Below are 57,671 nucleotides of genomic sequence, written 5' to 3' on the forward strand. Positions count from 1 at the left end.
CCCATCTCTTTGCGAACCGCCGTATACGAGACCCGTACGTACGGTGGTGTGAGAGGCGCACTCCGTCAGTTACTGGCGGAGCCGTCTACTCGATTAGCACCAGTATTTCTTCTGTCACTTAGCATCCCATTGGTGTTTCAATAACTATCAATTTCGTAACGGTTTGTCCGTTGTCTTTACGTTTTCCAGTTACTCTTAAATGATAACGGCTAATTCCTACACCACTTGGATATTCAGTTGGTGTTTTTACTTTTTCTACCAGTTTAAGCCACTCGTCTCCACATTGTTCTTTTACTTTTTGCTTTAAATCGTCAATTGATATTTTTGGAAATTTTTCATTTTCCTTTTCAGAGTATTTGTCGCAAGTAAATTGTCCTGTGTTGTTTACTTGTAACTGTTTCCAGTCCGAGTAAAAATGTTTCCAGTCTGTCAAGTCGCAATGTGGACCTTCATTCATAATTGTTACACTCGTTTCGTAGCGTTGTTCAATTACCAAGTTAGTAAGTTGGTCACTTGAAATAGAAATAAGTTGACCTTCTATAGTTTCTCCAAGTTCAGCATAGATTTCAACTGTATCTTTTTGAATTTGGTCAATTTTTCTCTCTTCGTCATAAATTATTAAGCGATTTATGGAAATAGAAAGTTCATTAAATTTTATGGTTGTAATTGTGTCAGCTTCCTCATCGTCTTTTGCAATTATCGTTGAGTTATTTGGTTGATTAGAAATATTAGTTGTGTCGTTTACAATACTACCATTTTGGTTCGTCTCCGTTTTATTTGTCGATGAGTTGTTACACGAACAAAGTGTCGTAATTGTCAAGATGATGATTATGTTTTGTAGTGTGGTCATAATATTGGTGCTAACTTGTATATAGGCGAAACAAACCTTCGTATATACACCCAAATCTGGGTGGATTGGCGAAGGTTTGTTTCGCTTTATTTTTATTCAAATATATAATAATAATCTTATAAACTATTAATCAAGCATTTATTTTCGGAATGCTTTTTGAATTTACATCGGGACTATTTTAGTTGTCATTACCACTTTCTTGCGTGAGGGATAGCAGTGAAAATCCTCTCTCGTCTCGTTCTTAAAACGAGACGAGAGAGATTGTAACGGATAGCCCGACCTTGTTGCTATAAAAAACAGCGTTTTGAAATCCTATTTTCTGCAACGAGGTCACGCCCAAATTATAAATGGTAGCAGGTGGATTAATGTAGGAGTTACAAATAATTATAAACTAAAAAATATAGCGCACTTTGCGAAAAACTTTGCGAACTTTGCGGTAAAATAAAAGAATATGAAAATAAACCTAAAAAACGGAATCGATAAGCTCCTTTTCGGGATGAAACAGAATGATGTTACCGCTATTTACGGTAAGCCGGACAGGAATTATAAAGACGAAGACAACAATGTAATTTTCGCTTATAATGTGCTGAAAATACGTATTACGTTCTATGTTGAAGAAGATTTGAGATTAGGTTATATCGTGGCTTCTAGTCCAGATTTAGAATTATTCGGTAATAAAATTATCAATAGAAAAATCAGTGATGTCAAGAAAGACTTGGCTCCAAAAGGACTTATTAAATTCACACAAGAAGAATTTGATACTTTTGAGAACTATTTCAACGAAGAAAATTGGATTATCTTTCAAACAGAATTTGATGAAGTGGTGAAATTTGAAATTGGTGCTATCATCAATGAAAAAGATGAATTTGATTGGAAATTTGGAAAGAAATAAGGGAATTTTTGACCACAAATTCGCTAATTTTTGGTTTTAAATAGGTCTAAGGATTAACCCAATTTTAAATTTGCGAATTCGCAGTAGTTTTAAATTTAGCTCTTAAACACAAAACCCGATACATTTCAAAAATGTATCGGGTTTTTTTATAAAAATAGTTTAATAAAGACTGTTTTATTTTGTTGTTACAGGTTGCTTTTCAAACATTTCCAATTCAAAAACAAGATTAGCATTTGGTGGAATTACTCCGCCAGCACCTCTTTCTCCATACGCTAATTTTGATGGGATAAACACCACCGCTTTGTCTCCGTAAGTCATTAAACTCAATGCTTCCATAAATCCTGGAATCATTCCGTCTTTTTTACCTGGTTCAAAAGGAAAAGCTTGGTAACCGTTTTGAGCGCCTCTGTTAGCATCGTATTTTCCGTATGCTTTCGAAACGTCTTCATAACTGCTGTCAAATAAAGTTCCGTCTTCAAAATAACCAGCGTAATGAAAATAAAATGTCGAACCGTTAACAGGTTTTACACCATTTCCTTTTTGGACTATTTTATACGCTAAACCAGAAGGAGTAGCAATGGCAGTAGCTTTTGTTTTTGCTAGATATGCCACTTTTGCTGCAATAACAGGACTGTATTTTTCCATGTACACTCTTTTGCTTTCTGCTTGAATTGCCATTTGCTTTTTTTGGTTTTCAGCATCAATCAAAGTTTGTTTTTTAGCATCTTCGGCTTTATTACCATAATAATCTGAGAATACTTTTGGTGCATCAAATTGTTTTGCTAAAGTACCTTTTCTGGTAATCGTAATTTTTTTCATGACATCATCTTGAGCAATCAAGTTTACAATGTTCATTCCTTGCGTAACATGACCAAAAATGGTGTGTTTCCCGTTTAACCAAGGAGTGTCTTTATGGGTGATGAAAAACTGACTTGAATTTGTAGCAGGACCAGAATTGGCCATAGCCAAAATTCCGCCTTTGTCAAATTTCAAATCGGTGAATTCATCTTTATATGCATATCCTGCGCCACCAGACCCATTCCCAGAAGGATCTCCACCTTGAATCATAAAATCTTTAATGACTCTGTGAAATTTTAAACCATCAAAAAATGGTTTTCCTTTTAGTTTTTCATCTGTTACAAAAGTGTTTTTTCCTTCCGCAAGCGCAATAAAACTGGCGACAGTAACGGGTGTTTTTTGATATTCCAATTGAACTACAATATCTCCTTTGGTAGTTGAAATCGTTGCAAAAATACCGTCTGTTGCTACAGGAACTTTTGGAGTTACCTTAACTGTAGTAGCAGGTTTTTTACCTGAAGTTGGTTTCTTTTTAACTTGGGCTTGTACATTCAGTACTCCCAAAAACAATAAAAATAGAATTTTAAATTTCATTTTCTAATAATTTAAGTCGGACAAATTTTTGAATTATAATTTTTGTGAAATAACTTTTTGGATGTAATTTTAAAATAGTTCTCGATACCGTCACTTCGAGTGGCGTAGCGTATCGAGAAGTTTGTTCCATTACATTACACAAAAACCACTCGAACCGACGTTTCTCTAGATTACATCCTTACTGAAAAATATTATTTTGGCATTGCATCCAATAATTCGATTTCAAAAATAATATTGGCATTTGGGGGAATAACTCCGCCAGCGCCTGCTGCTCCATAGCCTAATCGTGATGGGATAAAAATTACTGCTTTATCTCCCAAAGATAATTGTTCTATTCCCTCAATGAAACCAGGAATCATGCCATCTTTTTTCCCAGCTTGAAAAGGGATAGGTTGGTATCCGTTTTGAGCTGCTCTGTTTGGATCGTATTTCCCAAAAGTTTTAGCAACTCCTTCGATACTGGAATCAAACAATTCTCCGTCTTCAAGAAAACCGGCATAATGAATAAAAACACTAGCGCCATTTACTGGTTTTTTACCACTTCCTTTTTTAGTGATAACATATTTTAATCCAGAAGGAGTAGTAGTTGCTTTGGCTTTTTGATCTGCGAAATAAGCTATTTTTTGATCGCGAACTGCTTTGTATTTTGTATTGTACAGTCTTTTGTTTTCGGTATCAATAGCCAATTGTTTCTTTTGGTTTTCCGATTCTACTGCAAAATAATCATGAAATGTTTTTATTGCATCAAACTTTTTTGCTGCTTCACCATTTCTGATAATAGTCACTTTATTCATGAAATCATTTTCTTCAATTTTGTTGACTACTTCCATCCCTTTTCCTACGACATGCCCAAAAATGGTGTGTTTGCCATCTAACCAAGGCGTTGCAACATGAGTGATAAAAAACTGACTGCTGTTAGTCATTGGACCATTATTGGCCATGGCCAAAATACCACCGTTGTCAAATTTCAAATCAGAAAACTCATCTTTAAATTTATATCCTGTATCGCCAGATCCAGTTCCTAGCGGATCTCCGCCTTGAATCATGAAATCTTTGAGTACTCTGTGAAATTTTAGTCCATCATAAAACGGTCTTTTTTTAAGATTTTCATTGGTCACGAATTCATTTTTTCCTTCTGCCAAAGTAACAAAGTTAGCCACTGTAATAGGTGCTTTTTGAAAGTCTAATTGTACGGTTATATCTCCTTTATTAGTTTCAATTTTGGCATACAAGCCATCAGGAAGATCGTTGTGTTCTTCTTTACATGAATAAAATGTGGCAATTACAAGGAATACGAATAGGATGCTTTTTTTCATTTCTAAATTTATAATTTATTGGGTTAGTGTATCTTTTACCGGAGCTTCAGCAGCGACTTCCGGTTTAACTGCGGGAGCAAGTGGTTTTACTTCATTTTGCTTCTTATAGACTTTTTCGGGCATGAAATCGCGTAAAGTCACAATAACGAGTAAGGGTTGATTGGTTCCAATTTTCTTGTTGTCTCCATGATAACCATAGCCCATGTGAGAGTTGAAAAGAAAATTTACTTTCTCTTTTTTATGCATTAATTTTATTCCGTCTCTCAAGCCCATCATGATATTTTGCTTGTCAACATAATACGTTTGAGGTCTCAATTCCAATTCAGAATAAATGATATTTCCTTTCAAATCTTTTATTTCATAGTCAAAGAAAGCGATATCTCCTTTTTTTGGAGTAAGAGTATCTAATTCGTTTTTTGTCGTATAAGAATACCAATATCCTTTTGTAGAAGCGATGAATTTCACTTTAGGATTTCTTTTGATTACGGCATTAATTTGTGCTTCTTCAACAGAAATTAATTTTTTATTGCGTTCTATCGATTTCTTCATGAAACTTCCTGAGGCTTGGGAAAGCGGTCTTCTGGCTTCCTGATGTTGTTTACAGCTGGAAACTAACAGCAATAAAAATAATACAATTGCGATGGCATGGCTATTTTTCATGATGTATTATAGAGTTAGTTTTTGTACTAGATCTTCAAATTTATTTATTGTTTCTTGCATCGAAAGTTCTGATTTTCCACCTGCAGCATTGCGATGTCCGCCACCATGGAAATAATCTCTTGCAAATTGATTGACATCAAAATCACCTTGTGAGCGGAACGAAATTTTAATAATTTTTTCTTCTTTATTTTCGATGAAAATAGCTGTAAAGTTAATTCCTTTTATGCTCAATCCATAATTTACAATTCCTTCGGTATCGCCTTTTACATAATCAAAAGAGTTCAACTCGTCCTGAGTCAACGTAGTGTAAGCCGTTTTATGTTCCGTAATCACTTTCATGTTTTGAAGCGCTCTTCCCAATAATTGTAAACGTCCGTAAGAACTGTTGTCAAAAAGTAAGGTTGGAATCTCCGTATTTTCGACACCTAAATCAATTAATTCGGCAACGATTCTGTGCGTGTTTCCAGTTGTTTTTGGAAATCTAAAAGAACCTGAATCGGTAAGAATTCCAGTATAAATGCAGGTACCTATTGTTTTATCAATATCTGATTTTTTTCCAAGAAGAGAAATGAAGTTGTAAAGCATTTCACAAGTCGAGCCAAAAGAAGTATCTGAATAGGTGAACGCAGCATAATCATCCGGTTTTTGATGATGGTCAATCATTACGAACGGCGCTTTTAACTTGTTCAAAACGTTTTCCATTTCACCTACGCGGTGCAAAGCATTGAAATCTAATGTAAAAATGAGTTCTGCTTCTTCAAGGATTTTGGTGCAGTTTTCTTTATCTTTTTCGTAAATTTTTACCGTTTCTGATCCCGGCATCCAAGCCAAGAAATCAGGAAATTCATTTGGCGAAACCACAACAGGTTGATGGTGATTTTTTAATAAAAAATGATACAACCCTAAAGTAGAACCCATAGCATCTCCGTCAGGACCTCGGTGTGGGATTATGGCAATTTTTTTTGGCGTTGATAATAACAACTGTATCGCTTGAATGTCTTGTATTTTCATAGATTGCGAAATTACATTTTTTTAATCTAATGTTGAAATCATTAACACGAATTTCACCTATTATAAAAGGTTGGTTTCTTTTCTTTTAAAATTTTGATAGAAACGGTATTTGGGTCCTTTTACAATCTGTGAGTGATAAATCCCAACAGACCCTGAAGAAAAATAAGCGATTAAACAGGCGATGCCAACAAAAAAGCCGCTTTCTACTCCAAAAAGTTCCATTCCCATTACCGTGCAGGCAATCGGAGTATGGGTAGCTCCGGAGAAAACAGCGACGAATCCCATTCCTGCCAAAATAGCTGTAGGCAAAGGGACAATTAGTGATAAAGCGCTTCCAAGAGTGGCCCCAATAAAGAATAATGGTGTTACTTCTCCGCCTTTGAAACCTGCCCCAAGTGTAAAACCAGTAAACAGTATTTTGAAAAGGAAATCGAAAGGAGCATTAGGGATTGAAAATGCATCCACAATTACAGGAATTCCTAAACCTGTGTATTTTGTCGTTCCAATGAAATAAAATGCTATTGCTAGTATGATTCCTCCTATAAAAGGGCGAAGCGGAGGAAATGATATAGTTTTCGAAAATAAAGTTCCCCAGAAGTGGGTGCTTCGGGAAAATAACATGGCAGCTAAGCCAAATAACAGACTTGCAAAAATCATCCAAAGTAGCGTGATGAAAGTGAGTTCAGGGATGATAGGAATGCTGTACTGCGTGTGTTTTACTTGCCAAAGTTCGACGGTGAAATAGGCGATGTAGGCAGTCAAAAAAGATAATGGAATGCTTCTAAAACTAATTTTGCTGAAATATAAAACTTCCAAAGCAAATAAGGCTCCGGCCACTGGTGTTCCAAAAATGGATGCAAAACCCGCGCTGATTCCTAAAATTACAATCGTTTTTCTTTCAGAATTATCAAGGTTAAAAACGCTTGTAAATTGATCGGCAATAGCTCCTCCCATTTGTACAGCTGTTCCTTCACGACCAGCGGAGCCTCCAAAAAGATGAGTAATTAAGGTACCTATCAATACTAAAGGTGCCATCTTTAGCGGAATGGTTTTTTGCGGATTCTCGTATTCTTCCAGCAATAAATTATTGCCTTTTACAACTTCTTGTCCAAAATAGTAATATCCCAATCCTATCATAAGACCGCCAATTGGCAAAAGCCAAATGATCCAATTGTTGTGTTCTCTAATTTGTGTAACCCATTCTAAAGCGACTAAAAAAAACGCGGAAGCCGAGCCCGAAAAAAGTCCTATTGTTGTGCAAATGGCAATCCATTTGACGGTGAGAAATATGATTTTTTTTATTTTTTCTAAATTCATTAGATTCAATAGTAGAAGTAACTTGGCGTTTTTTTTTGGCTAAAGTATTACAATCCTTCTTGAATTAATGGTTTTTCAGCAGCAATAGCTGTAAATTCTATTTCGACTAAATACTCTGGCGCAACCAATTTGCTGATTTCATAAAAACCAGTTGTTGGTTTTACGTCTTTAAAAAATTTGGCGTGAGCGGTGGCAACGGCATCAAAAGTATTAATGTCAGTGGTGAATATTCGAGTACGAATGACATCTTTCATGCTGGCATCTAGATCCTCAAGAACTTTTTCTACCCTTTCAAGAATGTTTAATGTTTGAGCATGTGCATCATCAGCTCTTACTTTTTTACCGTCTACTATAGCGACAGTTCCTGATATTTCAATGATATTTCCAATGCGGACTGCTCTGCAATAGCCCATTTTGTCTTCCCAAGGAGAACCTGTCAAAATGTTTTCTCTTTTCATTTTTACTTATTTTTGGTTGTTTATAGCACTTACTTTCCAAATTTTAAAAGACAATTTAGAATTTGGTATATTTTTTGCAATTTATAAAAAATAACGAAATGAAAATCAGCAATTTTTTAATTGTAAACTTCTTTTTTAAGCAAGAATAATTTATAAATATTTTTGCTAAAGTGTAATAAAAACGATAATTCGGAGTTATAAATGCATGTTAAATTACGCGCTATTTATAGTTTCCTACTATTGGTTTTTTTACTTTTAAAAAAATTATAATCACTAATGAATTAATATCAAAACGATGAAAAAAATTCTATTTTTAATTATTATTGTCGGTTTATCCTTAAATGGATATTCCCAGAATGAAATTAGTACCAAATTTAAAGCGGTTCCGCCTAAAAAGAAGGAAGCAATTCCGCCAAAAGTGAATTTGCCTAAAGTTAAACCTTATGTGGCAGATGAGATACCAAAAAATGATTTTATTGTGCCGAAAAATGATGTCATTAATCCGGATGAGGTTTATAAAAAAAATCAGGATTTAGGGAGTTTCAATACTAGTTCAGTTACAGCAAAGTTTCGATATCGTGACGCAGCTTATGTGGATGGCGATAAGATTAGAGTGTACTTAAACGATAAGATGATTCAGCCAGAGGTTCTCTTAAATGGTGAATTTCAAGGCTTTGAGATTACTTTGGAAAAAGGAGTAAATAAGATAGATTTTGAGGCATTAAACGAAGGTTTTGCTCCACCTAATACAGCGGAATTTCAAGTTTATGATGATAAAGGTACTGTTGTTGCGTCGAACCAATGGAATATTGGGCTTGGTTTTAAGGCAACCATTATCTTAATGAAAGAATAATTTAGAGGTTTTGAATTGATTTGCAACTACTTTAAATGTCCTATTGGATTTACAGTGTGGAAGTAATTTTAGACTAAAAAGAAATGATTAAATAACTTTTGATAGCATATGAAACAGGTTTTATTGCTTATTATGATTTGTATTACACTGAATGGCTATGCTCAAAGTGAGTTTAGCTCTAACAAGTTTAAGGCGATAGCCCCGCTTAATAGAACTCCAAAAGTAAAAAAAGTAATTCCACCGGAATCAGTTTTGCCTCCTATTACAACTCCAAATGTTTTTAAAAGTAATCTTTTAAATCCAAAGCCTAGCTCTGTGCTGACGCAACCCAGCAATTTTTCAATGATAGTTAAAAATGAGTTTATTAATCCTGGAGACGTTTACCGAGATAAACTCAATAAAAAATTTGCTAATGAAGAACAGACGGTTTATAGAAGAAATCAAAATTTAGGCGATTTTAAAACTACTTCGGTTACCGCAAAGGTGCTTTATCGAGATGCTGCTGATGTTGATGGCGACCAGATACGAGTATATTTGAATGATAGAATAGTCCAGTATCAAGTAAATTTAGAAAGTGAATATAAAGGTTTCGAAATTGTATTGGAAAAAGGATTCAATAAAATAGATTTTGAAGCGTTGAATCAAGGAATGTCTGGACCCAATACCGCCCAATTTCAGGTCTTTGATGATAAAGGGGCTCTGATTTCTTCGAGCCAATGGAATCTTGGAACTGGTTTTAAAGCAACTATTATACTTGTAAAAGAATAAAAAAACCGTCGGAGTAATTTTAAAATTACATCCGACGGTTTTTTATTTTAAATACGATTTCTTTCTAAAACGGGTCAGCCGTAACTTTGAATTTCATATCCGCTTTTACAGTTATGTCTTTCGTTAGGGTTTCTTTAATCACTGCTTTAGTTCTTATTTTGTAGCTAGGTGCCTTAATGTATTTATCTAATTTTTCAGCTGTAACAATTAAATCTAGAACGTTAGTAGTAGAGTTAATGTTGTCTAAATACGCTAGTTCTATTTCGTCATTTGCATCAGTAGAGATATATAAATGAACTGATTTTAAAAAACTGAATGTTTTATCAGCAGGGTTAGTTATAGCTAATTTTAATTCTCTTAATCTTACATCTTTTACTAAATCGGCTTTAGTATTATTGTTTTGAAATTCAGCACTTGAATTTGTAGTAACATCTGGTGTAAGTACTTCAGAAGCAACATTAAGCGGGAATCCGCTGGAGATGGTAAAAGAAGTTTGATTAGAAATGGTAAAGGTTAAAAGTTGATCTACCACATTGCAAGAAAATAAAAATAGTGATAGAAAGGTAATTAGGGCGAAAGTTTTTGTCTTCATTTAAATACGTTTTTTTATTAATTATAAGATTTAGTTTTTACGACTGCTTTTTTGCAAAAGTATTACTATTTACGATAGTATAACTCTTTTGGTTTTTAAATATTGTGGTAGCAGTTGTTAAAAACAGTAGCATAAACTTCAACTAAATAAAATAAATTGAATATTTTCAAAATTCAATTTTTCAATTCAAAATATAAAAAGTATTTTTGCGCATGCAACACAACGTACTTATTTTAGATTTCGGATCGCAATATACACAGCTTATTGCGCGTAGAGTTCGCGAATTAAATATATTCTGCGAAATTTTCCCATACAATCATTTTCCGAGTGATTTATCCAGTTATAAAGCAGTAATTCTTGGTGGTAGTCCATTTTCTGTTCGTGCAGAAGACGCTCCACATCCTGATTTATCTCAAATCAGAGGTAAATTACCTTTGCTGGCTGTTTGTTACGGAGCGCAATATTTAGCCCATTTTAGTGGTGGTGAAGTAGCCGCTTCAAATACCAGAGAATATGGGAGAGCTAATTTGTCCTTTATTAAAGAAAACGAAACTTTTTTTGACAACGTTTCTGAAAACAGTCAAGTTTGGATGAGTCATAGTGATAGTGTGAAGGCTTTGCCAACTAATGGTGTAAAACTAGCAAGTACGAATGATGTAGAATTTGCTGCCTATAAAATTAAAGGTGAAACTACTTACGCCATTCAATACCACCCAGAAGTTTTTCATTCAACAGATGGTAAGCAAATGCTAGAAAATTTCTTGGTAAAAATTGCTGAAGTTCCTCAAAATTTTACTCCAAATGCTTTCGTTGAAGAAATGGTAGCAGAATTAAAGGAGAAATTACAAGATGACAAAGTGGTTCTTGGACTTTCAGGTGGAGTAGATTCAACCGTAGCAGCAGTTTTATTGCATCAAGCTATTGGGAAAAATTTATACTGCATTTTTGTAAATAATGGATTACTTCGTAAAAACGAATTCCAAAATGTATTGGATCAGTACAAAGGAATGGGTTTAAACGTAAAAGGAGTAGATTCAGGAGATCGTTTTTTATCTGAATTAGCAGGGGTAAGCGATCCAGAAACAAAACGTAAAATTATTGGTCGTGTTTTCATCGAAGTTTTTGATGATGAATCACACCTTATAGAAGATGTAAAATGGTTGGCACAAGGAACAATTTATCCTGATGTTATTGAGTCAGTTTCTGTAAAAGGGCCCTCTGCAACAATAAAATCACATCATAATGTAGGTGGATTGCCTGATTATATGAAGTTGAAAATTGTTGAACCACTTCGTATGCTCTTCAAAGATGAAGTTCGAAGAGTAGGAGCATCATTAGGAATTGATCCAGAATTGTTAGGAAGACACCCTTTTCCTGGTCCTGGATTGTCTATTCGAATTTTAGGGGATATTACTCCTGAAAAAGTTAGAATTCTGCAAGAAGTAGATGCCGTTTTTATTGACGGATTGAAATCTTGGGGCTTGTATGATAAAGTATGGCAGGCTGGAGCAATTTTGCTTCCGGTAAATAGTGTAGGTGTTATGGGTGATGAACGTACTTATGAAAAAGTAATTGCGCTTCGTGCCGTTGAATCTACTGACGGTATGACTGCTGACTGGGTTCATTTACCTTATGATTTCTTGATGAAAGTGTCGAATGACATTATCAATAAAGTGAAAGGAGTTAATAGAGTAGTGTACGATATTAGTTCAAAACCGCCTGCAACAATTGAATGGGAATAAACGTTTAAATATAATTCCTTTTCCTTTTAGAGTTATTATTTTTTAATGTACTTTACATAAACGGTATCAGATTTTGGAATAAAATTTGATACCGTTCTGTTATTAATGATTAAATAATTTTTTTATAAATAAAAATGATGAAGTATTTTATTACAGTTTGTTTAGCTTGTTTAGTTTTTACATTTAGTGTTTCCTCACAAGAAAAAAATAATACGCATAAAGTAGCGAAGGGTGAAACAATCAATCAGATTGCCCAAAAATATAATGTTACTCCTTTAGAGATCTATCAATTAAACCCAGATGCGCAAAGTGGTTTAAAACCAAATAGTGTTTTGTTGATTCCTAAAAGTTCATCAAAGAAAACTTCAGCTGTGCAGGTTAAAACTAATTCGCAAGCCCAAAACCATTTGGTCATAGCGAAAGAAACGCTTTACGGAATTGAAAAAAAATACGGTGTTTCGGATGAGGCGTTAAAAAAAGCAAATCCGTTTCTTGAAAAAGAAGGATTGCAAATAGGTCAAATGTTGATTATTCCTTCAAATGCTGTAAAAAAATCTTCAGTAGCAACAGCAAAACCTTTAAATACAATTGTAAAACCGACAATTGCGAAACAAGAAGCAGTTGTTTATCATGAAGTTTTAGCTAAGGAAACAAAGTATTCTATTGCCAAAAAATATGGAATAACCATTGCGGAACTAGAGAAAAAAAATCCAGAAGTTGTCTCGAATTTGCCAATTGGATTTAAATTAGTAATTAAAGGAAATGCCCCAAAAGCAGATAAGATTGTCGCAATAATTGAATCTAAAAAAGAGATAGTAGAATCTAAAACGGAAACTGCAAAGCCTAATTCGGTAAAAATTCCTTCGCCAATTATAATGCCCAAGGAAAGTAAAAAAGAATACACTAGTTTATCTGAAAAAATAGATAATAACGGTCGAAAAAAATTAGTGTTACTAATGCCTTTTAATATGAATAATGTTCAAGGAGATACTATCAATTCGACGGCTATGCGTTTGAAAAAAGATAAATTTCTGAATATGACTTTAGATTTTTATGCTGGAGCGTTGATGGCGATAGATTCGGCTAAACAAATAGGGCTTTTAATTGATGTAAGTATTTTTGATTCACAAGAAACAAAGAATTCATCAAGCGTACCAGCCATTATAAAAGCAAATAATCTGGAAAATGCGGATGCGATAATTGGACCTTTTTATCAAAGTAATGTGGAGAAAGCCGCTGAATTAGTAAACACAAATCAAGTTCCTGTGATCTCACCTTTATCGAAAGATATTGGAAATTCATTCAGTAATTTATACCAAACAATTCCAACAGCAACTGCCATTAAAAATGAAATGTTTGATTACATGAGATCAAAGGGTGGGAATGTTATAGCTGTAATTGATAAGAAAAAGGAAACTATTAGACAATATCTTAAAGAAAATCAAAAAGACGTTCGACTCTCAACTCTAAATGATAACGGTAGCTTATCTGCTCAAAATTTGAAGAGTTTGTTCGTAAAAGATAAAATAAATTACGTGGTAATGGAAACTGGAAATACCAGTATGATAAAATCAATTATAATGACCATGCTGAGTTCCATGGCAACTTATCAAGTACAGTTGGTTATTTTGGAGCCAAATGAAACATTGGATACGGATGAAATTAATTTTGTGAATTTGACGAAATTAAAGCTTATGTATCCTTCAATGTCTCGAGATAACGATTCATCCGAGGCTTTTAAATTTGAAAACAACTTCAAAAAAGTAAATAAAATAGTGCCAAGTGCCTTCGCAACTCGTGGTTTTGACATTACTTTTGATACCATGATGCGATTGTCGCTAGGTAAAACATATCAAGAAACTGTTGATACAATGGCAACGCAACAAGTAGATAATAAATTTGAATATTATAAAAAAACAGATGGAGGATACACCAATAAAGGAATTTACATCTTGTATTACGACACTGATTTAACCATAAAAGAGGCGAAATAATGACATCAAAAGTGACCTATTTAGGAAATTTAAGAACTTCATCAATACATTTACAGTCTGGCACTGAAATTATTTCGGATGCTCCGGTAGATAATAAAGGAAAAGGAGAGGCTTTCTCTCCAACAGATACTGTTGCTAATGCCTTGGCAAGTTGCATGATGACCGTAATGGGAATCAAAGCCAATGAAATGGATTTGGATTTAAGAAATTCTTCGGCATCAGTTACCAAAATCATGAATGCCGAACCAAGAAGAATTGGAGCGATAGAAATTGTGTTTGAAATGGTTGGAACTTCAGATCAAAAAAGCAAAACTATTCTTGAAAGAACGGCTATGACTTGTCCTGTTTTCTTAAGTTTGAATACTGAAATTGAGAAACGAATTACTTTCAACTGGAAATAATATTTATACATAAAAAAAAGAAGCAATAGAATAGAAAAAATCATTCTTCTTGCTTCTTTTTTCTTTTTTTTAAAATGGACCAAAACCAAATAAAACTCATTAAGCTCGCTCATACCAAAATGCCTTTTGGCAAATACGAAGGTAAGTTTCTTATTGATTTACCGGAGTATTATGTGGTTTGGTATAGCAATAAAGGTTTCCCAAAAGGAGAGTTAGGCGAACAATTACAGTTGATTTACGAATTAAAACTCAATGGACTTGAAGAGTTAATTCGAAATATAAAAAAACGGTATCCAAAACCGATTTAATTTTCAAATTGACAATTTATAATTGTACTTTTGCCAAGTTTTTTTACATAACTACAATACAAACAACAACAATAACAACAGAATGAATCAAACGAAATATATTTTTGTTACCGGTGGTGTGACTTCTTCTTTAGGAAAAGGGATTATTGCGGCATCTTTGGCAAAATTGTTACAAGCTAGAGGATACCGTACAACTATCCAAAAGTTTGACCCGTACTTAAATGTTGACCCTGGAACACTTAATCCATATGAACATGGAGAATGTTATGTAACTGATGATGGTGCAGAAACAGATTTGGATTTGGGACATTATGAGCGTTTCTTGAATGTTCCTACTTCACAAGCGAATAATGTGACTACTGGTAGAATTTATCTTTCGGTTATTGAAAAAGAAAGAAGAGGAGAATTCTTGGGGAAAACGGTTCAAGTAGTTCCTCATATTACCAATGAAATTAAAGAAAGAATGCAGTTGCTTGGTCAATCAGGTGATTTTGATATTGTAATTACTGAAATTGGAGGAACTGTTGGGGATATTGAATCATTGCCATACATTGAATCCGTTCGTCAATTAGTGTGGTCGTTAGGCGAAAAGAATGCGATTGTAATTCATTTAACTTTAGTGCCTTATTTGGCTGCTGCAGGTGAATTGAAAACAAAACCAACCCAGCACTCGGTAAAAACTTTGATGGAAAGCGGTATAAAAGCGGACATTTTAGTTTGTAGAACAGAACGTGAAATTTCAGATGAAATACGTAATAAATTAGCCTTGTTTTGTAATGTAAAAAGAGAAGCTGTTATTCAATCAATAGATGCTGCAACGATTTATGAAGTGCCAAATTTAATGCTTGAAGAAGGACTAGATATAGTTGCCTTGAAGAAATTAGATTTACCTAAAAAGGCAGCTCCAGATTTAAAAATATGGAATACTTTTTTACGCAGAGTAAAGCATCCTAAACATGTTGTAAATATTGGATTGATAGGGAAATATGTAGAAATGCAAGATTGTTATAAATCTATTTTGGAGGCATTTATTCATGCTGGTGCTGCGAATGAAACCAAAGTGAATGTGATTTCGATTCATTCCGAGCATATTGATGCATCAAATATAAACGAGAAATTAGCAGGATTGGACGGGATTCTTGTAGCTCCAGGTTTTGGAGAAAGAGGAATTGAAGGAAAAATTGAAGCGGTTCGTTATGCACGTGAAAATAAAGTTCCTTTTTTCGGAATTTGTTTGGGTATGCAAATGGCAATTATCGAATATTCAAGAAATGTGCTGGGTTTTGCTGATGCCAATTCAACTGAAATGAATGATAAAACCTCTCATCCAGTTGTTAATTTAATGGAAGAGCAAAAAACCATTACTGATAAAGGTGGAACAATGCGTCTTGGAGCTTGGAAATGTGATTTAAAACAAGATTCATTAGCATATAGAATCTACGGAAAAGAAACAATTTCGGAGCGTCACCGTCACCGTTATGAGTACAACAGTAATTACGTTGCACAATTGCAAAATGCAGGAATGATAGCTTCTGGTGTAAATCCGGATACAGGTTTGGTTGAGATTATAGAAATCGAAGATCATCCATTTTTTATCGGAGTTCAATACCATCCGGAATATAAAAGTACGGTTGAAAATCCACATCCAATATTTGTGAATTTTGTGGCAGCAACAGTTCAAACAAAGAAAAAATAGTTCTTGTTTTTTGAAACAATTCATCAAACTATAGACTAATAGATTAAACTTTTTTAAATATAATAATGAAAGAAAAAAAATTAGACCTCAATTCGATTATTGGTTTTGTATTGATTTTTGGAATTTTGCTTTGGATAATGTACCAAAACAAACCAGATGAAAAAGCTATTGCAGCTGAAAAAGCGCAAAAAGAATTAGTAATCAAGGAGGCTAAAGCCAAAGAATTATCTGATAAAACTTTAGCAACGGCTACTGTTGCAGTTGCTGCGACAGGAGATTCTACGCAACTGGCGCAAATACAAAAAACACTGGGGAATTTTGCTTATTCAGCTACACTGCCTTCCGCTAAAGCGACTTACACTACTATTGAAAATGAATTTGTAAAATTAAAAATCGCGAATAAAGGAGGATATATTGTTAGCGCCACTTTGAAAAATTTTGAAAAATTTAAAAAAGGTTCAGGTCAATTAGTGGAGTTAATTAAAGATAATAATTCTGATTTAAATATTCAATTGTTGACAAGTGACAGCCGCACTTTAAATACCAAAGATTTGTATTTTGAACCAACACTGACAAAAGTGGGTGCGGATCAAATCCTTTCTATGAAATTGAAAGCGGGTGCTAATGAATTTCTGGAATACAAATACATTTTAAAACCGAAGGAATATATGGTTGGTTTTGACCTGCGTTCGCAAGGTTTGAACAAAGTTTTGAATACTGCTAAACCTTTGGATTTAGAATGGAATTTAAAAACATATAGAACTGAAAAAAGCATTGCCTATGAAGATCGTTATACATTATTGAATTACGAGTATGGTGATGAGAAATTTAATTACGTAGGTGACGGAAAAGATAAAGAAGAAACTCCAGAAAACGTGAAGTTTATTGCTTTTAAGCAACATTTCTTTAGCACGATTTTGTTGACAGACACTCCTTTTGCAAAATCGACATTGAAATCTCATAAATTAGTTGTTGACGAAAAAGTAGATACTACTTTTATTAAACAATTTAATGCAAAAGTACCTTTGGCTTTCACCAATGGGGAGTTAGATTACAAAATGAACTGGTATTTTGGACCATCAGATTATAAGACTTTAAATGATTACAATAAAAACTTAGAGAAAATTATTCCTTTAGGTTGGGGGATTTTTGGATGGATTAACAAATTCGTATTTATTCCATTGTTTGGTTTTTTAAGTTCTTACATTGCTTATGGTATTGCGATAATTGTTTTTACAATTATCATAAAAATCGCCATGTCACCTATTACTTATAAATCATTTTTGTCTCAGGCAAAAATGAAAGTATTGAAACCTGAAATTGCTGAATTAGGGGAGAAGTTCAATAAAGATCCAATGAAGAAGCAACAGGAAACCATGAAATTATACAATAAAGCAGGTGTGAATCCTATGGCAGGATGTATTCCAGCCTTGATTCAGCTTCCTTTTATGTATGCTTCGTTTCAGTTTTTCCCATCCGCTTTCGAATTAAGACAAAAAAGCTTCCTTTGGGCAGATGATTTATCTTCTTTTGACCAAGTGGTAAAATTGCCTTTCCATGTACCGCTTTACGGAGATCATATTAGTTTGTTTCCAATACTGGCTGCAATAGCGATTTTCTTTTACATGAAAATGACGTCTGGAGATCAACAAATGGCTGCTCCACAACAAGAGGGAATGCCGGATATGGCCAAAATGATGAAATACATGATTTATATTTCGCCATTAATGATGTTGATTTTCTTCAATAGCTACGGTGCCGGATTGAGTTTATATAACTTTATTTCTAACTTGATTACAATAGGAATCATGTTTGTGATTAAAAATTATATTGTTGATAGCGATAGAATACATGCACAAATTCAACAGAACAAATTGAAAGAGCCAAAAAAACAAGGTAAGTTCCAGCAAAAACTTCAAGAAGTTATGGAACAAGCTGAAGCTCAAAAAGCAAAAGATAAAAAGAAGTAATTCTTTGTGAATTATTAAATAAAAAAGCTCCCTGAAATAGGGAGCTTTTTTTATGGTATAAGATTTTTAAAAAATAGGTAATAGTACTTTGTTAAGAACATGAATTACGCCATTAGAACATTGTACATCAGTTGCAATTATGGTAGATGTTCTATTATTTGCATCTTTGATTTTAGCTCCACCAGTCAATTGAATAGTAAAAGTTTGAGGTGTTTGAAGCGTTGCAACTACTTGACCTTCGGTTAAACTGGCGGCCAATATATTTCCACTAACTACATGATATTGTAAAACTTTTGTCAAATTTGCAGTAGAAACACTTGCAATTCCTCCTGGAGCTAATTCTGTATTTAGCAAAATGAAAGCGTCGTTAGTAGGTGCAAATACCGTAAAAGGCCCAGTGCCGGACAGAATTGAAACAAAATTAGGTTGGCCTGCTCCAGTTAAGGCGCCAACTAAAGAAGTAAAATTTGCATTTGCAGTTGCATGAGTCACAATAGTAGGTAAGCCAATTACTTTGTCTACGATATGTATGACACCGTTGGAAGCCATGATGTCAGCAGTGGTAACCATTGCAACACCATTAAGCATGACCATGCTTGATCCTGTATTTACATACATACTCAATGTGTTGGTTGCAGAGGCGGAACCTTTTGCTAATGTTTTTATATATCCAGTAGTCAAATCGCCGGATTTGACAGTACCTGTAATAACATGGTTTAATAAAATTTGGGTTAAGACTTCTTTTGGCACATCATTTATGGTAGCATAAGTAGTTGTGGCAAGAAATGCTGTAAAGGCATCGTTAGTAGGTGCAAAAACGGTATACGGACCAGCACCTTGCAAGGTTGTGGCTAAATCTGCTTTGACAAGTGCCTGAACTAAGATGCTTAAATTCGTAGTGGCAATTGCTTTTCCTGTAATTGTATTGTCTACTGGCGCAGGGTTGTTGTCATCATTATTGTCGCATGATGTGGCTGCGAATGCAAAAAAGGTTAACAATACTAAACATTTAATTTTTAATGAAGTTTTCATAGGGTTGATTTTTAATTGTTTACGCTAAATTAAAAATTTATTTATATTAAATGTTTAATATTTTGGTTTAAAAGTAAAACAAAGTTAAAATTTATGATATCCTTTTTATTTGTTTAATGTTTGTAAATCAGTTAGTTATGCGTTTTTATTTGTTAATGCTAGTTTTTTGTATTTTTTATTTTGTTCCAATTAAAAATATATGGTTAAACATTATTTAATATTTATTCACCTGCTGTCTTGCGTCTGCTATATTGGAAATTATTTTTTTTATAGATTTTATAATTATCTGAAAAACGGGATGATATTTTTTTATTAGAAATGTACGTGGTATCCGCTTTTTTTAAATGGTATATAATAAAAAGGACTTAAATTTGTTTTTAAATGTGAATATTAGAACACTAAAAATGAAAAATAAAAAAGGCTACGTTTTATATCTGTTTATAACTATGATGTTATCAAGTTATATTGGTAACGCTCAAACAGATTTCAATAAATTGGATGAAAAAGGGAAAAAGCACGGGGTATGGAAAGGGTTTTATGAGGAATCAAAGCGACCAAGATATGAAGGAAGCTTTATTCATGGAAAAGAATCCGGTGTGTTTAATTTTTATGATGACACTAAAGCAAAATCCATAATTGCCACTCGAGAATTCAACGCAAAGGATAATTCTGCGTACACAATTTTTTATGACCAAAATAAAAATAAAGTGAGCGAAGGAAAGGTGGTGAATAAATTATTTGAAGGTCCTTGGAAATATTATCATCTAGCTTCAAAAAACATCATGTCAACAGAAAATTATAAACTAGGAAAACTTGAAGGTTTGAGAAGTGTTTATTACCCGAGCGGAAAAATAGCGGAACAAATTAATTATAAAAACAACTTGAAAGAAGGCGTTTATAAAAAATTTACCGAAAACGGAATTGTACTTGAAGAATCTATTTTTAAAAATAACGAGTATAATGGGATTGCTGTTTTTAAAGATGTGGATGGTAATACGGTTTCCAAAGGATTGTTCTCAAACGGTAAGAAATCAGGTATTTGGCAGTTTTTTGAAAAAGGGAAGCCAGTTAAAAATGTGAACATGAGTGTTCCTGAAAATGCTACAAAATCCAAAAACAATTAACGAGAGACTTAACAAATACTGTTGTAAATCTTTTGTAACTTTGCACCCGTATAAAATTATAATTTTTTGAAGATGAAGCGTGTTGTTGTAGGACTTTCTGGAGGTGTAGATTCAAGTGTTGCTGCCTATTTATTGCAACAACAGGGATATGAGGTTATAGGCCTTTTTATGAAAAATTGGCATGATGATTCTGTTACTATTTCCAATGAATGCCCATGGCTGGAAGATAGTAATGACGCACTTTTGGTAGCCGAAAAATTGGGGATTCCTTTTCAAACGGTTGATTTAAGCGAAGAATACAAAGAGAAAATCGTTGATTACATGTTCAACGAATATGAAAAAGGACGCACTCCAAACCCAGATGTTCTTTGTAACCGAGAAATAAAATTTGACGTTTTTATGAAAATTGCAATGAGTCTTGGCGCTGATTATGTAGCAACAGGTCATTATTGCAGGAAAGGTGAAATTGATGTCAATGGAGAACCTGTTTATCAATTATTAGCCGGTGCGGATAATAACAAAGATCAATCTTATTTTCTTTGTCAATTATCACAAGAACAATTGGCAAAATCTTTGTTTCCAATTGGTGAATTAACAAAGCCGGAAGTTCGCGAAATTGCGGCTCAAATGGATTTGGTTACAGCCGAAAAGAAAGATTCGCAAGGATTGTGTTTCATAGGAAAAGTTCGTTTACCCGAATTTTTGCAACAAAAATTGCAACCTAAAGACGGGTTGATTATTCAAATCGATAAAAACAACCCAGTTTACACTTTAGATGAAGTAGAAGGTTTGTCTCTTGAAGATGGATTAGTGTTGGAAGCAAAAAAAATAGATTACACTCCAGAAATGGGAAAAGTAGTTGGGAAACATCAAGGGGCTCATTATTTTACAACGGGTCAGCGAAAAGGATTGAATGTAGGAGGGACAACGGATCCTTTATTTATAATTTCAACAAATGTCTTAACCAATACTATTTATACGGGATTAAGCAGTCAGCATCCTGGATTGTTTAAAAAAGCATTGTTTGTCGAAAAATCTGAAGTACACTGGATTCGTACTGATTTGGCATTAGCCAATGGAGAAACTATGGATGTGATGGCAAGAATCCGTTATAGACAACCTTTACAAAAAGCCACCTTACATCAGTTTGAAAATGGAATGTATGTTGCTTTTGAGGAACCACAATCCGCTATAACTGAAGGGCAATTTGTTGCTTGGTATTTAGCTGATGAATTAGTTGGTTCGGGAGTTATTTCTTAGTTTAGTATTTTATTTGTAACAAGCATACAAATAGTGTCGTTATCTTAAATGAAATAAAATCACAAATTCGATTATTCACTGTTTTTTTTATGAAGCCATAACAGATTAACTATGAAAAAACTCTATATATTTCTTTTGATATTTACCACAGCGACTGTTTTTTCTCAAGAACAAGATGCTTGGGTTTACTTTAATTCAAAACCGAATTCTCAAATTTATTTTGACTCGCCTTTGCAAATGCTTTCACAGCGAGCTTTGGATAGAAGGACCAATCAAAATATTGCTTTAGATTCTAAAGATATTCCTGTTGAGAAATCTTATATTAACCAAGTAAAATCCGTTGTGGGAGTTTCTGTTTTAGCCAAATCAAAATGGCTGAACGCGATTCATGTTCGAGGCACACAAGCATTGATAAATTCGCTAAAAACATTTTCCTTCGTCAATAAAATAGATTTTGCTGATAAATCGCTGAATGTTGCTGGTAAAATTGCAAAGGCGGTAAGAATTAGAAAGACAAGCAAGAGTACAAAAACTAAAATTGATTATGCTTATGGAACCTCGGCAAATCAAATTCAGATGCTCAACGGACAAAAATTGCACCAACAGAATTACACGGGTTCAGGTAAAATAATAGCAGTTTTAGATGCCGGTTTTCCAGGAGTAAATACAGCTCAGCCTTTTCAAAGATTAAGAGATAACAACCAAATTTTGGGAGGTTATAATTTTGTGTTGAGAAATCCTGATTTTTATGGAGGCGATTCCCATGGAACATCAGTGCTTTCCACTATGGGCGGTTATAAAGATAATTCATTAGTTGGCACGGCGCCTGATGCTTCCTACTATTTATTTATCACCGAAGATGATACTTCTGAAAATCCAATTGAGGAATCGCTTTGGGTTGAAGCTGCAGAGAAATCAGATAGTTTAGGAGTGGATATCATAAATACTTCGTTGGGCTATTTTGATTACGATAACAAAGCGTACAGTCATACTTATAGTGAAATGAATGGTACAACAACTTTCATGTCTCGTGGGGCCGAAATTGCGTTTAGTCGGGGGATGATTATAGTGACGGCAGCTGGTAACTCAGGAAACTCATTAGATCCACATATTGCAGTGCCGGCCGATGCGGTTTCCGTAATTGCGGTTGGAGCAGTAAATTCAGCAAAATCAGTAGCGTCATTTAGCTCAATTGGTCCTTCATTTGATAATAGAATAAAACCGGATGTTATGGCACAAGGACAATCTGATATTGTGTCTGATCAATTTGGAAATATAGTGACCGCAAACGGGACTTCATTTTCTAGTCCAATTATGTCAGGAATGGTTGCTTGTTTATGGCAGGCATTTCCACTCAAAACAAATAAAGAAATCAGAGAATTAATAATTAAATCAGCAGATAGATTCGCAACGCCAAACAATCAATATGGTTTTGGTATTCCGGATTTTAGTTTGGCTTTGACCAATGCACTGTCCTTAAATACTTTTTCAAAAAATGATTTTATAGTGTATCCAAATCCAGTAAATGATTCGATATCTGTTTTTTTGCCAGAAGGCTATGACAAAGGATCAATTTTTATTTACACTATTTTAGGTCAAAAAATATTAGAAAACAATATTACAAGTCAAACATCGAATATTTCGTTGAAATTTCTTGACAACGGAATATACGTTTACAAATTAGAATCGGGTATTTTTTCTAAAACCGGAAAAATCATAAAGCAATAATCTACAATAAAGCAGATGAATAGAATTACAGAGCTCTTCAATATTCAATATCCTATTATTCAAGCTGGAATGATTTGGAATAGTGGTTATAAATTAGCGAGTGCAGTAAGTAATGCGGGTGGTTTAGGAATAATAGGTGCGGGTTCTATGTATCCCGAAGTTTTACGAGAACATATTCAAAAATGCAAAAAAGCAACGCAAAAACCTTTTGGTGTTAATGTTCCAATGTTATATCCAAATGTTGAAGAAATAATGAAAATTATAGTCGATGAAGGAGTGAAAATAGTTTTTACATCGGCTGGAAATCCAAAAACTTGGACTTCCTATTTAAAAGAAAATGGTATAATAGTTGTTCATGTGGTCAGTAGTTCGGTATTTGCTTTAAAAGCAGAAGCAGCTGGAGTTGATGCTATTGTTGCCGAAGGATTTGAAGCGGGAGGACACAACGGAAGGGACGAAACTACTACTTTTACCTTGATTCCCATGGTAAAAGAACATATCAAAATTCCGCTGATTGCTGCCGGAGGTATTGCTACTGGTCGCGGAATGCTTGCGGCAATGGTTTTAGGTGCCGACGGCGTTCAGGTAGGGAGTAGATTTGCAGCTTCGCTGGAATCGTCAGCACACGAAAATTTCAAGAAGACTATCATCGATGTCAAAGAAGGGGATACGCAGTTGACCTTGAAAGAATTGGCTCCTGTCCGATTGATAAAAAATAAGTTTTACCAGGACCTTGAAGATTTGTATGAGACATGTCCAACAAAAGAAGAGTTAACGGAATTATTAGGCAGAGCAAGAGCTAAACGTGGGATGTTTGAAGGCGATTTAATCGAAGGGGAGTTGGAGATTGGTCAAGTTGCGGGATTAATTCACGAAATTAAGCCTGCGGCAGAAATCCTTTTAGAAATGATAACTGACTTTCAAAACGCCAGAAAAGAGGTTACTAAATTTGATTTTAATTTTTTACACAATGACTAAAACAAAAATATATATTATTTTGCTTTTTTTAGGTTTAGGCTTGCAGCAGTCGTATGGTCAAAATTATAAATTTAAAACATCAGGTTTTAGTGTTTTGCAAAAAAACGAAAAAGGCAAGTGGGGAAAATGGTCTGATTTAGATTTGGTCAATATTTTGGTATCATTGGACACTAATAAAAACAGAATTGTAATCTATTCTCAAATCATTCAATTGTTTGAAATTATAGATTATCAACCAACAGAAGAAAATGATACAGATATAGTTTATTCGTTTACTTGCAAAGATAATAATGGAGAGGACTGCACGCTGTCTATTATCACGAGAAAGAAGCAAGATAATAGAAAGCAGCTATATGTGAATTATGATAATAGAATTATAGTTTATAATATTTTCAATATGTAATTATGTGAAAAAAGTCACTAAGAATGACTTTTTTTAATGACAATTCGAAAGAAAATAATTAGTTTTTAAGTTGTGACTGCTAATCAATATCCTTAATAAATTCATCATATTCTAAATAGAATAACTCTAAAGCATTCATTTTCTCGTTGTAAAAATCAAAGATTTCATCCCAGTATTTTCGATTGCTAACACCTACTCCTAATTTTTCAACCCAAATTCGGCTAATAGTTTTGCCGTTTTCAAGAGTATATTCTTTTTCAAATACTAAATCTTTGACAAATTCTTCTTCAAGGATGTTTTTCAGTGCTGTTATTTTATCAAAATAAGCAATACGTTTTTCATCATTGCGATGCTCAATATCAATTAATACTTGTGCTTTTTTATTGTCCACATAAAATTTAAAGGAGAAATCTTTGATTTTTGTATCATAAAGCACCCATTTTCTAGGATATTTATCGGCGAATGTGACCCAGAATTCTCGCTTTAATTTTTGAGTTTCTTCTTTACTATACATTTTATTGGCTTTTAATTTAGAAAATTTGCATTGCGTTAATTTCTAAACTATATTTATATATGTTTTAAAGTGCAAAAATAGACTTTGATTATGGATTTTCAAGAGTTTTTAGAATATGTTCCTAAATTAATGACAGCAGAACTTCCTGCTCAGGTTTCGCATATCAAAATGGCACCGTTAGAAAGAATCGAAAGTTTGAAAAATTTTGATATTGAAAGCAAAAAACCAAAAATTGCTGCCGTTATGATGCTGCTTTATCCCAAAAACGGAAAAACGCATTTGGTCCTTATTGTCCGAAATTCCTATAAAGGTGTACATTCTGCCCAGATTGCATTTCCCGGAGGTAAATATGAGTCTAAAGATGAAATTTTTGAGAATACAGCTTTGAGGGAAACGCATGAGGAAGTGGGAGTTCATCCAGATAATATGGAAATTATTAAGACATTTACACCCATGTATATCCCACCAAGTGATTTTATGGTCCATCCTTTTTTAGGGATTTGCAAACAAGAAATTATTTTTGTACCAGATCCTACTGAAGTCGCAAATATAATTGAACTTCCTTTGATGGTTTTTTTGAGTGACGCAATTCTCACTGATGCGAAAATGACTACTTCGTATGCTAACGAAATTAGTGTTCCTGCTTTTAAAATTGAAGAACACATTGTTTGGGGAGCTACAGCAATGATGTTAAGTGAGTTGAAAGATGTTGTGAAAGGTGTTTTAGAAAGCTGAAAATGATCTTATTTTACGAATGAAATTGATAATGAACTACAAATATAAATTTCGTAGATTCGCCAAATAAATATAAAAAATACATATTTTTATGGGATTATTTAAGAGAAATCCTTTTGGTCACATACTATTTATTAAGAAATGGTTAATCCGAATTTTTGGAGTAATTACGCATAGACGTTATAGAGGTTTCAATGAATTACAAATTGAAGGTTCTGAAATAATTAGAAATTTACCAGATACGAATGTTCTTTTTGTATCCAATCACCAAACCTATTTTGCCGATGTTGTGGCAATGTTTCACGTTTTCAATGCCAGTTTGAATGGGCGCGATGATACTATCAAAAATGTGTGCTATATGTGGCAACCAAAATTGAATATCTATTATGTTGCTGCCAAAGAGACTATGCAAGCAGGTTTATTGCCCCGAATCATGGCTTATGCAGGAGCAATTTCTGTGGAGAGAACTTGGCGAGCGAAAGGCGAGGACGTAACAGAAAAGAAGAATATCAACCCAGATGATACTCAAAAAATTGGAATAGCGTTAAAGGACGGATGGGTCATCACTTTTCCGCAAGGAACCACTAAGTCATTCAAGCCTGTTCGTAAAGGAACAGCTCACATCATTATGCAACAAAGACCTATAGTTGTCCCCATCGTTATTGACGGCTTTCGTCGTTCTTTCGACAAAAAAGGATTACGCATGAAAAAGAAAGGAATTCTTCAGTCCTTTATTATCAAGGAACCATTGGATATTGATTATGATAATGATACCATTGATGAAATTGTCGAAAAAGTAGAATATGCCATCGAGCAACATCCATCATTTCTAAAAGTAATTCCTGCAGAAATAATAAAAGAAGCGGAAGAACTAAATAAAACCCGTCGTTGGGAATATTAATTTAGAGAAAAGTCATAAGAGGAAAAATCAACAATAGTTCAATTAATTACTTTCCACTTAAAGATCTATCTTCTTTAATTCTTTATAATTTGCATACAATCTTCTAAGTAGAATGCCATACAGCAATCTGTAAAAAAGCCAAAATATACCAAAAAACACAGCAATAGTGAATAATAAAACTCCCGCTGTAATGAGCATTATTTGCCCGTCATTTGCTATTTTGTCTCTCAGAACACTCATTTCAGGATTAAAAACAAAAGCAATTGTAAATGCGATAATACAATATACTATAATCATCCCCAGATTGTACCACACATAATATTGAACAGTTTTCCTAGTTTTTAGGATGTCCTGCATTAATTGTTTTGTAGAAACAGTAGTACTAATATTGATATAGTTTTTATAAAATACACGAATAAAAACCAGTACAACTCCATAATTAAAATAGTTCAAGACATCAATAAATGTTATTATTTCAGGCTGTTTAATTTGCTTTAAATATCCGTCGGAGTCAAAACAAAAATTCAAACACGTCCACAATAAAACCTCCAAAACACTAATAATTAAGATCCACTTCACTATCGAAGACGATTTTTTATGGATCATTTTGTAAATCTCAATTTCCGAGACTTGTTCAAAAGAATCCGTGTTCTTTTGCCAGTCTTTTTTCAATAAATCCAGCTCTTTCATATTCCTAATGGATTTAATATTTTTTTTAATTTCCCTTTAATTCTATTCATCTTCACCCTCGCATTCACTTCACTAATCCCTAATGTTTCGGCTATTTCCTGATAATCTTTATCCTCAAGATACATAAAAACCAGTGCTTTTTCAATATCATTCAGCTGATAAACAGCTTTGTACATCAGCTTTATTTGTTCCTCTTCTTCATAATTATACTCGACATCATTCAAGAAATGCTGCCGTCCTTCGAACTCAATAGTGGCTACTGAGCGCTTACTTTTTCTATATAATGTGATTGCCGTGTTCAACGCCACACGATAGGCCCAAGTAGAAAATTTGCTGTCTCCTCTAAATTTCGGAAAAGCTTTCCACAATTGAATCGTGATTTCCTGAAACAAATCCTTATGTGCATCATCGCCATTAGTATACAACCTACAAATCTTGTGGATTATATTCTGATTTTCCTGCAACTGCTTAACAAAAGACTGTTCTAGATTGTCACTCATATATACGTTAGTAATCCAAAAGCGGATTTTGTTACAAATTAAACAATAAAATAGCAATTTTCAAATTTGTCATTGCGAGGTACAAATCAATCAGGAGCAGAAACCCATCAATCCATAATTAATACTCGTCCCGCTGTACATTACAATCTTTATTTTTTGAAAAAATCAGAAAAATAAAGGATTTCCATTTCCATCGGGGCTAATTTACATGTTTAGTTTTCTTAAAACCTTTTCCAAAAAAACAAAAATTTCGATACTATTTGATGAAATGCAACATTAAAAAACATTGTATCTTTGAGAATCAACAAATCAGAACTTTTTTAAACATGAACGTTCCACAATCGAAAAAACCCAGAATAGTTATTATAGGTGGAGGTTTTGCAGGCATTGCTTTGGCCAAACAATTAAAAAATAAAAATGTACAAGTTGTACTTTTAGATAAACACAACTACCATACATTTCAACCTTTATTATATCAAGTTGCCACCGGAGGACTCGAAGCAGGTTCAATAGCATACCCAATCCGCAAAGTCATTCAGGAATACGACGATTTCTATTTCCGACTCACTTCCGTAGAAGAAATAGACACTAAAAACCAAAAAGTCATTGCCGAAATAGGCGAATTAAGTTATGATTATCTGATCATTGCCACAGGATCCAAGACCAATTATTTTGGTAACAAAGAAATAGAACGCAACAGTATGGGAATGAAAACCATACCGCAATCGCTTAATATAAGAAGTTTAATTCTCGAAAATTTTGAACAAGCCGTTCTTACCACTGATTTGGCCGAACGTAACAGTCTTATTAATTTTGTGCTTGTAGGTGGTGGGCCAACAGGAGTAGAGCTTGCCGGTGCTTTGGCCGAAATGAAAAAAGCCATCCTTCAAAAAGATTACCCCGATTTGGATATTGATAAAATGGAAATCAATCTTATTCAAAGCGGGGATAGAATCCTAAACACAATGAGTGAAAAATCCTCACTAGCTGCAGAAAAATTTCTAGATAGCTTGGGAGTGAAAATCTGGAAAAATGTTCGGGTAACTAATTATGATGGGCGAACAATCATCACCAATTCTGATTTGACATTTGAAACCGCAACCGTGATTTGGACTGCAGGTGTACAAGGAGCAATAGTTGCCGGACTAGATGCTAAATCTTTGGTGCAAAGAGTAGAACGCATTCGAGTAAATGAATACAGCCAAGTGATAGGATACGACAACATTTTTGCCGTAGGCGACATCGCTTCCATGGAAACCGAAAACTATCCTGAAGGACATCCCATGATGGCTCAGCCCGCCATGCAGCAAGGGAAATTACTGGGCGAAAACATCATAAAATTAATTAGAAAACAACCAATGGAAGCCTTTGAATACAATGACAAAGGTTCAATGGCCACAATAGGAAGAAACAAAGCTGTAGTCGATTTGCCAAAATACCATTTCAGCGGCGTTTTTGCGTGGTTCGTATGGATGTTTGTTCATTTATTCTCTTTAATCGGTTTTAAAAATAAAATGGTAGTTTTCTTGAACTGGGTATACAATTACATTCGTTTTGACCGTGAAGGACGTTTAATCATCCGACCTTTCAAAAAGAAAAGTTTTACTACGTTTACGAGTGATGAAGTATAGAAAATTGGCTTTATTAGTGATGTAATTACATTCTTACATAGCTGATAATCAGCTTCTAAACGAGTGTGATACCATTCTTACAATATGCTGATTTACAATATTTTAACAAAACTATAAGTTTTTTAAATACTTGATAATAAGGTAGTTGTGTTTTTTATGATTTTTATTTTTATTTGGCTTGTTTTTTTAAATCGTGTTATGCCTTAAGTTTGTGGAATTCACACAAAGTTTCAAAATTAATGAAAAGCATTATTATTTCTAATTTCAAGCCTATTTTGGTAGGGAAATTAATCGATCAACAAAAACTTAACCAATATACAAAGTTTTTATACCATCATTTTCAAACTAAACCAAGTTTAGTTGCTTCAGGAGAAAATGAAATTTTTGAAGAATCAAATAGTTTTGAGGTTATCTCAGACCAGGTTGATAAATATTCGGTACCTTCTGAAAATATTAATAATAGACAAATTTTAATTTTTGAAGAGGTAGAACATTTTATTGAAAATGAAATGGATGAAACTTTACCTTCTGAATATCAATTTCCGGCTAGTTTAGTATCTGGGAGAGGCGATTTGTTTGGACCTAAAATTGGAATCCGCATGCAATGGTTTAAAGAAAAAATGGGATATGTTTTTGATGAATTTTATTCAACAACAAACTCTGCTCCTGAAAACCTGGTTCATGTTACATGCTCCGGTTATTCTTCTCCAAGTGTTGCACAAGAAGCCGTAATCAATAGAAGTTGGGAAACAACTCAGGTTACTCATTCCTACCAAATGGGATGTTACGGGGCGTTTCCTGCTATACGTACTGCCAGTCACTTGATAAGCGGAAGTAGAAATCATGGAAGAGTAGATGTAGTTCATACAGAGTTATTATCGGCACATTTAAATTTAACCGAATTTTCTGTGGCAAACACGATGATCTGCTCTCTTTTTGCAGATGGTTTTATTGGATATTCTTTGTATGAAGAAGATACTTTCATGAATGATGATTCAATTGAAGATAAAAAAGGGCTTAGAATTTTAGCTTCACATGAGGTTATTATTCCGGATTCATTAGATGATATGTCTTGGGAAATAGGAGAATACAATTTTTTAATGACGCTTTCTAAAAGGGTTCCCGTTTTTATTCGTAAAAACATCAAATCCTTTTTGACAACACTTTGCAGTAAAGTGGATTTAGATCTTGAAGAGGAGAAATCCAAAATGCATTTTGCAATCCATCCCGGAGGGCCAAAAATTATTGATTATGTAGTGGATGCAGTTGGAATTTCAAAAGATCAGGCACGTTGGTCGTATGAAATATTGCGCCAACAGGGAAACATGTCTTCTGCTACTGTTCCACATATCTTTAATGAAATTGTTAATGATTCAAGCATCGCGTCAGGAACTAAAATTGTAGCGATGGCTTTTGGGCCAGGTCTTACGGCCACCGGATTATTGCTTGAAAAAATATAATTTTTCTAAATAACACTTTGAAATAGTAAATTAATCTTCTCAGATAGCCGAGCAGTTTAAAAAGTATTAATGAGTTATGAGTTTTGAAAATGGAAACATTTGAAACTCATAACTCATTTTTTTTGTAATAATTCACCATCAAATTCACATATTTGTTATAACTCTCCAATCCATCTTTTTGTTGATTCATTTTCAGGAAATTATCATAAAAAACATGAAAACCAGTTTCGATTGGCGTTTGGTATTCTTTCCAAAAATCCTCGCTTTCCTTGTAGTTTTTTAAAATTCCCGGATGAATAGTTGTTAATAGTTGCTTTTGAATTTTTTTATTGCGAGCCTGCCAATTCCCTAAACAATAGCGTAAAGCCAAACTATAACCAGAATATTGAACGTATAAATTATCATTTTTTACCGAAGCCAGAAACCCAATAAAGTTGCATTCACTTTCACTTGCATATCCCATTTGGTGCGCCATTTCATGATTGGCGGTCATTGGGAAAGTGTACATTGGACCCAAATAATTTACCTGTGCTTCATTGGTAAACGGATTCAAATAACCGCTAAAACCCATATACGTTAAAGGCAGACTAAACAATGATTTTTTAGTGCTCAAATGGGAATAATTAAAATAATCATATAAGACTGCCAGATTTTTATAACCATTCAAATTCATTTCGAATACCTGATCTTGAGAATAGGGGAAGACAACTTTCAAACTGTCATTTTTAGTAAGCTGACTTTGAATCGTATTGGTTTTTATGATTAATTTTTTGGTAAAATTCAATAAATCAGCATCCGAATACTCTTTTTTGATTTCCATTTTTTCAAAAAGCGGTTCTCTATAATAATTAAAAGCCCAAAGCAAATGAAAGAAAAAATAAAATACCGATACAAAACTTAATAAGCTTAGGGTGTTATTTTTCCATTCTGACTTCCAGTTTTTTCTTTTGTTCCAAAACCAGAGCAACATAGATGAAATCAAAATGAAATAGATAAAATCACCCAGAGAAAAGGGGATGTTTCCAAAAGCAATTCGTGAAGATTTACTAATTATTGGATACAATCCATTGCTGTAAAATTGTTCCACATTTTCAGGATAATAGGGAATAATTTGAAGAACAATTATTTGTATCAAAAGAAAGATTGGAAGAATGTATTTGCGTTTCACGGTATGTATTTTCGAATTGTAAAGATAATTACAATATCAATTAGTACTGAAAAAGAATTTAAACTTTGTAACTTTGAACTTGATAAAATTTAAACTTCAAATTAAAATAAATGAGCCAAGAAATAAGAAATTTAGAACCCAAAGCACTTTGGAATAAGTTTGCTGATTTAAATGCTGTACCACGTCCTTCTAAAAAAGAGGAACGTGTGATTGAGTTTATGAAAAACTTCGGAAACAGTCTGGGATTGGAAACTTTTGAAGACGAAATCCGTAACGTAATTATACGCAAACCGGCTACTCCGGGAATGGAAAATCGTAAAGCGATTGTTCTTCAAGGACATTTGGATATGGTACATCAAAAAAATGCCGATACCGTTTTTGATTTTGACACACAGGGAATTGACATGTATGTCGATGGAGACTGGGTTCGTGCTAGAGGAACTACGCTAGGTGCAGATAACGGTCTTGGAGTAGCCACGATTATGGCAATTCTGGAAAGCAAAGATATTCCGCATCCAGCAATTGAAGCTTTGTTTACCATTGATGAAGAAACTGGAATGACAGGAGCTTTGAATTTAAAAGGAGGGATTTTACAAGGACAAATTCTTTTGAATTTAGATACTGAAGAGGACGATGAAATCGACATTGGTTGTGCAGGAGGAATTGATGTAACGGCTACAAGAAGTTATCACGAAGAAGAAGTTCCAGAAGGTTCTGTGGGGCATCTTATTACCGTAAAAGGATTAAAAGGCGGGCATTCAGGAATGGATATTCATAAAGGTTTGGGTAATGCCAATAAAATCATGAATCGTTTGTTATTTGACGCATTCGAAAACTTCGGTTTGCAAGTGTCAGAAATCAATGGAGGGAGTTTGCGTAACGCGATTCCTAGAGAAAGCTTTGCTAAAGTAATTATTTCCGAAATGTTTGATGAAGCCTATATTTTTGATATGCAGGAAATCATCAGTGATATCAAAACCGAATATAAAACGACTGAGCCTAACTTGACTATCGAAATCGTGAAGTGCGATTTACCGAAAAAAGTGATGGATTTAGGAGTTCAGGAAGGAATTATCAGAGCTATTTATGCTGCTCATAATGGAGTATATCGCATGAGCGCTGATATGGAAGACTTAGTGGAAACTTCTAATAATATTGCTCGAGTAATTATCAAAGAGGGTGAAATTTCTGTTGGTTGTCTAACTCGTTCTTCTGTGGAAACTTCCAAATTTGATTTGGCCAATTCATTGCGTTCCGCTTTTGAATTAGTGGGTTGTGAGGTAGAACTATCAGGTTCTTATCCTGGCTGGACGCCAAATGTAAAATCGGAGATTTTAGATGTTTTAGTGGGTATTTACGAAAAACAGAATGTTGAAAAGCCTAAAGTTGTGGCTTGTCACGCAGGATTAGAATGTGGAATTCTGGGAACTAATTATCCTGAAATGGATATGATTTCTTTTGGACCAACTATCCATGGAGCGCATTCTCCTGATGAAAGAGCAAGTGTTTCTTCTTCTCAGAAATTCTGGAAATTTGTATTGGAAATTTTAGCCAATATTCCAGTGAAATAGTATTCAATTTTCAGTCGCAGTTTTCAGTCCTACTTGTGATAGTAAGGGTAACTGAAAACTGAGACTGCGACTGAAAATTTTTAAAAAATTAGTCTCTTTTTGGAGTGTTTTTCTTGTCTCTTTTTTCTTCTTTCTTTTCTTTAGCTGTTTTTAAAGGCTCTTTCTTTGCAGTTTTTTTTGCGTCTTGACTTTTTGCCATGATATTTGATTTAAATTTTGTTTTTAATTTTGGTGTAAGTAAATGTATATAATATTTTGATTTATTTTAATATTATTTCAAAAAATCCCCGTCGATGATTAACAATTCAACTCCGTTAGCTGCTACAGACCGATGTGAACTTAAATCATCAGAGACAACATAAGTCATTCCTTTCGAAAGTTTCACTACTTCACCATTTCCTAATTCGCTTAAAAATTCACCTTCTAAACAATGAACGATGTGCCCTTTTTGACACCAATGATCTGCCAAATAACCTGCAGAATAAATAACTTTTCGAATTCTAAGTCCGCCTAATTGGATCGTTTGCCAAAATGCTGTTCCTGTTTCGCCTTTATGTTCCGTTCTTTCTATTTTGTTCCAGTCAATGGCTTGGAAAGGTATGTTACTCATGATGTTTTTAGATTAATTGGAGTCCTTACTGCAATTCAAATTTAAGTAATTTTTTTTATACAAAAAATCCCCAGTTGCTTTCGCAATTGAGGAATCCTATTTTTGGAATTTGGAATATGGGTTTTACTTTTTTTATTTCTTCTTCAAAATTTTATATTCTTCATAGCAACCGCTAATGGCGTCCATAATTTGTAAATCATTTGCTGTTTGTATAAATGATTCGGAGTAATTGCATCGTTGCAGAATTTCTGCTAATTCATTTTTGTCAACTCCAAGAAGTACTGATATGGTTTCTCTGTCGAATTTAGATTCTAACAGATTTCGTACCGTATCGTCCTTCTTCATTTCTTTTAGCTTTTTAAGCTCTTTTGGATTTTTACCAAAGAAATTATAAAGCATATCAGCAGGATTAAAAATAGACCCGAGTACTCTGCCAAAGGCATTTGGTGAATATTCTCCCGCTTCATAACCTTGGGTTAAACCCGAAATACTATAACGGTAATTTTCTTTCGTTGGAATTAATTTTGAATCAACTTCAAGATATCCAGTTAAATTAAAAGGTCTTATGATTACTTCTTCCAGCGCAATAGCTTTTTCAGTAAGTTGAATTTTGGTGCTTTTGTTTTTTATCCAGTCGTTTGTAACTCGGACTCTTAAAGATTGGAATCCTAGAATGGTAAAATGTAAAGTGTCGTTTGGCTGAACATCAATTTCGAAATATCCTCTCGAATCCGTCGTAGCCCCTCTTACTTTATTAATGTTAATGATATTTACATTAGACAAAGGTTGTCTCGTATTGTTGTTAATAATAATACCATTAACCTTTTGAGAGGGCTGTATATCTTGTGCGATAGCAGCTGTGGAAAGTACTAAAAAAAAGAAAACTACAAAATATTTCATAAACTCATTTAAAACTTTAAAAGTAATAAAGGCGATTGAATATTTTGTAGTTTCCTATTATAATTATAAGAAAATTAACAATGATTGTTAGTCTTTTCTTGGTCTTCTTGGTCTTGGTGAATCACCAAAGCCTTCAGAACGTCTTGGTGCTCTATCAGAACTGCCTTCTCTTGGAGCTCTATCAGAAAAACCACCCTCTCTTGGAGCTGAGCTTCTTCCACCAAATCCACCTTCTCTTGGAGCTGAACCTCTATCGCTTCTGAAACCACCACCGCCAGAACCTTCTCTTCTTGGTGCAAAACTACCTTCTCTTCTTGGAGCTGAACTTCTTTCGCCACCAGAGCGACCTCCGCCAAAACCACCACCAGAACTTCTTCCGTTATGGTCACGTCTTCCGCCACCATCATTTTTAGAAATTTCAACATTGATTCTACGTCCTTCTAATTGTACGTTGTTCAATACTTCCATTACTTTATCAGTATGTTCCGGATCAGTGTTAAAGAAAGAGAAACCTTCTTTTACATCTACTTTGAAAACGTCATCACGACCTAAGTCTAATGTTTCTTTCAAGTAATCTTTCAATGACATCCAATCAAAGTTGTCTCTAGAACCTATGTTCACGAAATATCTTGTTGCACCACCATTGTTATTTTCTCTTGGAGCACCATCTCTATCATCACGCTCACGTCTTTCAGAACCTGAAGCTTGATTAGAAAGATCTCTAGTTTTCTTGTAGTAATTGATAAAACGGTTAAATTCAACCGATACCATTTTCTTGATTAATTCTTCTTTCGATAAATCTTCAAGAACGCTGTTAATTGCAGGAAGATAGTTGTCAATTTCGTGATCAACTTCTACATCTTTTATTTTATTAGCTAAGTGTAACAATTGGATTTCGCAGATTTCAATTCCAGAAGGAATTGTTTTTTCTTCGAATTTTTGCTTGATGATTCTTTCAATAGAAGAAATCTTACGCAATTCACTTTTAGTAACAATTACGATAGAAGTTCCTAATTTACCAGCACGACCAGTACGACCTGAACGGTGATTGTAGGTTTCGATTTCGTCAGGTAATTGGTAATTTACTACGTGAGTAATATTATCAACGTCAATTCCACGTGCAGCAACATCAGTAGCTACAAGCATTTGGATTTGGCGACCTCTAAAAGATTTCATTACACCATCACGTTGCGCTTGAGATAAATCTCCGTGCAATGCAGCAGCGCTGTATCCGTCTTCCACTAATTTTTCAGCGACAGCTTGCGTATCTCTTTTGGTACGACAAAAAACTACTGAGAAAATGTCTGGATTAGCATCAGCTAAACGTTTCAAAGCTTCGTAACGGTCACGTGCATTTACAAGGTAAAATTCGTGAGAAACCGTAGCTGAACCTGAATTTTTAGCTCCAACCGTAATTTCGATTGGATCTTTCATGAATTGTTTTCCAATACGTGCTACTTCAGCAGGCATTGTTGCAGAGAATAACCATGTATTTTTGTCGTCTGGCGTAGTAGAAAGGATATTTACGATATCTTCGTAGAAACCCATGTTCAACATTTCGTCAGCTTCGTCAAGAATACAATAGTTGATTTGAGATATGTTTACCAAACCTCTATTAATCATGTCTTGCATTCTTCCTGGAGTTGCCACAATAATTTGTGCGCCTCTCTTTATGTCTCGCGCTTGTTCTGTTATGCTAGCTCCACCGTAAACTGCTACCACATTAATACCTTTTTCGTATTTAGAGTAGTTTTTAATTTCGTTGGTAATCTGCAAACAAAGTTCGCGTGTTGGAGATAAAATTAATGCTTGTGTATTTCTGTTGTTGGCATCAATTTTCTGAATAACTGGAAATCCAAATGCTGCCGTTTTCCCTGTCCCTGTCTGAGCCAACGCAACCATATCTGTGTCTTTTTCCAATAATAGGGGAATCGCTTTCTCCTGTACTTCGGTCGGATTTTCAAATCCTAGATCTAAAATCGCCTTCAGTAACGATTCACTCAATCCTAATTGTTCAAATTTATTCATATGTATTTTTAAAATAGGGTGCAAAATTACTGTTAATAATCGATATAAACTAATGCTATTTTAAGATTTAATGATTTATTACCATTTGACTGTCAGAAAGTTATAGAATTACTTTGAAATTTCGGGTTTGCAATTAAGGAAATTTAGATTAAATTTGGATTCTCAACGCAACTTTTTGTTACTAAAATTGAATGAAATGGCTTTAGTCTAAACAATATATTGACCATCTTTACTTTATGAAAGACAGTATTTTAAGCCAGATATCCGATTTAAACCAGGAAGACAAATCACGATTATACAAAGTGATAGAATGCTTTCTATATGATAATGAAGTAGATATAACTAAAGAACAGAATAAGGAAAAAGGATCTATTGCCAATAATTGTCCCCATTGTGAATCTACAAGAACAAGAAAGAATGGTCACCAACATGGTGTTCAACGTTTTGTTTGTAACGACTGTAAAAAAAATTTCCGAGTTAGCACAGGCTCTGTAACAGCACATTTAAAGAAGAAAGAGCTTTTAAAGGTTTACATCCCCAATATGTTGGCGGGTTATAGTCTTGAAAAATGTGCTAAATTGACTGGCATTAGTAAACAAACTTCTTTTGATTGGCGCCATAAAATACTTTCTGCTTTAGGTAAATTCCAAAACGATCAAATGCTCTCTGGAATATGCGAAAGTGATGATGTTTTTATAGAATTTTCAGAAAAAGGAAATCAAAACTTGGAACGTGAGCCACGAAAGAGAGGGAAAAGCGTTTTCATAAAAAAGAAAAGAGGTATAAATAATGATAAAGTGGCTGTTTTAATTAGTTGTGACAGAAAAGGGAATAAACATTTACAAGTAGCCACAAGAGGAAGAATCTCAGCCGAGGATATAAACCAGATATTGAAAGACAAATTAGAGCCTAAAACAGTTTTATGTACAGATGGCCATAGGAGTTTTCAAGCATTTGCTAAAAAAAACAAACTCGAACATCAAACAATTAAAGTTTCTGCTAAAGAATATGTGAAAAAAGGAATTTATCATGTTCAACACGTGAATCAAACTGCACAAGACTTACGAAAATGGTTAGAAACCTTTAATGGTGTTTCGACAAAATATTTACAGAATTATTTAAACTGGTATGCTTTAAAATCAATCATCGATCAGAACCAAAGTCCAGTAAAGAAAACAATAGCGATGATAGCTACTTCTTTCTCCGCTTGGTATGAATTTAAAGAAATTATCAATTTAACATATATTAATTAGACTTAAGCCAATGAAATCAAAAATTAAGTAGTCTTTGTTAAAAAGGTGATTAGTTGTTGTGTCGCTTTTCCTCTGTGGCTAATTTCATTTTTTATTTCCAATGACAATTCAGCGAAAGTTTCTTTATAACCAAAAGGTCGAAAGATAGGGTCATAACCAAAACCTTTGTTTCCTGTTTTTTCTAAAGTGATTTCGCCTTCAGCAATACCGGTGAATAATACTTGTTTGCCATTCATATTCAATGCAATCACCGTTTTAAACTGTGCATTTCTATTGTTTTTATCGGATAGGGCTTCCAGTACTTTGTTCATGTTGTCATCGGAACTGCGTTGTTCCCCTGCATATCTCGCCGAGTAAACGCCTGGTTCGCCATTTAAAATCGCGACTTCAAGTCCAGTGTCGTCGGCAAAACAATCGTAACCGTAGTTGCGGGTTACATAATTAGCTTTCAGGATGGCATTCCCTTCAATAGTATCGGCAGTTTCTGGAATTTCTTCCCTGCAGCCAATATCTTCCAAACTTAGAATTTTGATTGTTTCAGGAAGTATACTTTGAATTTCCAGAATTTTATTTTTGTTATTGGAAGCGAAGACAAGCTGCATTTTTTTTGGTTTTGAATTTGAATCTTCAAAGATACATTTTTTTAGGTATTTTGTAAGGAATGGATAGCGATTAACTTGAGTGGTATTGAAAGTGAATATGTTGTTACTACGTATAAATCAATACGTTAAATGATAGTTAAAAAATTAAATGTCAGGTAGTTGAATGTTAATTTATTGTATCTTCAGCACTTGGGTGCGGTCTTCTGTACGATAGAAGCGTATTCAGATAATAAGCGATACTGAGAAGTAAAGTTGATAATGGTAAATCAGAATCTACAATGGGAGGTCCTTTAAAAGACCTCCTTTTTTTATGCTCTTATTTTAAAATATTAATTTTCAACTGAACACTTATATGATTTTTGAAATAAACCTTTTGAGAATTTTTAATTTTGTAAGTTTTACCAAAATATAGCTCTCAGTAGCGAAAACAATTTAAAAAATAAATAATTTAAAATATTGAAAATCAATACGTTAAAATAAGGTTAAATAATTATTTATCAGTAAATTATACTAAGTATTATTCTATCTTTGAGTGTTGTTTTGATTCATCACTTGATTTAATCCCATCTGCAAAGAGAAGATTTTTCAAATAATAAACGATACCGAAAGGTAGAGTTGATAATGATAAATCAAAATCTACAATGGGAGGTCCTTCAAAAGACCTCCTTTTTTTATGCGATTATCTTAAATTATAAATTTTCAGATGTACACTTATATAGTTTTTGAAATAAACCTTTTGGGTATTTTTAATTTTGTAAATTTCACCACAATATAGAACTCAATAGCGAAAACAATTTAAAAAAATAAACAGATTAAACTTTTGAAAGTCAACAAGTTAAATTAAAGTTAAATAATTATTTATCGGTTATTTAAACTAAGTATTATTGTATCTTTGAGTGTTGTTTTGATTCATCACTTGATTTAATCCCATCTGCAAAGAGAAGATTTTTCAAATAATAAACGATACCGAAAGGTAGAGTTGATAATGGTAAATCAGAATCTACAATCGGAGGTCCTTCAAAAGACCTCCTTTTTTTATGCACATTAGTTAAAAAATAGATTTCAACTAATAATTTTCTCATGCGATTTTCATCAACTTCTGTCGTTCTAATTTTTTAAAAATTACATCGGCTACCAACATTCTAACAGATTTTAAAAACATAAAATAATTTGTAATTTAAAGAATAAAAAATCAGCGTTAATTAATAGTTAAAACGTTTAAATACAGTATAATGAAATAATTTTAATTGTATCTTTGAATGTGGTTTTGATTAATTACTTGAATGTTGATCTTCAACAGAAGATAGTGATAATTCAATAATCAGCTATACGATATACGGTATGAGTTGATAATGGTAAATCAGAACCAACAACCGGAGGACTCAATGAGTCCTCCTTTTTGTTCCTATAATTTTAATTTATGGTTGCGCTTTTTAAATTGTCGGGAAAGTACAAATCAGATAAATGTGCAAATTCATCGCCACGCATAAAAATGTTGATGTCAACATCTGCAAAACTTTTTTTACCTGCGGCAGCCAGGAGTTCATTAGCGGCATGCAAAGTGTTTTTATGAAAATAAAAAACACGCTCCGATTTATCCGTGACAACCAAGCCTTTCATCAGCATTTTGTCTTGGGTGGCAACTCCAGTTGGGCATTCGTTAGTATTACAGCGTAAAGCTTGAATACAACCCAGTGAAAGCATAAATCCACGGGCGCTATTGCACATGTCAGCTCCTAAGGCAACAGCTCTAAGAATAGAATATCCGGAAATTATTTTACCACTGCAAATCACACGTATTTTGTCACGAATCCCAAAACGAACTAACGTTTTATTCACAAAAATAAGGGCAGGTTCGAATGGCATTCCTACACCATCAGCAAATTCAAGTGGTGCGGCACCTGTTCCTCCTTCGGCACCATCAACAGTGATGAAATCCGGGAAGCAGTTTTGCGTAATCATTTCTTGACAAATGGCTTCAAATTCGCTGGTTTTTCCAATACATAATTTAAAACCTATTGGTTTTCCATTTGAAAGTTGGCGAAGGTTTGCAATAAATTCTATCAAACCTTTGGTATCCGAAAAAGCAGAATGACCCGGTGGAGAAAGGATTGTGGTATTTGGAAGAACGCCTCTAATTTTAGCGATTTGTTCTGTATTTTTTGCGGCAGGAAGTACGCCTCCGTGACCCGGTTTAGCACCTTGTGATAACTTAATTTCGATCATTTTTACTTCTGGAAGGTTTGCTTTTTCAGCAAATCGTCCTCCGTCAAAACCACCTCTGTCATCACGACAACCAAAATATCCGGTGCCTATTTGCCAGGTAATATCACCACCTTGCAGATGAAATTCCGTTAATCCTCCTTCGCCAGTATTATGATAAAATTTTCCTTGAAGCGCACCTTTATTTAATGCCACAATTGCATTTTCGCTTAACGATCCAAAACTCATTGCCGAAATATTCAATAATGAAGCTGAATACGGTTGTTTACAATCAGGTCCGCCCACTACAACCCGAGGTAATTCTTCATTGACAACTGCAGGGAAGATGGAATGCTTAATTCCTTCGTAGCTGGATCGATTGAGATTTAATTGTGTTCCAAACGGAGTTGTGGCATCAATATTTTTAGCTCTTTGATATGCAAGGGTACGTTGGTTTCTTGAAAAAGGTTTCCCGTCAGTGGAACGTTCTATAAAATACTGTTGGAGTCCGGGAGCTATCATTTCAAAAAAATATCTAAAATAACCCAGTACGGGAAAGTTCCGCAGAATGGCATGTTTCTGCTGGATACTATTGGCATAACCAATCAATAATAGTAGAAATAAAGCAATTGAAACAAACAGTCCAACTTTAAAATAGAAAAAAATAATCAAAGAAATAATAAATGCAGTAATTCCTAAAATGAAGAATTTTTGTCTCATGTTAAAGCTATTTTTTGCACTAAAATAGTAAGAATAATGAAAATCCAACTTATTTTAACACAAAATAAGAAGTAAAACGAGGCGGACTTAAAACCCAAAGTGCTATTTTTAACGTAAATGTATAGTACAAAAAAATATATGCGCATGTATCAAAAATCCTTTATTCCATTTTATACTATTCTGCAATTTTTATTTTTTATTTTGTTTTCTACAAATGGCTTTTCGCAATATGTCTTTCAGGAAAAGGCATTTCCGAAAGAATTATCGCTTCATAATTTCACGACAGTTGCTGATGTAGGTCAGAAAAAATTAAATATTCAGACGGTAATAGCTAATTATGATTCCTTTAATCCAAAAAAACTTAAAACTGAAAATGATGATTTGGGTTTTACTGAAAATAATTTTTGGGCTAAAGTTGAACTTCAAAACCCAACCGGTTCATCTTTAAATTATTACCTTGAGACAGCAAGACCCATTACTGATTTAGTTGAATTATATGTAGTTGATGGAGCTTCAGGAAAAATCACCAAAATGGTAAGTGGTGATGCTATGCAATATTCTAAACGTAGTTTTGATAATAGGAAATCAGTTTTTGAGTTGGAAATTCAGCCTAAATCCAATCTGAAGTTGTTTTTGCATTTAAAGAGTGACGGTGAAGTGATAAAAATGCCGTTGATGCTATATTCATCAGAAAATTTCATAAAGGTGGTGTCAAGAGAGCAATTTGTTTTTGGCTTTTTCTATGGTATTTTAGGAATTGTAGCCGTGATTTATTTCTTTTTCTTTTTTGCTTTACGCGAAAAAACCTTTTTATACTATAGTTTATATGTTGTCTTCGTTGGGCTGTTACAATTTTCATTAGATGGTTATTTCTATCAGCTAGTTACACCGGATGGAGGCTGGTTTTCAAATCGCGCGGTATTGCTGTTTGCAATAGTTGGCGCTTTATTATCCGGGAAATACAGTGAAGTATTTTTGAAAATTAAAATCCATAGCACAAAAATATATATACTGTTTAATCTTAGTTACGCATTATTATTTGGTTTATTGTTTTGTACCTTATTTATTCCTGCTACTTTATTATTTTGTTATCCTTTAGTAAATGTGCTTGGGCTACTATTTCTATTTTTGATTATTTATTCCATAGGATATCTTTATTATAAAAAGAAACCTGTAGATCCTTTATTTACGATTGGAATTTTCTTTTTAATTGTTGGATTTGGGGTGTTTATTTTGAATAATTTTGGACAAGTTACCAGTAACTTTTTGACTCAAAACAGCTCTAAGTTGGGAACAGGTTTAGAGATTATTTTTCTGTCGTTGTCAATGTCAAATTTGATTCGGAATCTTAAAAACGAAAAGAACGAATTGAATAGGATTGCATTGGTTCGTTCCGAAGAAATGAATGACTTAAAATCGTATTTTTTGTCGAATATTAGCCATGAATTGCGAACTCCACTCAACGCCATAATGAATTTGACTGATTCCATTTCTAAAGAAGTGCAAGACGATAGTATCAAAAAAAACTGCCAAATTATAAAATATTCTTCCCATAGTTTATTGAGTTCTGTTAATGATATTTTAGATTTTTCTAAAATCGAAAAAGGAGAACTTAAACTCGAAGTCACCCAATTTGAGCCTGTTCGACTTTTAGAACATTTGAAAAATAATGCAATCAACAGAGCCAACGATAAAGGATTAGAATTTCAATTTTCAACATCAGATTCAATTCCCGATTTTATGATTGGTGATGTGACTAGATTAGCGCAAGTAGTTAATAATGTATTGAGTAATGCTATTAAATTTACATCAGAAGGGTTTGTAAAATTTGCAATTGATGCGGAAACGAAGTCCAATAACAGAGCCAGTCTAATAATGACCATTTCTGATTCAGGTGTTGGAATCCCAAAAGAAAAAATGGATAGTATTTTTGATTCTTTTTCACAAAATAATATTGATAATAAGCGAAAATTTGGTGGACTAGGGTTAGGGCTTTTTATTGTGAAGACCTTAGTCGATATGCAAAATGGAACTATTGAAATGACTAGTAAAGTCAATGAAGGAACGACTTGTAAAATAACGATTGATTTTGATGTGGTGATACAAGAAAAAAAGGAAGAAGTTGTGATCGAGCCAGCGGTTTACGATTTAGAAGGAAAAACTATTCTTGTGGTGGAGGATAATCCCATCAATCAAATGGTCATTAAAATGATTACCAAAAAATGGTTGAATACGACGGTATTTTATGCTAATAATGGTCAGGAAGGTTTGGACGCGTTTTCAACAAACCAATTTGATATTGTATTAATGGATCTTCAAATGCCGGTTATGGACGGTTACGAAGCCGCGATCGCAATTAGAAATGGGGAAGCTGGAGCAGCGAATGCCAACATCCCCATTATTGCAGTAACCGCTGATGTTATGGAAACAACAAAACAGCGGGTTAAGGAAATAGGTATGAATCATTATTTATCAAAACCAATTAAGAAAGAAACTTTATTTGAAATTATAAAAAGTTTAGTTTAGCTGTAACGCAAGCGAACATAAACGTGCTTAATCCCTTTTTTATCGGATTCTCTTTCGTCAATTTCCAGGATATCAGTTAGTGATTTTAACATTGGTGTTAGTTTAGAAAAACCATAATTTCTAGGATCAAATTCTGGTTTTCTCTTGACAATCATGTTTCCAACGTCACCAAGAAATGCCCAGCCATCATCATCACATATGTCTTCTATGGAGGTTTCGATAAGCTCTATTGTATGTATATCTATTTTGTTTAACGATTTCTCAACGGGTTTCTCAACAGGTTTCTCGACGGGTTTTTTAGTGTCGGTTGAACGTTTTTTTGCTTTTTTCTTGATTGCGCCATCCAAAACTTCGATGTAAATAAATCGATCGCAGGCAACAATAAAGGAATTCGGTGTTTTTTGTTCTCCAATTCCAATAACTTTCATTCCAGATTCTCTTAAACGAATGGCCAATCGTGTAAAATCGGAATCACTGGAAACGATACAAAAACCATCCACTTTATCAGAATATAATAAGTCCATGGCGTCAATAATCATCGCTGAATCCGAAGAATTTTTACCGACTGTGTAGCTGTATTGTTGAATAGGCGTAATGGCATGTTCTAATAAGACACTTTTCCAACCTCCGGCATTTGGTTTGGTCCAATCGGCATAAATACGTTTGGTAGTTGGCGTTCCGAACTTAGCGATTTCTTCCATCATTCCTTTCACATTGCTGTATGGAACGTTATCAGCATCAATGAGAACCGCGAGTTTTAATTCTATTGTATCTTGTGACATAAATTTTTAAAATTGAAATAGTGATTCAAAGATACAAAGTTTATCAATGGAAACTATTATTTAGCCCTAATCGAAATGGAAAGCCTCGACTGAAAAAAAGTTTTTGAGGGAAAGCTTAAAATGTAGAGTAGGAAATTGGTCCTAATTGTCAAGTTTATTGCAGATAGAACCGGATAACGAAAATAAATTTGCTTTCAATACTTTTATAAAATTTAAATAATTATTTTTGCAACTTCTTAAAATTAAAATTATTACTTGAGATATTATGGTAAAGGATTTATTCGAAAGGATTCAAAACAATAAAGGGCCATTAGGAAAATGGGCTTCACAGGCTGAAGGTTATTTTGTTTTCCCTAAATTAGAAGGTGAACTTGGTCCAAGAATGCAGTTTGGTGGAAAAGATATTTTGAACTGGAGTTTGAATGACTATTTAGGTCTTGCCAATCATCCGGAAGTGCGTCAAGCAGATACAGATGCGGCAATTCAATACGGTGCTGCTTACCCAATGGGAGCGCGTATGATGAGTGGACAAACTAAATATCATGAGCAATTAGAGAATGAATTGGCTGCTTTTGTAATGAAAGAATCCGCTTATTTATTGAATTTTGGATACCAAGGAATGGTTTCAATCATTGATGCTTTGGTTACTAAAAATGACGTAATTGTTTACGATGTTGATGCACATGCTTGCATTATTGATGGGGTTCGTTTGCACATGGGTAAACGTTTTACATACCGTCATAACGATATTGAAAGCATGGAGAAAAACCTGCAACGTGCTACCAAATTAGCCAAAGAAAATGGTGGTGGAATTTTATTCATTACGGAAGGTGTTTTTGGAATGCGAGGACAACAAGGTAAGTTGAAAGAGATTGTTGCGATGAAACAAAAATATAATTTTCGTTTGCTGGTAGATGATGCACATGGTTTTGGAACACTTGGTAAAACAGGTGCTGGAGCAGGTGAGGAGCAAGGCGTTCAAGATGATATTGATGTTTATTTTTCGACTTTTGCAAAATCGATGGCTAATATTGGAGCTTTTGTAGCAGCAGATAAAGACATTATTGATTATTTAAAATATAACATGCGTTCTCAAATGTTTGCCAAATCGTTACCAATGATTCAGACAATTGGATCTTTGAAACGTTTGCAATTGTTGCGTGATAATCCTGGATTGAAAGACAAATTGTGGGAAAATGTAAATGCATTACAAAGCGGATTGAGAAGCAAAGGGTTCAATATAGGCGATACTAACACTTGTGTTACTCCAGTATATCTTGAAGGAAGTGTTCCGGAAGCGATGGTGATGGTGAATGATTTGAGAGAAAACTACGGAATTTTCTTGTCTATTGTAATTTATCCGGTTATTCCAAAAGGAATGATTTTATTGCGTGTTATTCCAACGGCTCCGCATACTTTAGCTGATATTGATGAAACGTTAGTTGCTTTTGAAGCGATTCGTGAAAAATTAGTAAACGGTACATATAAAGAAATTGCATCAAGAACTACGGTTGATTTAGACGCCTAGTTTTTGTTGTTTTGAGTTAGAAAAATCCATTCGTTTTGCGGATGGATTTTTTTTTGGCGAAATAATCCAATGGGAATATCGTATATTTATTGAAATTGATAAATAAAAATGTATGAAAAAAGTACTTGTCTTAAGTCTCGTGTTGATGAGCATTCTTGTTTCTTGTAAAAAAGAAAAAGAAGTTGAAGTAGTTCCAGTCGCTCCAGAAAAAATAGCTGTTGAAGAATCTATTTCCGAAGAATGTTACAGTGGCACTATTAAAAAAGACACTATTTCGATGAATTTGATAGTTAAAGGAAATCAAGTAACTTCAGGAAAATTAAGCTACAATTTTTACGAAAAAGATAAAAATGAAGGAACACTTGTTGGGGAAATAAAAGGCGACACACTTCTTGCTGATTATACTTTTATGTCCGAAGGTGTTTCATCCGTTCGTCAAGTTGTTTTCTTGAAAAAAGGAAACACGTATGTGCAAGGTTTTGGAGATGTTGTTGACGATAATAAAGGGAAAGTAGCTTTCAAAGACAGAAAGCAATTAAAATTCGATGGGAAAACCGTTTTGTCAAAAGTAGAATGTAAAATGTAATACGCTTCGCTTAATAAAATCATTAAAAGGAGATGGAGCTGAAACCGTAAATATAATGGAATGAGAAAATCCCATTTGCCACAGGCAAATGGGATTCTTTCTAAACTCTAAACTCTAAACTCTATTACAATTCTTTTGTAAAGGTGCACCTTCTTTTGTGAATCACGGGATCAAAATGTTTCCATAAGTTGATACTGGCAGCATTATCAGATAATTCAGGAGTTCTGAAGCAATTTACAATTCCTTTTTCTGTGAAAGTTTCGTAATATTCATTGAAAATTATTGCTGTAACCGCCTTGTTTTGATAATCAGGATGAACGCCTATCAGATAAAAAATCACATTCTTACTTTGTTTTTTAGCCCTTAGCAAATGCAGGAATCCAAAAGGAAATAATTTTCCTTTTGATTTTTTCAAAGCTTCCGAAAAATCAGGCATTACGATACTAAAAGCCACAATATTATGGTCTTTGTCTTCTACAAATTTGATGTATTCCGGATTAATAAAACTGATGTAATTTTTCTTGAAATATTCTTTCTGGGTATCTGAAATTGCCACAAAAGACGATAAAGAAGCGTACGATTCATTGAATAAATCAAACATTTTATCCACATGGGGCATTATTTCTTTGGTGGTTTTAAAATTTAATGGTGATAATTGATACCTTTTCTTTACCAGTTCATTCGCCTTTTTGAAAAATTCAGGTTTTACATTTGAAAAAGGGAATTTACTTTCAATATATTCTTTTTCTTTAATGTAACCCAGTTTTTCAAAATGATGCGAATAATACGGATGATTGTACCAAGTAATCATGGTTCCAATTTCCTCAAAACCTTCAGTAAGTACGCCTACTTTATCCAAGTTTGAAAATCCCATTGGACCCTCCACATATTCTAAATTGTTTTTTCGACCCAGTTCATAGACTTTTTCGAGTAATGCTTGTGTGACTTCGAGATCATCAATGGTATCAAACCAGCCAAAACGGACTTTCTTTTTTTGCTGATCATTTACCTCTTTCCAATTTATTATGGCAGCAATTCGCCCTACAATTGAATTGTCTTTGTAAGCGAGGAAAAAATAGGCTTCGGCATCCTCGAAAGCAGGGTTTTTAGTCTTGTCAAATGTTTCTAATTCGTCCGAAATTATTGGTGGAACCCAGTATTTATTGTCTTTGTATAAAGAAAAAGGGAATTTAATGTAATCCGTTAATTCGCTTTTTGTTTTCGCTTCTTTTATTGTAATCATTATTAATTTAAAGGTGTAGTTTCTATTTCGTCTTTACGTTTTTTGCTTTTTTTCTCCGCTTTCTTCTCCGCTTTTGTTTTGGATTTGTCACCGCTGTCAATGTTGATTCGTACTTCTTTATAACCGGCATCATAGCGCCAAGAAAAACCAACTCCGCCATAAAGAATAGAAGGCGTGGTTTTTAAACTGCTACTTATGGAAGCATCGATTTGCATGTCTTTATTTAGTAAATAGGCAGCACCGCCTCTTACGATGGCATCACTGTAAAAATCACTTTTGAAACCTTGATTTTCAATAAACCCAGACCATTTTCGGTTAAATCCTCTTGTTAAAGTTAGTACATATCCGTAACTTGGAAAATCAGTAGAAATATAATCGGCGATGATATTAGTTACAAAAACCCATTTTCCGTCTCCCAAATGATTTTGGGTAATTAACATGACTTTTGGAGAAATACTAGCTTGTCGAGAAAAAGAATAAGGATTGTCAGCCATCGTGAAATTGGCTCCTGCAAAAATAGAAACGGCAGGAATTAATTGGTGCCAATTGAACGCATGATTGGCTTTCCAACTGTAAATATTAATATTTTTTTCGTAATTTTTAAATGGATCATAAACCAAATATTTTACTCCCACTACGGTTTGCTTTAGAGCAGATTTAGTAGCACTGGTTAAATTTGTTGTGAATGTTTCCTTTTGGTATTGTAAATCGGCTACTACTTCTAATTTTTCCAACAATAATCCGTATCGTAAAGTGAAGTCTAAACCAAATCCATTGGCATCATAATTCAATAAACTATGATTTTCTTTTATGCCATAAATTCCTGTTTCCACTTGAATCACTTTTTTACCAACAGCAAAAGCCGACATGGTTTCTCCTGGTCTGTTTGAATTGATTTGGTCCGTGTGCTGTCCATAATGTAACATTGGAATCATGAAAATGGCTACGATAAGTGTAATTTTGATTTTGGACATATTATTTTTTTAAGATTAAAAGTAATAACGCATTTCAAATGTACTATATTTTATCATTTATTTAAGAATGATATTTTAATTTTGTCCCGAATTTTGGGATGGATTTATTAATTTTGTAAAAAATTATTTTGATTATGCAAACAGCCTCTTTTACAGGTTTTATAGAAACCATATTTTACATTCTGGCTTTTTATTATATTTTTAGATTTTTGGCAAAATTATTATTGCCTCTATTGGTGAAAAAAGTGGTGCAGAAAGCTGGAGAAAATTTTCAGCAACAGCAACAACGTTCACAAGATACTTCATGGAACCAAACGCAAAATAAGGATGAGGCTATATTCAATACAGGCAATTCTAAAAAACCTCGTGAAACCAAAAAAGTAGGAGATTATGTGGATTATGAAGAAATTGATTAAGTTTGCACCATCTGGTTTACTTGGTTGACATCAATCTGATTTTTATTCGGGTTTTGCAAATCATATGGTAAACTTTAAACTCTAAACTTTTTTAATGAAGATTCTTAATAAGTTCTATCCGCACGCCTTAGCCATACTTGGTTTTGTACTCATTTCTCTTATTTATTTTTATCCTGTTTTACAAGGAAAACAAATTTTCCAATCGGATATTGTTCAATACACCGGAATGGCTAAAGAGCAAAACGATTTCAGAGCCTCGGATCACATAGAACCTTATTGGACAAATTCTGCTTTTGGAGGAATGCCCACGTATCAATTAGGGGCGAAATATCCACACGATTATATTGGAATGATTGACGATGCATTGCGTTTTTTGCCCCGTCCTGCTGATTATTTGTTTTTATACTTCTTAGGATTTTATGGATTGTTATTAGTATTGAAAATTGATCCGTTGAAGGCCTTTTTTGGCGCGCTGGCTTTTGGTTTTTCTACTTATTTAATTGTAATTCTGGGTGTTGGTCATAATGCCAAAGCGCATGCTATTGCTTATATGCCCCTTGTTATAGCTGGTTTTATAATGGTTTTTCGGAAAAAATATGTTTTAGGTGGTTTAATCACCATGTTTGCTGTGGCATTAGAAGTTAATGCCAACCACTTCCAAATGACTTATTATCTGTTGATCTTCTTATTGATACTTTCTGGTTATTTTATTTATCAGGATGTCAAAGAAAAGGAGTATAAATCTATGTTTTATTCTTTTGGAGTACTAGCGATAGCAGGAATTTTTGCTATTGGAGCCAATGCTACTAATTTATTGGCAACTACAGAATATGCCAATTTTAGCATCCGTGGAAAAAGCGAATTGACTTTCAACCCTGATGGATCAAAAATCATCGGCAATAGCGCCATGAGCAAAGAATACATAACAGAATACAGTTACGGTATAGCTGAAAGTTTTAATCTTATTGCTCCAAGACTTTTTGGAGGTTCTAATAATGAAGCGCTGGGTAAAGACAGTAAGATGTATGATTTCATGATTGGTCAAGGCGTACCGGAAGCGCAAGCAAACGATTTTGTCTCTGGAATGCCAACCTATTGGGGAGATCAGCCTATTGTGGCTGCACCTGCTTATATTGGAGCCGTTGTTTTCTTTCTGGGAATTTTGGCTTTGTTTATTGATAAACGAAAAATAAAATATGTATTTCTCTCGGGTGCAATAATCGCGTTACTACTTTCTTGGGGTAAAAATTTCCCTGTATTGACGGACTTTTTTATAGATTATGTTCCCATTTATGATAAATTTAGAGCAGTTTCTTCTATTCAGGTAATTTTAGAATTATGTTTTCCAGTTTTAGCGGTAATGGGATTACATTCTTTTATGAAATCTGAAAAAGAAGAACAATGGAAAGCCTTATGGCAAACGGCATCAATAGGATTGGGAACACTTGTAATTTTATTTTTATTAAAAGGGATGTTTAGTTTTTCGGCAGCTAATGACAGCTATTTACTTCAAACTTACGGTCCGGGTTTTGTAGATGCATTCAAGGCAGATCGTATGACTATGTATAATGCTGATTTATTACGTTCCGGTTTCTTTATTTTGCTTTCAGCTGGTATTTTATGGCTATTTATAAAGAATAAATTGGCTCAAAATACAACTGTAATTTTGGTTGGTTTATTGATGATTTTTGACTTGTTTTTTGTCGATAAAAAATATGTTTCCGGTAAAGATTTTGTTTCCGGACGTGAGGTCGAAGTACCTTTTCAGGAAAGCCCTTCGGATACTCAGATTCTAAAAGACACCACTCATTACAGGGTTTTTGAAGTAAATGGTTTATTAAGCGCCAGAACTTCTTATTTTCATAAATCTATTGGAGGATATAGTGCGGTACGACCTCGAAGAATGCAACAATTATTTGATTACCAAATTGCCAAAAACAACATGGAAATCCTCAATATGTTAGATGTTAAATATATTATTCAAACGGATAAAGAGAACAAAGAATTTCCAACTTTGAATCCTAACGCCAACGGGAATGCATGGTTTGTGAGTCAAGTGAAATCAGTTTCATTAGCTGATGACGAAATGAAAGCTTTGGATAATTTAGATTCTAAAAATGTTGCAGTTGTAAATGACAAGGAGTTTAAAATTAAAAATAAGGCTTTCGCCAAAGACAGTTCGGCAACAATTATTTTAGATTCATACAAACCAAATTATTTAAAATACACGTCTAATAACACCAATGAAGGTTTAGCTGTTTTCTCTGAAATGTATTATGGAAAAGGCTGGAATGCCTATATCAACGGAAAAAAAATAGATCACATTCGTGTGGATTATGTTTTGAGAGCGCTGGAAATTCCTGCGGGGAAACATTCGATAGAATTTAAATTTGAGCCGCAGGTGATAAAAACAGGAAGCACGATTACCTTGGTTAGTTCGTTTGGAATGTTGCTGCTTTTAGTTGGTGGGATTTATTTTGAAAAGAGAAAAAAGTAGATACACACCGTAGAGACGCACTGCAGTGCGTCTCTACCATAAAACAATTAAATTGAAACCAGAACCAAAAAAAATCCTTATAATCACTTATTATTGGCCACCAGCTGGAGGTCCTGGCGTACAGCGTTGGTTGAAATTTGTAAAGTATTTACCTGATTTTGGAATTCAGCCTGTTGTGTATATTCCGGAGAATCCAACCTATCCCATTGTTGATGAAAATTTAGTTAAAGAAGTTTCAGAAAAAGCAATCATTCTGAAACATAAAATCTTTGAACCTTATCAATTGGCATCATTTTTATCGAAGAATAAAACCAAGAAAATGAATTCAGGAATTATCCCAAATCAAAAAAAACAATCTTTTCTGGATAAAACTTTTCTTTGGATACGAGGCAATCTTTTTATTCCGGATGCCCGTGTTTTCTGGGTTAAACCATCGGTTGCTTTTTTAGAAAAATACATCACAGAAAATAATATCGATACTATTGTTACTTCTGGACCGCCACACAGTTTGCATCTTATTGGATTGGAATTAAAACAAAAATTAAATGTAAAATGGTTTGCTGATTTTCGGGATCCTTGGACAACTATTGGCTATCATAAATCATTGCGATTATCTAATTATGCCGCCAAAAAGCACAAAGCGTTAGAACATCAGGTTTTGAATACAGCCGATACCATAATCGTAACCAGTAAAACTACTAAAACCGAATTTGAAGCGATTACGCGCCAACCTATTGCGGTAATTACAAACGGTTATGATGATGAGAATGTGGAGAAGCAAACTTTGGATACCAAATTTAGTTTGGCACACATTGGTTCTTTTCTATCTGAGAGGAATCCTTTGATCTTATGGGAAAGTCTGGTGGAACTAATTAATGAAATTCCAGATTTTAAATCGCATTTGGAAATTAAATTAATAGGAGCGGTAAGCCAGGAAGTTTTGGGAACCATTTCGCAATTTGATCTGAATCCGTATTTGAATAATTTAGGATATGTTTCTCATAGTGAAGCGATTTCGCATCAAAGAAAATCGCAAGTTTTGTTACTTATCGAAATAAATTCAGAAGATACTAAAAGCATTATTCCGGGAAAATTATTCGAATATATGGTTTCTAACAGACCTATTATTGCCATTGGTCCAAAGAATTCTGATTTTGCTGAGATCATAACCGCGACTAATACTGGCGCGTTCTTTGACTATTCTGAAAAAATGAGATTAAAAAGTGTAATTTTGGCATTTTATTATCAATTTTTGGAGGGTAGACTGCAGTCAAATGGAGTAGGTTTACAAAAATATTCAAGAAAAAGTCTCACAGGAGAATTGGTGGAATTGCTTAAATAAATGTAAATTAAAAGTGAGATTGCTTCGTGCCTCGCAATGAAAAAAAAATGGGAATAGTTTTAAATCAGTCCTTAAAGAATACGGTAATCACTTACATTGGATTTGGAATTGGAGCCATAAATACAATTTATTTATATCCTGTTTTTCTTGGAGCCACGTATTACGCGCTAACAAATTATATCACATCTTCAGCTAATGTAATTATGCCTTTGTTCGCGATCGGAATGCAGAATACTTTAGTAAAATACTATTCTCAATATGAAACTGAAGATGAAAAATCTCAGTTTTTGTCTTTTACTGTGCTGTTTCCTTTATTATTGTGTATCCCTTTAATTTTGATAGGTTTATTTTTCTATGATGACATTGCTTATTTTGTGTCAAAGAAGAATGCGGTTGTCAGAGAATTTTTATGGCTTATTCCATTTACAGCTTTGAGCATGGCTTATTTCGAAATTTTTTACGCTTGGGCAAGAGTACATATGCATTCTGTTTTTGGTAATTTTATTAAAGAAGTGGGTTTGCGATTACTATGTCTATTTGCCTTGATTTGCGTCTATTATAAATGGATGACCGTAATAGAGTTTGTTTATGTTATGGCAGGCATCTATTTCTTCGCTTTTGTGATTACGATGTTCTATGCATTTTATATAAAAAGACCTAATTTTCAATTTTCGATTCCGGAGAATTTAAAACATATATTAGAGTACACTTTTTATATAATTTTATCCGGAAGTGTAGCTAATTTGCTTTTGGATGGTGACAAAATGATACTTAATCAATACATGAAAATTGAAAACATTGCGTATTACTCGGTAGCAACTTATATTGCTTTAGTAATATCGGTTCCAAGCCGGGCCATGCATCAGATTGTTTATCCCATTACGGCTAAATTAATGCACGAAAATAAACAGGAAGAATTAAATGTGTTGTATAAAAAAACATCGATTAACCTGCAGATAGTGGGTGGTTTTGTGATGTTGTGCATTTTTGTCAATATCAATCAGTTATATGAAATGGTGCCAAAAGAATATAGTGGCGGTATTTTGGTCGTATTTATGATTGGATTATCTAAATATTTCGATTTAATTTTAGGCAATAACAATGCAATAATTTTTAATTCAAAATATTATCGCATGGTATTGTTTTTAGGACTTATGTTGGTTTTTCTGACAATAACTTTGAATATGTTTTTTATACCTAGATATGGAATTATAGGTTCTGCATTCGCGACCTTATTATCGGTAACTTTATATAGCTTGGCTAAATTACTTTTTGTGGTAAAACGAATGCATTTGTACCCTTTTACAAATCAAACGGTTTATTCGCTGTTGATTACTTTTATTCTATTTATATTGTTTTATTTCTGGGAGTTTCCTTTTCATCCCATTGTTGCTATTGGAATGAAATCGGTATTAGTAGCTATGTTATATGTCTATATCAATTATAAATTTGTTGTTTCTCCTGAAATTAACCAAGTTCTTGACACTGTTTTAAAAAGATTAAAAATAAAATAAATTGCTGTTATAGTTCAAAATTCCTCTTTACCTAATCCGGAAGACTTTTTTTAAAATTATATAATGACTGGTGTGCATTTTCTTAAAATTAGAAAATGAATACTGGTTTTTTATTGTTCTTTAATAATTGTAATAATCTTCTCAAGATAAATATGGCAAATTTATAGGTATTTTCTAGTTGACTGTAAGTTGATTAGCCGTTTTCAAAGTGTGAATTATGTAACTCTATTCCGCTATTATGTAATATTTGACGTGGTTTTTAAAAATATATTTGTAATCTAATTAATTGCAAAATAATACATCATTTAAATTACAATCAAAAAATCACTAAAAGTGGGTATTGTACGAATTATATGTAACACTTATTTTTGTATTAATTATTTGTCTAAACTGATTTAAAAAAAAAATACTAATTAGTCAAATTAAAAACAATAGTATGGTAATTTCCCAAATTGCAAACGAAGATAATTTTCAAAAATATTCAAATATTATTGCTGATAAAATTAGCAACGGATTTGTAGTTGAAGAAAGAAATGACAAACTGCCTTTTGCCGTTTTGTCAAAAGATGGTAAAGCCGTAGATCACAGTTTAAATTTTGTAATTTGTTGTCTTACATTAGGCTTATGGTCTATCCCTTGGATTTACAAAACGTATGTGACTTCCAAAGAAAAAAAGATATTAGTCGCTATCGATGAAGATGGAAACACATTTGAAGAAAATTGTTATATTGGATAGATTTTTATATTTTTTCTTTAAGATATTTTCCAGTAACTGATTCTTTTATTTTAACTATTTGCTCAGGCGTGCCTGCAGCCAGAAGTTTCCCGCCATTTTCCCCACCTTCAGGTCCTAAATCGATAATCCAATCCGCACATTTTATCAGGTCAAGGTTGTGTTCAATTACAATTATTGAATGTCCTTTCTCAATTAAGGCATCAAAGGAAGTTAATAGTTTCTTGATGTCGTGGAAATGCAATCCTGTTGTAGGTTCGTCAAAAACGAAAAGTGCTTTATCTTTTGTAGCTCCTTTTACCAAGAAAGAAGCAAGTTTGATACGTTGCGCCTCACCACCTGAAAGTGTAGAGGATGATTGACCCAATTGCACATATCCTAATCCAACATCTTGTAGCGGTTGCAGTTTTTGAATGATTTTAGCTTGCTTATTTGCAGTAAAAAAAGCGATGGCATCATCAACAGTCATGGTTAGAATATCATGGATGTTTTTGCCTTCAAAGGCCACTTCTAGAACTTCTTTTTTAAATCTTTTTCCGTTGCAGGTTTCACAAGGTAATTGTACGTCGGCCATAAAAACCATTTCTACATTAATGGAACCCTCTCCTTTGCAGGTTTCGCATCTTCCTCCATCAACATTAAAAGAAAAATGTTTGGCCAGATAACCTCGTATTTTTGATAATTTTTCTTTGGCATACAATTCCCGAATGTCGTCATATGCTTTTATATAGGTCACTGGATTAGAACGAGAACTTCGACCAATAGGATTCTGATCGACATATTCAATGTGTTTTATTTGTGAAAACGAACCTGTCATTTCAGTGAATTGTCCCGCTTTTTCACCCACATTCTCCAGTTTTTTCTGCATGGCTGGAAACAAAATTTTCTTGACAAGCGTACTTTTTCCACTTCCGGAAACTCCCGTGATTACGGTTAAAACATCCAATGGAAAAGTAACATCTACATTTTGAAGATTATTTTCTCTGGCACCTTTTATTTCGATGTAATTCTTGAAAGCTCTTCGTTTCTTTGGAACCGAAATTTCTAAGTCTCCGTTCAAATATTTTGCGGTTAGCGATGTCGATTTCAGGATTTCATCAAATGTTCCTTGTGCAACTAAATGACCACCTAATGTTCCCGCTTCCGGACCAATATCGATTATCATATCAGCTGCTTTCATTATATCTTCATCATGTTCCACAACAATAACGGTGTTCCCTAAATCTCGAAGTGAAAGCAATACTTTTATTAAACGTTCCGTGTCTTTTGGGTGCAAACCAATACTTGGTTCATCAAGAAT

General features: G+C 33.7%; 51 protein-coding genes (1 of these 51 running past the window's edge). 28 read left to right on the plus strand and 23 right to left on the minus strand.

All coding sequences use genetic code 11. The features are described from left to right. Positions 1-118 precede the first annotated feature (118 nt). A complete protein-coding gene (locus IWX84_RS01630) occupies positions 119-850 on the minus strand; it encodes a hypothetical protein (protein WP_196849015.1) in 732 nt (243 codons plus the stop codon). Between the two features lie 451 nt (positions 851-1,301). On the opposite strand from IWX84_RS01630, the gene IWX84_RS01635 reads away from it, so the two are divergent. Beyond that, positions 1,302-1,742, plus strand: a complete 441-nt coding sequence (locus IWX84_RS01635) for a hypothetical protein (RefSeq protein WP_196849016.1) — start codon at positions 1,302-1,304, stop codon at positions 1,740-1,742. 174 nt (positions 1,743-1,916) lie between these two features. Here the strand turns inward: IWX84_RS01635 and IWX84_RS01640 are convergent, their stop codons facing one another. The 6 genes from IWX84_RS01640 to IWX84_RS01665 all read right to left on the minus strand — a co-directional run bounded on the left by IWX84_RS01640 (position 1,917) and on the right by IWX84_RS01665 (position 7,896). Beyond that, positions 1,917-3,134 (minus strand): peptidylprolyl isomerase, encoded by a 1,218-nt coding sequence (locus IWX84_RS01640; RefSeq protein WP_196849017.1) that lies wholly within the window; start codon positions 3,132-3,134, stop codon positions 1,917-1,919. 191 nt (positions 3,135-3,325) lie between these two features. Further along, a complete protein-coding gene (locus IWX84_RS01645; RefSeq protein WP_196849018.1) occupies positions 3,326-4,450 on the minus strand; it encodes a peptidylprolyl isomerase in 1,125 nt (374 codons plus the stop codon). A 15-nt stretch (positions 4,451-4,465) separates the two neighbouring features. Next, positions 4,466-5,110, minus strand: coding sequence for a gliding motility-associated peptidyl-prolyl isomerase GldI (gene gldI, locus IWX84_RS01650; RefSeq protein WP_196849019.1), 645 nt, complete (start codon positions 5,108-5,110; stop codon positions 4,466-4,468). A gap of 6 nt (positions 5,111-5,116) precedes the next feature. Beyond that, positions 5,117-6,121, minus strand: a complete 1,005-nt coding sequence (locus IWX84_RS01655; protein ID WP_196849020.1) for a DHH family phosphoesterase — start codon at positions 6,119-6,121, stop codon at positions 5,117-5,119. A 60-nt stretch (positions 6,122-6,181) separates the two neighbouring features. Then, complete coding sequence (locus tag IWX84_RS01660) at positions 6,182-7,438, minus strand: voltage-gated chloride channel family protein (RefSeq protein ID WP_196849021.1); 1,257 nt, start codon at positions 7,436-7,438, stop codon at positions 6,182-6,184. Positions 7,439-7,485: 47 nt separating this feature from the next. Continuing rightward, positions 7,486-7,896: a RidA family protein gene (locus tag IWX84_RS01665; protein WP_196849022.1), complete on the minus strand. Its 411-nt coding sequence runs from the start codon at positions 7,894-7,896 to the stop codon at positions 7,486-7,488. Positions 7,897-8,191: 295 nt separating this feature from the next. On the opposite strand from IWX84_RS01665, the gene IWX84_RS01670 reads away from it, so the two are divergent. Together IWX84_RS01670 and IWX84_RS01675 are read left to right on the plus strand one after the other, a co-directional pair. After that, the gene (locus IWX84_RS01670) at positions 8,192-8,749 is read left to right on the plus strand and encodes a hypothetical protein (RefSeq protein ID WP_196849023.1); all 558 of its coding nucleotides are present in this window, start codon (positions 8,192-8,194) and stop codon (positions 8,747-8,749) included. A gap of 108 nt (positions 8,750-8,857) precedes the next feature. Next, entirely contained in the window at positions 8,858-9,517 is a 660-nt protein-coding gene (locus IWX84_RS01675; protein WP_196849024.1) for a hypothetical protein, read from the plus strand. A gap of 64 nt (positions 9,518-9,581) precedes the next feature. Here the strand turns inward: IWX84_RS01675 and IWX84_RS01680 are convergent, their stop codons facing one another. Beyond that, entirely contained in the window at positions 9,582-10,109 is a 528-nt protein-coding gene (locus IWX84_RS01680) for a hypothetical protein (protein WP_196849025.1), read from the minus strand. Positions 10,110-10,321: 212 nt separating this feature from the next. Between IWX84_RS01680 and guaA the strand changes: the two genes are divergently transcribed. The 6 genes from guaA (at position 10,322) to yidC (ending at position 18,220) form a co-directional block, all read left to right on the plus strand. Further along, positions 10,322-11,851 (plus strand): glutamine-hydrolyzing GMP synthase, encoded by a 1,530-nt coding sequence (guaA, locus tag IWX84_RS01685; protein WP_196849026.1) that lies wholly within the window; start codon positions 10,322-10,324, stop codon positions 11,849-11,851. Between the two features lie 134 nt (positions 11,852-11,985). After that, complete coding sequence (locus IWX84_RS01690; protein WP_231385383.1) at positions 11,986-13,845, plus strand: LysM peptidoglycan-binding domain-containing protein; 1,860 nt, start codon at positions 11,986-11,988, stop codon at positions 13,843-13,845. Then, a complete protein-coding gene (locus IWX84_RS01695; RefSeq protein WP_196849027.1) occupies positions 13,845-14,246 on the plus strand; it encodes an OsmC family protein in 402 nt (133 codons plus the stop codon). Before IWX84_RS01690 ends, IWX84_RS01695 begins: the two co-directional genes overlap by 1 nt. Positions 14,247-14,320: 74 nt before the next feature. Then, a complete protein-coding gene (locus IWX84_RS01700; protein WP_196849028.1) occupies positions 14,321-14,554 on the plus strand; it encodes a DUF3820 family protein in 234 nt (77 codons plus the stop codon). An 82-nt stretch (positions 14,555-14,636) separates the two neighbouring features. Next, positions 14,637-16,250, plus strand: coding sequence for a CTP synthase (locus IWX84_RS01705; RefSeq protein ID WP_196849029.1), 1,614 nt, complete (start codon positions 14,637-14,639; stop codon positions 16,248-16,250). A 65-nt stretch (positions 16,251-16,315) separates the two neighbouring features. Beyond that, a complete protein-coding gene (gene yidC / locus IWX84_RS01710; protein ID WP_196849030.1) occupies positions 16,316-18,220 on the plus strand; it encodes a membrane protein insertase YidC in 1,905 nt (634 codons plus the stop codon). Positions 18,221-18,286: 66 nt separating this feature from the next. On the opposite strand, the gene IWX84_RS01715 is transcribed toward yidC, so the two are convergent. Beyond that, a complete protein-coding gene (locus tag IWX84_RS01715; protein WP_196849031.1) occupies positions 18,287-19,252 on the minus strand; it encodes a fasciclin domain-containing protein in 966 nt (321 codons plus the stop codon). Between the two features lie 404 nt (positions 19,253-19,656). On the opposite strand from IWX84_RS01715, the gene IWX84_RS01720 reads away from it, so the two are divergent. From IWX84_RS01720 to IWX84_RS01740, 5 genes are all read left to right on the plus strand, one after another. Beyond that, the gene (locus tag IWX84_RS01720) at positions 19,657-20,376 is read left to right on the plus strand and encodes a toxin-antitoxin system YwqK family antitoxin (RefSeq protein ID WP_196849032.1); all 720 of its coding nucleotides are present in this window, start codon (positions 19,657-19,659) and stop codon (positions 20,374-20,376) included. A gap of 72 nt (positions 20,377-20,448) precedes the next feature. Next, positions 20,449-21,636 carry a tRNA 2-thiouridine(34) synthase MnmA gene (gene mnmA, locus IWX84_RS01725; protein WP_196849033.1) on the plus strand — a complete coding sequence of 396 codons (1,188 nt, stop codon included), beginning with the start codon at positions 20,449-20,451 and terminating at the stop codon, positions 21,634-21,636. A 111-nt stretch (positions 21,637-21,747) separates the two neighbouring features. Beyond that, the gene (locus IWX84_RS01730) at positions 21,748-23,364 is read left to right on the plus strand and encodes a S8 family peptidase (RefSeq protein ID WP_196849034.1); all 1,617 of its coding nucleotides are present in this window, start codon (positions 21,748-21,750) and stop codon (positions 23,362-23,364) included. Positions 23,365-23,379: 15 nt separating this feature from the next. Beyond that, positions 23,380-24,342, plus strand: a complete 963-nt coding sequence (locus IWX84_RS01735; protein WP_196849035.1) for an NAD(P)H-dependent flavin oxidoreductase — start codon at positions 23,380-23,382, stop codon at positions 24,340-24,342. Then, positions 24,335-24,745: a hypothetical protein gene (locus tag IWX84_RS01740; protein WP_196849036.1), complete on the plus strand. Its 411-nt coding sequence runs from the start codon at positions 24,335-24,337 to the stop codon at positions 24,743-24,745. The genes IWX84_RS01735 and IWX84_RS01740 overlap by 8 nt, the downstream gene beginning before the upstream one ends. A 79-nt stretch (positions 24,746-24,824) precedes the next feature. Here IWX84_RS01740 and IWX84_RS01745 read toward each other — a convergent pair whose 3' ends face one another. Then, complete coding sequence (locus IWX84_RS01745) at positions 24,825-25,259, minus strand: DUF4268 domain-containing protein (RefSeq protein WP_196849037.1); 435 nt, start codon at positions 25,257-25,259, stop codon at positions 24,825-24,827. A 90-nt stretch (positions 25,260-25,349) separates the two neighbouring features. Here IWX84_RS01745 and IWX84_RS01750 point away from each other — a divergent pair, with 90 nt between their 5' ends. Both IWX84_RS01750 and IWX84_RS01755 read left to right on the plus strand, forming a co-directional pair. After that, positions 25,350-25,994 carry an NUDIX hydrolase gene (locus tag IWX84_RS01750; protein ID WP_196849038.1) on the plus strand — a complete coding sequence of 215 codons (645 nt, stop codon included), beginning with the start codon at positions 25,350-25,352 and terminating at the stop codon, positions 25,992-25,994. Positions 25,995-26,085: 91 nt separating this feature from the next. Continuing rightward, positions 26,086-26,895, plus strand: coding sequence for a lysophospholipid acyltransferase family protein (locus tag IWX84_RS01755; RefSeq protein WP_196849039.1), 810 nt, complete (start codon positions 26,086-26,088; stop codon positions 26,893-26,895). A gap of 57 nt (positions 26,896-26,952) precedes the next feature. On the opposite strand, the gene IWX84_RS01760 is transcribed toward IWX84_RS01755, so the two are convergent. Both IWX84_RS01760 and IWX84_RS01765 read right to left on the minus strand, forming a co-directional pair. Continuing rightward, positions 26,953-27,585 (minus strand): hypothetical protein, encoded by a 633-nt coding sequence (locus IWX84_RS01760; protein ID WP_196849040.1) that lies wholly within the window; start codon positions 27,583-27,585, stop codon positions 26,953-26,955. Next, entirely contained in the window at positions 27,582-28,085 is a 504-nt protein-coding gene (locus IWX84_RS01765) for an RNA polymerase sigma factor (RefSeq protein ID WP_196849041.1), read from the minus strand. The genes IWX84_RS01760 and IWX84_RS01765 overlap by 4 nt, the downstream gene beginning before the upstream one ends. 326 nt (positions 28,086-28,411) lie before the next feature. Here IWX84_RS01765 and IWX84_RS01770 point away from each other — a divergent pair, with 326 nt between their 5' ends. Both IWX84_RS01770 and IWX84_RS01775 read left to right on the plus strand, forming a co-directional pair. After that, complete coding sequence (locus tag IWX84_RS01770; RefSeq protein WP_196849042.1) at positions 28,412-29,716, plus strand: NAD(P)/FAD-dependent oxidoreductase; 1,305 nt, start codon at positions 28,412-28,414, stop codon at positions 29,714-29,716. A 239-nt stretch (positions 29,717-29,955) separates the two neighbouring features. Then, on the plus strand, positions 29,956-31,176 hold the full coding sequence (locus IWX84_RS01775) for a 3-oxoacyl-[acyl-carrier-protein] synthase III C-terminal domain-containing protein (protein ID WP_196849043.1): 1,221 nt from the start codon (positions 29,956-29,958) through the stop codon (positions 31,174-31,176). A gap of 106 nt (positions 31,177-31,282) precedes the next feature. Here the strand turns inward: IWX84_RS01775 and IWX84_RS01780 are convergent, their stop codons facing one another. Next, a complete protein-coding gene (locus IWX84_RS01780; RefSeq protein ID WP_196849044.1) occupies positions 31,283-32,344 on the minus strand; it encodes a DUF3810 domain-containing protein in 1,062 nt (353 codons plus the stop codon). A 110-nt stretch (positions 32,345-32,454) separates the two neighbouring features. On the opposite strand from IWX84_RS01780, the gene IWX84_RS01785 reads away from it, so the two are divergent. Further along, the gene (locus tag IWX84_RS01785) at positions 32,455-33,915 is read left to right on the plus strand and encodes an aminoacyl-histidine dipeptidase (protein ID WP_196849045.1); all 1,461 of its coding nucleotides are present in this window, start codon (positions 32,455-32,457) and stop codon (positions 33,913-33,915) included. A gap of 271 nt (positions 33,916-34,186) precedes the next feature. Here the strand turns inward: IWX84_RS01785 and IWX84_RS01790 are convergent, their stop codons facing one another. The 3 genes from IWX84_RS01790 to IWX84_RS01800 form a co-directional block, all read right to left on the minus strand. Then, the gene (locus tag IWX84_RS01790) at positions 34,187-34,525 is read right to left on the minus strand and encodes a DHCW motif cupin fold protein (RefSeq protein ID WP_196849046.1); all 339 of its coding nucleotides are present in this window, start codon (positions 34,523-34,525) and stop codon (positions 34,187-34,189) included. 132 nt (positions 34,526-34,657) lie between these two features. After that, positions 34,658-35,425, minus strand: coding sequence for a carboxypeptidase-like regulatory domain-containing protein (locus IWX84_RS01795; protein WP_196849047.1), 768 nt, complete (start codon positions 35,423-35,425; stop codon positions 34,658-34,660). Between the two features lie 87 nt (positions 35,426-35,512). After that, on the minus strand, positions 35,513-37,453 hold the full coding sequence (locus tag IWX84_RS01800) for a DEAD/DEAH box helicase (RefSeq protein ID WP_196849048.1): 1,941 nt from the start codon (positions 37,451-37,453) through the stop codon (positions 35,513-35,515). A 236-nt stretch (positions 37,454-37,689) separates the two neighbouring features. Here IWX84_RS01800 and IWX84_RS01805 point away from each other — a divergent pair, with 236 nt between their 5' ends. After that, positions 37,690-38,706, plus strand: coding sequence for an IS1595 family transposase (locus IWX84_RS01805; RefSeq protein ID WP_196849049.1), 1,017 nt, complete (start codon positions 37,690-37,692; stop codon positions 38,704-38,706). Positions 38,707-38,729: 23 nt separating this feature from the next. On the opposite strand, the gene IWX84_RS01810 is transcribed toward IWX84_RS01805, so the two are convergent. The 3 genes from IWX84_RS01810 to IWX84_RS01820 all read right to left on the minus strand — a co-directional run bounded on the left by IWX84_RS01810 (position 38,730) and on the right by IWX84_RS01820 (position 42,230). Further along, positions 38,730-39,308 carry a non-canonical purine NTP diphosphatase gene (locus IWX84_RS01810; protein WP_196849050.1) on the minus strand — a complete coding sequence of 193 codons (579 nt, stop codon included), beginning with the start codon at positions 39,306-39,308 and terminating at the stop codon, positions 38,730-38,732. 881 nt (positions 39,309-40,189) lie between these two features. Further along, positions 40,190-40,390, minus strand: coding sequence for a hypothetical protein (locus IWX84_RS01815; protein ID WP_196849051.1), 201 nt, complete (start codon positions 40,388-40,390; stop codon positions 40,190-40,192). A gap of 331 nt (positions 40,391-40,721) precedes the next feature. After that, positions 40,722-42,230, minus strand: a complete 1,509-nt coding sequence (locus IWX84_RS01820) for an FMN-binding glutamate synthase family protein (RefSeq protein ID WP_196849052.1) — start codon at positions 42,228-42,230, stop codon at positions 40,722-40,724. Between the two features lie 144 nt (positions 42,231-42,374). Between IWX84_RS01820 and IWX84_RS01825 the strand changes: the two genes are divergently transcribed. Beyond that, positions 42,375-44,756, plus strand: a complete 2,382-nt coding sequence (locus tag IWX84_RS01825; RefSeq protein ID WP_196849053.1) for a hybrid sensor histidine kinase/response regulator — start codon at positions 42,375-42,377, stop codon at positions 44,754-44,756. Here the strand turns inward: IWX84_RS01825 and IWX84_RS01830 are convergent. Next, positions 44,753-45,538, minus strand: a complete 786-nt coding sequence (locus IWX84_RS01830) for an NYN domain-containing protein (RefSeq protein ID WP_196849054.1) — start codon at positions 45,536-45,538, stop codon at positions 44,753-44,755. The genes IWX84_RS01825 and IWX84_RS01830 overlap by 4 nt on opposite strands. Positions 45,539-45,803: 265 nt before the next feature. On the opposite strand from IWX84_RS01830, the gene IWX84_RS01835 reads away from it, so the two are divergent. Both IWX84_RS01835 and IWX84_RS01840 read left to right on the plus strand, forming a co-directional pair. Then, positions 45,804-47,066, plus strand: a complete 1,263-nt coding sequence (locus IWX84_RS01835; protein ID WP_196849055.1) for an aminotransferase class I/II-fold pyridoxal phosphate-dependent enzyme — start codon at positions 45,804-45,806, stop codon at positions 47,064-47,066. A 112-nt stretch (positions 47,067-47,178) separates the two neighbouring features. Next, positions 47,179-47,652 (plus strand): hypothetical protein, encoded by a 474-nt coding sequence (locus IWX84_RS01840; RefSeq protein ID WP_196849056.1) that lies wholly within the window; start codon positions 47,179-47,181, stop codon positions 47,650-47,652. Between the two features lie 124 nt (positions 47,653-47,776). Here IWX84_RS01840 and IWX84_RS01845 read toward each other — a convergent pair whose 3' ends face one another. Continuing rightward, on the minus strand, positions 47,777-48,895 hold the full coding sequence (locus IWX84_RS01845; RefSeq protein WP_196849057.1) for a GTP cyclohydrolase: 1,119 nt from the start codon (positions 48,893-48,895) through the stop codon (positions 47,777-47,779). Between the two features lie 2 nt (positions 48,896-48,897). Continuing rightward, on the minus strand, positions 48,898-49,869 hold the full coding sequence (locus IWX84_RS01850) for a transporter (RefSeq protein ID WP_196849058.1): 972 nt from the start codon (positions 49,867-49,869) through the stop codon (positions 48,898-48,900). Positions 49,870-50,003: 134 nt separating this feature from the next. Here IWX84_RS01850 and IWX84_RS01855 point away from each other — a divergent pair, with 134 nt between their 5' ends. From IWX84_RS01855 to IWX84_RS01875, 5 genes are all read left to right on the plus strand, one after another. After that, positions 50,004-50,285: a DUF4834 family protein gene (locus tag IWX84_RS01855; RefSeq protein WP_196849059.1), complete on the plus strand. Its 282-nt coding sequence runs from the start codon at positions 50,004-50,006 to the stop codon at positions 50,283-50,285. A gap of 94 nt (positions 50,286-50,379) precedes the next feature. Further along, positions 50,380-52,782, plus strand: coding sequence for a YfhO family protein (locus tag IWX84_RS01860; RefSeq protein ID WP_196849060.1), 2,403 nt, complete (start codon positions 50,380-50,382; stop codon positions 52,780-52,782). Positions 52,783-52,834: 52 nt separating this feature from the next. Next, positions 52,835-54,124, plus strand: coding sequence for a glycosyltransferase family 4 protein (locus IWX84_RS01865; RefSeq protein WP_196849061.1), 1,290 nt, complete (start codon positions 52,835-52,837; stop codon positions 54,122-54,124). 47 nt (positions 54,125-54,171) lie between these two features. Next, entirely contained in the window at positions 54,172-55,638 is a 1,467-nt protein-coding gene (locus tag IWX84_RS01870; protein WP_196849062.1) for an oligosaccharide flippase family protein, read from the plus strand. Between the two features lie 436 nt (positions 55,639-56,074). After that, the gene (locus tag IWX84_RS01875; protein ID WP_196849063.1) at positions 56,075-56,374 is read left to right on the plus strand and encodes a hypothetical protein; all 300 of its coding nucleotides are present in this window, start codon (positions 56,075-56,077) and stop codon (positions 56,372-56,374) included. 4 nt (positions 56,375-56,378) lie between these two features. On the opposite strand, the gene uvrA is transcribed toward IWX84_RS01875, so the two are convergent. Further along, positions 56,379-57,671: the 3' end of an excinuclease ABC subunit UvrA gene (gene uvrA / locus IWX84_RS01880; protein ID WP_196849064.1), read on the minus strand. Its footprint extends 1,503 nt past the window's final position; only the last 1,293 of its 2,796 coding nucleotides appear in the window; the start codon falls outside the window, past its right edge; the stop codon is at positions 56,379-56,381.

The sequence above is a fragment of the Flavobacterium sp. CG_9.10 genome (assembly GCF_015752245.1).
GTDB lineage: Bacteria > Bacteroidota > Bacteroidia > Flavobacteriales > Flavobacteriaceae > Flavobacterium.

Coding starts and splice junctions, on each gene's coding strand:
- IWX84_RS01630 (WP_196849015.1), bottom strand. CDS start 850: ATGACCACACTACAAAACATAATCATCATCTTGACAATTACGACACTT.
- IWX84_RS01635 (WP_196849016.1), top strand. CDS start 1,302: ATGAAAATAAACCTAAAAAACGGAATCGATAAGCTCCTTTTCGGGATG.
- IWX84_RS01640 (WP_196849017.1), bottom strand. CDS start 3,134: ATGAAATTTAAAATTCTATTTTTATTGTTTTTGGGAGTACTGAATGTA.
- IWX84_RS01645 (WP_196849018.1), bottom strand. CDS start 4,450: ATGAAAAAAAGCATCCTATTCGTATTCCTTGTAATTGCCACATTTTAT.
- gldI (WP_196849019.1), bottom strand. CDS start 5,110: ATGAAAAATAGCCATGCCATCGCAATTGTATTATTTTTATTGCTGTTA.
- IWX84_RS01655 (WP_196849020.1), bottom strand. CDS start 6,121: ATGAAAATACAAGACATTCAAGCGATACAGTTGTTATTATCAACGCCA.
- IWX84_RS01660 (WP_196849021.1), bottom strand. CDS start 7,438: ATGAATTTAGAAAAAATAAAAAAAATCATATTTCTCACCGTCAAATGG.
- IWX84_RS01665 (WP_196849022.1), bottom strand. CDS start 7,896: ATGAAAAGAGAAAACATTTTGACAGGTTCTCCTTGGGAAGACAAAATG.
- IWX84_RS01670 (WP_196849023.1), top strand. CDS start 8,192: ATGAAAAAAATTCTATTTTTAATTATTATTGTCGGTTTATCCTTAAAT.
- IWX84_RS01675 (WP_196849024.1), top strand. CDS start 8,858: ATGAAACAGGTTTTATTGCTTATTATGATTTGTATTACACTGAATGGC.
- IWX84_RS01680 (WP_196849025.1), bottom strand. CDS start 10,109: ATGAAGACAAAAACTTTCGCCCTAATTACCTTTCTATCACTATTTTTA.
- guaA (WP_196849026.1), top strand. CDS start 10,322: ATGCAACACAACGTACTTATTTTAGATTTCGGATCGCAATATACACAG.
- IWX84_RS01690 (WP_231385383.1), top strand. CDS start 11,986: ATGATGAAGTATTTTATTACAGTTTGTTTAGCTTGTTTAGTTTTTACA.
- IWX84_RS01695 (WP_196849027.1), top strand. CDS start 13,845: ATGACATCAAAAGTGACCTATTTAGGAAATTTAAGAACTTCATCAATA.
- IWX84_RS01700 (WP_196849028.1), top strand. CDS start 14,321: ATGGACCAAAACCAAATAAAACTCATTAAGCTCGCTCATACCAAAATG.
- IWX84_RS01705 (WP_196849029.1), top strand. CDS start 14,637: ATGAATCAAACGAAATATATTTTTGTTACCGGTGGTGTGACTTCTTCT.
- yidC (WP_196849030.1), top strand. CDS start 16,316: ATGAAAGAAAAAAAATTAGACCTCAATTCGATTATTGGTTTTGTATTG.
- IWX84_RS01715 (WP_196849031.1), bottom strand. CDS start 19,252: ATGAAAACTTCATTAAAAATTAAATGTTTAGTATTGTTAACCTTTTTT.
- IWX84_RS01720 (WP_196849032.1), top strand. CDS start 19,657: ATGAAAAATAAAAAAGGCTACGTTTTATATCTGTTTATAACTATGATG.
- mnmA (WP_196849033.1), top strand. CDS start 20,449: ATGAAGCGTGTTGTTGTAGGACTTTCTGGAGGTGTAGATTCAAGTGTT.
- IWX84_RS01730 (WP_196849034.1), top strand. CDS start 21,748: ATGAAAAAACTCTATATATTTCTTTTGATATTTACCACAGCGACTGTT.
- IWX84_RS01735 (WP_196849035.1), top strand. CDS start 23,380: ATGAATAGAATTACAGAGCTCTTCAATATTCAATATCCTATTATTCAA.
- IWX84_RS01740 (WP_196849036.1), top strand. CDS start 24,335: ATGACTAAAACAAAAATATATATTATTTTGCTTTTTTTAGGTTTAGGC.
- IWX84_RS01745 (WP_196849037.1), bottom strand. CDS start 25,259: ATGTATAGTAAAGAAGAAACTCAAAAATTAAAGCGAGAATTCTGGGTC.
- IWX84_RS01750 (WP_196849038.1), top strand. CDS start 25,350: ATGGATTTTCAAGAGTTTTTAGAATATGTTCCTAAATTAATGACAGCA.
- IWX84_RS01755 (WP_196849039.1), top strand. CDS start 26,086: ATGGGATTATTTAAGAGAAATCCTTTTGGTCACATACTATTTATTAAG.
- IWX84_RS01760 (WP_196849040.1), bottom strand. CDS start 27,585: ATGAAAGAGCTGGATTTATTGAAAAAAGACTGGCAAAAGAACACGGAT.
- IWX84_RS01765 (WP_196849041.1), bottom strand. CDS start 28,085: ATGAGTGACAATCTAGAACAGTCTTTTGTTAAGCAGTTGCAGGAAAAT.
- IWX84_RS01770 (WP_196849042.1), top strand. CDS start 28,412: ATGAACGTTCCACAATCGAAAAAACCCAGAATAGTTATTATAGGTGGA.
- IWX84_RS01775 (WP_196849043.1), top strand. CDS start 29,956: ATGAAAAGCATTATTATTTCTAATTTCAAGCCTATTTTGGTAGGGAAA.
- IWX84_RS01785 (WP_196849045.1), top strand. CDS start 32,455: ATGAGCCAAGAAATAAGAAATTTAGAACCCAAAGCACTTTGGAATAAG.
- IWX84_RS01790 (WP_196849046.1), bottom strand. CDS start 34,525: ATGAGTAACATACCTTTCCAAGCCATTGACTGGAACAAAATAGAAAGA.
- IWX84_RS01795 (WP_196849047.1), bottom strand. CDS start 35,425: ATGAAATATTTTGTAGTTTTCTTTTTTTTAGTACTTTCCACAGCTGCT.
- IWX84_RS01800 (WP_196849048.1), bottom strand. CDS start 37,453: ATGAATAAATTTGAACAATTAGGATTGAGTGAATCGTTACTGAAGGCG.
- IWX84_RS01805 (WP_196849049.1), top strand. CDS start 37,690: ATGAAAGACAGTATTTTAAGCCAGATATCCGATTTAAACCAGGAAGAC.
- IWX84_RS01810 (WP_196849050.1), bottom strand. CDS start 39,308: ATGCAGCTTGTCTTCGCTTCCAATAACAAAAATAAAATTCTGGAAATT.
- IWX84_RS01815 (WP_196849051.1), bottom strand. CDS start 40,390: ATGAGAAAATTATTAGTTGAAATCTATTTTTTAACTAATGTGCATAAA.
- IWX84_RS01820 (WP_196849052.1), bottom strand. CDS start 42,230: ATGAGACAAAAATTCTTCATTTTAGGAATTACTGCATTTATTATTTCT.
- IWX84_RS01825 (WP_196849053.1), top strand. CDS start 42,375: ATGTATCAAAAATCCTTTATTCCATTTTATACTATTCTGCAATTTTTA.
- IWX84_RS01830 (WP_196849054.1), bottom strand. CDS start 45,538: ATGTCACAAGATACAATAGAATTAAAACTCGCGGTTCTCATTGATGCT.
- IWX84_RS01835 (WP_196849055.1), top strand. CDS start 45,804: ATGGTAAAGGATTTATTCGAAAGGATTCAAAACAATAAAGGGCCATTA.
- IWX84_RS01840 (WP_196849056.1), top strand. CDS start 47,179: ATGAAAAAAGTACTTGTCTTAAGTCTCGTGTTGATGAGCATTCTTGTT.
- IWX84_RS01845 (WP_196849057.1), bottom strand. CDS start 48,895: ATGATTACAATAAAAGAAGCGAAAACAAAAAGCGAATTAACGGATTAC.
- IWX84_RS01850 (WP_196849058.1), bottom strand. CDS start 49,869: ATGTCCAAAATCAAAATTACACTTATCGTAGCCATTTTCATGATTCCA.
- IWX84_RS01855 (WP_196849059.1), top strand. CDS start 50,004: ATGCAAACAGCCTCTTTTACAGGTTTTATAGAAACCATATTTTACATT.
- IWX84_RS01860 (WP_196849060.1), top strand. CDS start 50,380: ATGAAGATTCTTAATAAGTTCTATCCGCACGCCTTAGCCATACTTGGT.
- IWX84_RS01870 (WP_196849062.1), top strand. CDS start 54,172: ATGGGAATAGTTTTAAATCAGTCCTTAAAGAATACGGTAATCACTTAC.
- IWX84_RS01875 (WP_196849063.1), top strand. CDS start 56,075: ATGGTAATTTCCCAAATTGCAAACGAAGATAATTTTCAAAAATATTCA.